The organism is Streptomyces sp. NBC_00259 (assembly GCF_036181745.1).
GTDB lineage: Bacteria > Actinomycetota > Actinomycetes > Streptomycetales > Streptomycetaceae > Streptomyces > Streptomyces pratisoli.
Genome location: NZ_CP108080.1, coordinates 6,010,963 through 6,068,633 on the forward strand (window position 1 = coordinate 6,010,963; position 57,671 = coordinate 6,068,633).

The window sequence follows — 57,671 nt, forward strand, 5'->3', positions numbered from 1 at the left end:
GAGCGTGTTCGTCACGAGCCGCACGGAACGCGGCCAGAACGTGCTCGGGTGTCCGCGGAGGGGAGGATGCCGTACGAGCGGCGGCGGTCAGGACGTCGTCGACTGTTGCCGATGTAGCCGACTGCTGTTCCTCCTCGCGGCGCACGGCGTCTCCAGATCGGTTGGCGGTCATCTTGCATCTCCCAGCGGTCGGGAGTCGGAATTCGTCACATGCTCGCTGCTGGGCACCGAGAGTTGTCGGGCGAGCCGTTTCAGGCCGCGGTGCACGGCGGAGCGGACTGCGCCGGGGCGTTTGCCCATGACGCGCGCCACGGCAGGCCCGTCGAGGCCGATCACCGTCTGGAGAAGTATGGCCTCCGCCTGCTGGCGAGGAAGCGTGTAGATCAGAGCGAGGGCCCGTTCGGTGGAGAGTCTCTCGAATGCCTCAGAGGCTGTGTCCTGGTGGCCCGGAAGGCCTACGAGGTCATCGTGTTCCAGATGGGCCGGGCGCGGACGGCTCTTGAGCCGGCGGAGGTGATCGAGGGCCCGGTGCCGGGCGATGGTCGCGGTCCAGGCCCGAAAGCCGGCTCCGTCGCCGCGAAAGCGGCTCAGGTCGCGCGCGATCTCGAGCCATGCGTCGGAAGCCACGTCCTCGGCATCCTCACCGACCATTCCACGCAGGAACCTCAGCAAGGGCGGCTGAACAAGTTGGTACGCCGTCGAGAAGGCGGCTTCGTCACCGCTCTGCGCTCGCGCTACCGCCTCTCCGAGTTCATCGTCGTACGCCTCTGGCTTGCGCCCGCCGTCCCCACCCTTGGCCACGCGTCCCTCTTCGTTCCGCTCCCACGACACACGGGTGCCGTACGTAACCCCCATCCATGCCAGCGACAGGAGCGAACAGAATGTCACTCCTCACCGGCTCGCGCGTGGTTGGCGGTGACCCGGTCGAGCATCCATGAGGCGGTCCGGATGCAGCGTCATGGGCCGAGCGCATGGGTCCCGGCAGTCACGTCCTCCGGCGGATCGAGGGCCTGATGGCCCCGGAGCACGGCGACGAGCCAACGCCCGCACACCTGGGTGACAGTGATCTGCGTCACCGCAGCCCGTTCCCGCGTGATGTTTACCCGGTGGGGCGCGCTGGGACGTGCGGGCCGTCCTGTGAAGGCGTGCCTCATGTGACATTTCGTCTGTGGCCTTTGCCGGCCTTCTGTGGGGTGGATACATCGTGAGTCGTCGCACGTCGCATGCGTACAGACCACTGAGCTTGAAACGGCGGACGTGGCTGACGCTCGCAGCGGTGGTCGTGGGAGGCGGAGGCGTGGTGACGTACGCCGTCGCCAGCCCCTCGGACCTCGGTGCGCAGGGCCGGGCCAAGCGGCCGGTGAAGGTCTACGACCTCACGCTGAAGGGGACCGCAGGCGGCAAGCGGGAGCTGCCGCGTACGGACACGGAGCAGTTCTCGCTGGTCGGTGTGTCCTGGACAGGGGCCGTCAAACAGCTCGACGGCACGGCGCAGGTCCGCACGCGTGGCCTGGAAGGCGGTGAGTGGAGTGCCTGGCGGGACCTGGAAGTGAACGTCGACCCGCCGGAGGACCCCGAGGCCGGGATGCGCGGCGCGTCCGAGCCACTGTGGGTCGGTCCCTCGAACGGCGTCGAGGCCCAGGTGGTGCACGAGGACGGCACCACGGGCGCGCTGCCCAAGGGACTGAAGGTCAACCTGGTCGACCCCGGTGTGGTGACCGCCGCCGAGACACAGGCGACCGAGCCGGCGGCGTTCGTCGCCGAGGAGAGCAGCCCGGCGGCCACTCCCGCCGATTCCACCACTCCCGCCGACGGTGCGACCGCGACGCCGACCGACGACCGGACCGACACGTCCCCGGCACCCGGCGATCCCGCGTCCCCGGCACCCGGCGATCCCGCGTCCCCGGAGCCGACCGACCCCACGGCCACGGCGACACCCACCGGTTCGGCATCCCCCTCGGCTTCGGCAAGTGCGTCCCCGAGTCCGTCGGCCACCACGCCTTCCGCGCCGCCGTCGACCGTGCCCAAGCCGCCGATCACCTCGCGTGCCGGCTGGGGCGCGGACGAGTCGCTCAGCCCCGACCCTTCCGAGTACAACGCCGACGTGAAGGCCGTCTTCGTCCATCACACCACCGGGGCCAACGACTACTCCTGCGCCGACTCGGCGTCCCTCGTGCGGGGCATCCACGCGTACCACACGCAGGTCAGCGGCTGGAACGACGTCGGCTACAACTTCATCGTCGACAAATGCGGCACCGTCTTCGAGGGCCGCAAGGGCGGCGAGGACCTGCCGGTGCTCGGCGCCCACACCTACGGCTGGAACCGGGAGTCCACCGGCATCGCGGTACTCGGTGAGCACACCTCCACCAGCGCCTCCAACGCCGCCCTGGCCTCCGTCGCCCGCGTGGCGGCCTGGAAGCTCGGCCAGTACGGAGCCGACCCGGCCGGCACCGTCCAGCTCAAGGCCGGGGCGACCCAGAAGAACTACCTCGGAGCCGCCTTCACCGCGGGCACCACGTACACGTTCAACCGGATCTCCGCACACCGAGACGGCTTCAACACCGAGTGCCCCGGCAACTCCCTCTACCCCCAGCTGCCGACCATCCGCACTTGGGCCGCCGGCCCCGTACAGGGCTTGAAGGTCACCTCGATCACCGGCGCGGGCCTGTCGGGCTCGACGTACTACACCAAGGGCGCCATCACCACGCGCTGGACGGCGACCACCCCGGCCGCACTCATCTCCACGTACGAGCTGCTGGTCGACGGCAAGGTAGCGGCCACCGCCGCCGGTACGGCCGGCTCCGCGAACGCGACCCTGGCGGTGGGCAGCCACACGGTCGCCGTGCGGGCCGTGCACCAGTCCGGAAGGACCACGACCAGTGCCGCGCTGACCGTCGTGGCCGACACCACCGCGCCCACCTTCACCACCACGCCGAAGCTGGCCCTGCGAGCCGGAACCGTCAACACCACCGCCGTCCCGGTCACCCTCACCTGGAAGGCCGCAGACGACAAGGCGCTGCGCGAGGTGAAGCTGCTGTCCCCGACCACGGCCACGTTCGGTCCGACCACCACCACCTCCAGCCGCACCGCCAAGTCCGGCACCGCCGGCACCTGGTCGATGGGGGCCTACGACCTCGCCGGCAACTACCGCACGTCGTCTGCCGCCTACACCCCCGTGATCCTGCAAGAGAGCTCCGCCACCAGGTCCGGCAGCTGGACGACCCGCTCCTCCACCAGCTATCTCGGCGGTACGTCCTACTCCAGCGGCTCCAAGGGCGCCGCCCTCACCTGGACCTTCACCGGCCGCTCCGCCTCCTGGGTGGTCTCCAGGGCCACCAGCTCGGGTCAGGCCTATGTCTATGTCGACGGCGTCAAGGTCAGCACGGTCGACCTGAAGTCCTCCACCACGCTCTACCGGCAGGCGATCTGGACCAAGACCTGGACCAGCAGCGCCAAGCACACCGTCAAGATCGTCGTCGTCGGTACCAGCGGCCGACCCACCATCACCACCGACGGCCTCGTCTACATCAAGTAGTCCCACGCCCATGCCTCGGGGAGCTGCCCCGAGGCCGCATGAGGATTCGTCAGCATCCCGAGTGTGAGGTGCCGGTCCGGTCGGACCGGCACCTCACACTCGGCGGCCGTGTAAGTGACTCAGCCCGGTCCGGCAGGACCGGGACCGCTCCCTTGAAGGAGAAGCTTGATGAGAAACAGGGTGCTGGGCCGTTGTCTGGCCCGTACGGCGGCCGTCCTCACGGCGGCAGTGGCCCTGGCGGTGACGGCGACCCCACTGACGGGCACGGCGCAGGCCCACGAGGCGGTGACGGGATCGCTCAGCTTCAGCGGTGAGCCGGGCGAGTACATCTCAGGCGGTGAGTCCCACACCTACACCCCCGAGACGACCGAGATGTTCGACATCTCGGGGCCTGTCTCGGAGTCGGCCGTGGGTGCGACGATCGTCACGCCCGAGGGCGAGCGCTGGTTCCTGCACATGGGAGCTCCGTACGGTCAGAAGCTGACCCCTGGCACGACCTACACCAATGCCTCGAGTTGGCCCGACGCCGGGCCGGAGGACCCTCAGTTGCAGTTCAGCGTGACCGACCGGTACTGCGAGAGCGGCACCGGCTCGTTCACCGTCTCGCACATCGTCTACGGTCCCTACGGCTACATCCGTGAGATCGACGCCACCTTCGAGCGGTACTGCAGCGGCTCCACGCTGCCCGTGCGCGGCGAGTTGCACGCCCGTATGCCCGAGCCGCCGGCGGAACTCGCCATCGGCATGAGCCTGAACACCACGGGCAAGGTCGACACCCGCACCGGCCAGATCACCGTCGGCGGCTCGGTGACCTGCAACAAGCCGGCCCGCATCACCCTCACCGCCAGCGCCTACCAGATACAGAAGCGCGGAACCGCGACCGGCTCGTACGAGGATCTGGTCGTCGTCTGCGAGCCCGGCGCACCGGTGCCGTGGACCGTCTCCTTCCCCAGCAACATCGACCCCACCGCCACCTTCCAGCCCGGCGCCGCCGTGCTCCGGGGCGTCGGCAGGGCCGACGACCGCGACTACCCCGTCACCGTCGACACCGGCTTCCCGAGCACCGACATCACCCTCGTCAAGTCCTGATCGCACGCGGGCAGACGGGCAGACGGGCCCGGCCGTGCAGCGGCCGGGCCCGCCTGCGATCAGCCGAAGACCGCGCTATCGCCGTCCCGAACTGCGTGGGGCCCGGTGCCGGGGGCCCGTCGGGCGGGGGCCTTCGGGGGTCTGGCCGCCCGGGCCTGAGGGTTGTACGACCTTGTGGTGCGGGACGGATTCGATCCGCAGACCGGTGAGAGCGATGAGGACGACCAGAGCGAAGGCGCCGGCGCCCAGAGCGAAGGAGAGCGTGTACTGGCTCTCGGCGGGCACCGCGGGTGTGCCGGGGGGAAGGCCGGTCAGCAGGCGGGCGCTCAGCAGCGCGGTGATCACGGCGCTGCCCAGCGAACTGCCCAGGGACCGGGCGATCGAGTTGATGCCGTTCGCGATGCCGCTCTGATGGACGGGAACGCCCGCCACGATGAACGCGGGCAGGGTCGCGAAGCCGAAGCTGATCGCGATGCCGGTGAGCAGTCCCGCCGCCACGACGCCCCCGGGGCTGCCGTGGCTGACGGCAAGCCAGCCGAAGCCCAGGACGCCCGAACCGGCCCCGGCGGCCAGGGTGACGCGGGCGCCGATCCGCCGGACCAGCACACCGCCGAACTGCGCGGCGATCAACGACGCGACGGTGCCGGGCAGCAGATAGACCACAGCGGCGTCCAGCACCGAGGCCGTGAAGCCGTACCCCGCGATGCGATGCGGCGTCTGCACCAGGTACGAGATGCCGATGAACTGGGTGAACATGCCGAACCCCAGCAGCACACCGGCGAGGTTGGTGAAGACCACCGGCCGCAGGGCGAACATCCGCATGTCCACCAGAGGTTGGCGTACCCGGCGCTCGACGAGCACCCACACGGCGGTCAGTACCACCGCGCCCCCCAGCAGCCCAAGGCAGCGCGCCGAGGTCCAACCCCACGTACCGCCCTGAGAAATGGGCAGCAGGAGCAGGACCAGCGCGCCGGCGAGTGTCGTAGCCCCCAGCCAGTCCGTACGGCCGCCGGTGGAGGACGGTGACGGCGGGACGGCGATCGCCACGGTCGCCAGCGCGACCAGGGACAGTACGGTCGCCAGCCAGAACACCCGGTGGTAGTCCGGGTGCGGGCCCTGGGTGAGCAGCCCCGCGCCGACCAGGGCGAGACCGCTGCCGAACGCCAGGGTTCCGCTGACCAGCCCCATCGCCCCCGGCAGCCGCCGCGCGGGCAGTTCGTCACGCAGCACCGACAGCGCGAGCGGGAAGATCGCCGTCGACGCTCCCTGCATCGCGCGGGCGACGAGCAGCAGCGGGAACGAGCTGGTGATGGCCGCCAGCGCGGACCCGACGACGGTCACCCCCAGCACGCCCAGGAGTACGGGCCGCTTCCCGCGCATGTCGCCGAGGCGGCCGAGCAGCGGGGTGAACACCGCGGCGGACAGCAGCGTCGAGGTGGCCAGCCAGCTCGTGCTCGAGGAGGAGAGCGACAGGTCCTTCTGGACCACGGTCAGGATCGGGACGACCAGGGTCTGCATCATCGACACGATCACGGCCGAGAGGCCCAGCGCGAGGACGAGACCGCGTCCGCGGAACTCCGCCGTGGCCGGGCGCCTGTGGGTGTGTGGCATCAGTGCGCTTTCGGGTGAGGTCTGCGACGGGAGCTGGAGGGCCGGATCCCTTCGCGGAACGCGCCGGAGCGTCGGTGCGCCGGAGCGGCGGTGCGCCGGAGCGGCGGTGCGTCGGTGCGTCGCGGGATCGCGGCGGGCCGGGACCGGTACCGGGCACCGACCCGTTCTCCGCTCAGCCCGTCGCGCGGACGGTTGCGGACAGCAGCGCCGACAGGTCGTCGGCGAGGATGCGCAGTCCGTCCTCGGACAGGAGCGACTCCGGGTGGAACTGTGTCGAACGCAGCCGCTCGCCGCGCAGCGCGTGGACCTCGCCGCTGTCCGGGTCCCGGCTGACATCGATGCCCTCGGGGACCTGGGGTGCGCTCAGGCGATCGGCGGGGGAGAGGGCCGCGTAGGTGTTGTAGAAGCCGAGCCCGGCCGGGCTGCCGAACAGGTCGATCACCCGCCGGACCCCCTGGTTGGGCGGGTTCTTGCGGATCAGCTCGAGCCCGAGTTCCGCGCAGAGCACCTGGTGTCCGAGGCATACCGCCAGCAACGGCCGCCGCTCGGCCAGGAGTTCGCGGACGGTGCGGCGCAGGGCGGCGATCTTCGGGTGGTTCCGCTCGCGCGGGTCGCCGGGGCCGGGGCCCACGATCACGAGGTCGTGGCCGGCCGGTTCGTACGACTCGTCGAAGCGCCGGACGATGACGCGCAGGCCCAGGGCGAGGAGTTGGTGGGCGAGCATCGCGGTGAAGGTGTCCTCACCGTCGATCAGCAGGACCCGCCGGCCGGCCAACACCTCCCGGTGGCCACGGTGCGCCTCCTCGTCGAACGGGTCCAGCCAGAACCGGGCGAGGGTCCGGTTGCGGTCCGCCAGGGCGCTGAGGACCGCGGGGTCCGCGGCGAGCGCGGGGCCCTCGGCCGCTCCCTGCTCGACGCCGCCGTGCAGGGCCTGGAGCACCGCCGCCGCCTTGGCGCGGGTCTCGGCGACCTCGGAGCCGGGGTCGGAGTGGCGCACCAGTGTCGCGCCCACGCCGATCCGCAGCCGGGAGCGCGCGTCGATGTCGGCGCAGCGGATGAGTACCGCGGAGTCCATCCGCCTGGTGCCGGCCCCGTCCCTGCCGATCACGGCGAGCACCCCGCTGTAGTAGGCGCGGCCCTCGGTCTCGTACCGGTTGATGACCCGGCAGGCGTTCTCCAGCGGGCTGCCCGTGACGGTGGGCACGAACATCGTCTCGCGCAGGATCTCGCCCACCTCCAGCGTGGTGCGCCCGCTGAGGTGGTACTCGGTGTGGGCCAGCCGCGTCATCTGCCGCAGGTACGGTCCCTCCGTGCGGACCCCGGGTTCGCAGATGCGCGCCATCATCTTCAGCTCTTCGTCGACGACCATGTACAGCTCGTCGGTCTCCTTGGGGTCCGCGAGGAAGCGGAGCGTCCCTGGGACGGTGGGGCCGGCGGCGGGATAGCGGTAGGTGCCGCTGATCGGGGTCATGGTGACGGTGCCGTCGTTCAGTGCGACGTGCCGCTCAGGGGTGGCGCCCACCAGGGTGCGCGTCCCCGTGTGGACGAGGAAGGTCCAGTACGCACCGGCCTCACCGGCCAGCAGGCGACGGAACACCGTCAACGCGGCCTCGGTGGGAGGCCCCTGGACCGTGGCGACGAAGGAGCGCTTGATCACGAAGTTCGCGCCCTCGCCGCGCCCGATCTCCTCGCTCATGATCTTGCGGACGATGGTCTCGTACTCGGCGTCGTCGGTGTCGAAGCCGGCGTCGGCCAGCTCGAAGGGCCGGTCGGGGACGGTGGCCAGCGTCTCCTCGACGCTCAGCCTGGTCTGCTCGTCCACCGTCATCGCGAGCAGCGGAGTGCCGTCGTCCTGGTGCGCGTAACCGCGCTCCGCTATCTGACGGTACGGAACCAGCACCACCAGATCGTGCCGGCCGTCGGTGCTGTGCGACGGCGGGCCCGACGGCAGCGGCAGATCGCCCAGACCCGGAACCTCCGTGACGTCCCCGAGCAGGAGCTCGACGTCGTCGTGGCCCGCGGAATGCGGCCGGTGGAGCAGGGCGAACGGCGGTGCGTCGGGACTCAACAGGGCGTGCAGACGTGCCGTATTCATCTCACTCACGAGAACTCCCCGGAAACTCGCACGGTACAGGTCATGACTGCCACTTCTTGTCCTACTTTTCCTTCGCCTGCTTTTCCTTCGTCGGCTTTTCCTTCGTCGGCTTCTCCTGCGCCTCGATCAGCCTCGCAGTCGGGCGGCGGTGCGGGCCACTACTCACATGCGCCGTGATCCGCGGGCAACGAGTAGGTTGTCAACCGCTTCCGGCTACTCGCATGGGTAGTCCTCTAGGGCTTCCGCGCCACTACAGTCGAAATCGGCTGGCTGCGCCGAACTCGGCCGTTCGCGCCGGACATTCAGCCGTGGCACTTGGCTCGGTTGCGCCGTCATTCGGCTGTAACCGGCCCGACATTCGCGATTCACGCTTGCACCTCATTCACTTGCGCCTACTCCAAGGCAGCCGACAGGGGATACGGGGATCGAACCTTCATGAACGTCGCCATCAACTGGGCCGGACTCACCGAATCCCATTCCGCACTCACCGAGGACGAGATGCGGTCCTGGCGGCTGCTGCCGTCCCGTCAGCAACCCGCCTGGAACGACGACTGGCTCGTCACCGGCATCAGGAGGGACCTCGCCTGCCTGCCGGAACTCGTGGACGCCGACGAGATCCACGCGCTGGGCTCGGCCCTGGCCGACGTCGCGGCCGGCCGCCGGCAGGTCGTCCAGGCGGGCGACTGCGCCGAGGACCCGGCCGAGTGCACGCCCGCCCACCTGGGCAGGAAGGCCGGACTGCTGGACGCTCTTGCCGGAGTGATGCAGATCGGTTCCGGACTGCCCGTGCTGCGGGTGGGCCGCTTCGCCGGCCAGTTCGCCAAGCCCCGGTCCGCCCCGACCGAGGTCGTCGACGGCGTGGAACTGCCCGTCTACCGAGGGCATCTGGTCAACGGCCCGAAGGAGACAGAGGAGGACCGCAGGCCTGATCCGCTGCGCATGCTCGCCTGTCACGAGGCCGCGACCGCCGCCATGACCTACCTGCGCAAGCAGCAGGAGATCACCAGGGTGCCGGTGTGGACCAGCCACGAGGCACTGGTCATGGACTACGAGCTGCCGCAGCTGCGCCGCGACTCCGAGGGCGACATGCTGCTGACGTCCACGCACTGGCCGTGGATCGGCGACCGCACCCGCCAGCTCGACGGCTCGCACGTCCGCATGCTGGCCGCGGTCGCCAATCCGGTCGCCTGCAAGGTCGGTCCCAGCATGACGGAGGAGGAACTCCTGCGGCTGTGCGCGCTCCTGGACCCGGCGCGCAGGCCGGGGAGGCTGACACTCATCTCGCGGATGGGAGCCGGGGAGGCGGCCCGCCTTCTGCCCGCACTGGCTGCCCGGGTGCGAGAGGCGGGGCACCCGGTGGTCTGGCTGTGCGACCCGATGCACGGCAACACCGTACGGTCCGCCAACGGCCGCAAGACGCGGCTGCTGAGCTCCGTCGTCCAGGAGATCGGCGAATTCCAGGCCGCCCTGCGTGACATCGGCGTGATTCCGGGCGGACTTCATCTGGAGACCACCCCCGACAAGGTTGCCGAATGCATCGCCGACGCGTCGGAACTCACCAGCTGCGACGGCCGCTCCACCACGCTGTGCGATCCCCGGCTGAACGCGGAACAAGCAATTGCCGCCGCTGCGAACTGGAATTGAGGGTCCGTCAATGTCCGATGTGCAGAGCGTCGCCGCTCTCGACCGTGTGCGCGGCATCGTCGCGGAAGTCCTGGAGATCGACATCGACAGCGTGGAGCCGGACGCGAGTTTCTACGACGACCTGGCGGCGGACTCCCTGGAGAAGGTCGAGATCGCCGTGCGGGTGGAGCGGGAATTCGCGATCCCGGTCAGCCCCCAGGAGGCGGCCGAAATGACGTCGGCGTCGGCCGTGCTGGCGCTGCTGCGCGACAAGGGAAAGGTGGTCTGATGGCGACTGCCGTCGAGCGCACCCCCGGGCGCGCCGGCATCGTGGTGACGGGGGTCGGCGCGGTGTCGCCGGCCGGACTCGGTCACCGGGCGCTGTGGGACGCCGTACGCGGAGGCCGCGTGACCACGGGAGCCGTCACCCGCTTCGACACCTCCCGCCATCCCTCGCACCGTGCCGGGGAGATCCCCCGGTCCGCGCTGTCCCGGCTCGACTCGCTCGTCCCGCCGCACCGTTCGCTCGCCGCACGCTGCCTGGCCGCCGCCGCGGCGGAAGCGGCACATGGCGCGGGGCTCACACGCACCGGGGGTGGCGCCCACACCGGCGGGCTCACCCGCACCGCGGGGTTCACCCGTACCGAAGGTGGCGCCCGTACCGGCGTCTTCGCCGGGACGGTCATGGGCACCAGGCCGGTCCTGGACCACGGCATCACCTCCGCCGGACTGACGGCCGAGGGCACCGACTGGGCCGAGCCGGCCCGGCTGCTCGACCTGGTGCCCGAAGTCGTACCCGTCGACGGGCCCGTGGTGCTGCTGGCCTCCGGCTGTTCCGTCGGCGGCGACGCCGTGGCCTGCGGAGCCGCCGCGATCTCCGAGGGAGAGGTGGACATCGCGATCTGCGGCGGGGCCGAGGAGCTCTCCCAGGAGGTGTTCGCCATGTTCACCACGCTGCGGGCGCTCGCCCCCGACGTCGCCCGCCCCTTCGACGACGACCGGCTCGGCATGCAGCCCGCCGAGGGCGCCGCCGTCCTGATCCTGGAGAGCGCCGAGCACTGCGCCGCACGCGGCGGCCTGCCGCTGGCCGTCCTCCTGGCGCACGGTGCCGCGGCCGACGCCTACCACCTCACCCGGCCGCGGCCGACCGGTGACGCCCTCGTCGAGGCGATCGGCACCTGTCTGCGCGACGCGGGCCGTGCACCCGAGGAGATCGACTGGGTGTGCGCGCACGGCACCGGCACCCGAGCGAGCGACGGCGTCGAGGCGCGGGCCATCGTCTCCGCCCTCGGCGGACCCGGGCGGCGCAGGCCCGCCGTGTCCTCGCTCAAGGGCATGCTCGGCCACACCCAGGGCGCGGCAGGAGTACTCGAAGCGGTGGTGGCGGTGCTCGCGATGGCCGCGGGACACCTCCCGGGCAACGCCACCCTCCGGCGGCCCGACCCGGCCTGCGCCGGCCTGGACCTGGTGCCGCCGCGGGGCCGCGAAGCCCCGGTCGCCACCGTGCTCAGCCTCGCCTTCGGGCTGGGCGGCGGGGTGTCCGCGCTCCTGCTCGGCGCGGCCGGGGGCGACGATGAGGCCTGAGACCGTACGCACCGTCCCGCGCGCCCCCGCGCGGCAGACCGTGGTGGCTGTGGCCGGGCTGGGCGTCCGGCTTCCGGGTGCGGCAGGACCGTCCGGTCTGCTCGCCCCGTCCGGCCTCCACCGCTTCGCGCACGAGGCACCGGAGCACGCGCACGCGCTCGCCGCCGCCACAGACGCCCTGGCGGCCGCGTCCGCCCGCACACCCGGCACACCCGGTGCATCCGGGGCGCCGGGCGCGGGCGGCAGCACCGCCACCGTGTGGGCCTCGTCCACCGCGGGCCTGGCCGCCTACGCCCAGACCTGCGCCGACATACCGGAGTTCGGGCCGGGACGGGTCTCCCCACGGCGCACCGCGCACTCCGCGTTCACCGCGCCCGTGACGGCGGTGTCCGTGCGCCTCGGCCTCGACGGGCCGTACCTGAACGTGACCGGGGAGCAGGACGCGGGCGCCCACGCCGTCACCGAAGCCGTACGGATGCTGACGTGGGGCCGGTGCGAGCGCGTCGTGGTCGGAGGCTCGGCGGAGACGTCCGCGTGGCGGTCCTGCCCCGGCGGCGACCCGGCGGAGGGCGCGTTGTGCGCGGTGCTCCAGCGGCACGCGCCGGACGGCGGGGGAGCGACCGTCCGGCCGCTCCTCAGGACCCGTACGGCCCGAAACGGCATCGACGCCTTCGTCCGCTCCTGCCTGGAACGGCTGGACGGGCCGCCGGACCACCTGGTCCTGTCCGCGCCCGCGACGGACACCCGCACCGCGGGCGCCCTGGCCCTGCTGTGTGCCGCGCCGCTGCTGCGCGTCGAGGAGCGGTTCGGCGACCTGGGGGCCGCCGGTGGCGTCGCCGCGCTGGTCACCGCGGTCGCCCTGACGGCGGCCCCCGGCAGCTCTGTGGAACAACCGGGCCCGCGCGTCCTCGCGTTGGCCCTCGGCAGCGGCAACGCCGTCGCCGTGGAAGTGACGTCCCGAAGGAAAGGTCCGCGATGAAACTGGTGGAACTACTGGTGGGCAAGCACGTGTCGGCAGGCGTGGGGGACCGCGTCAGCCATGTGGACCCCGATATCGGCGAGGTGACCTACGCGCAGCTCCACGACGCCGTGGTCGGCTACGCGGGGGCCCTGCGCGAGCGCGGGATTCCCGCGGGCGCCCGGGCGCTGGTGGTGGCCGACGACTCGGTGGCGACCACCGCCGCGATCCTGGGCCTGTGGTGGCACGGCTGTGTGCCCGTGCCGGTCAGCCCCGCGCTGTCCGACCCCGAACTGCGTTTCATGGCCGCCGACTGCGAGGCCGCCTTCGCACACTTCGACGTACCGAACGCCGCCCGGCGGGAGTTGGGCGCGGACATCGACCAGCTGCCGCGCACCACGGGCGACGAGGTCCGCACGATCTTCATGAGCGACACCGAGTCCCAGGCGTACGCCCCCGCAGCGGCGGCCGAGGAGGCCGACTGGGCCGCCGGGCAGCCCGCTCTGATCCAGTACACCTCGGGCAGCACCGGATCGCCCAAGGGCGTGCTGCACGCCGCCACCGGCATCGAGGCCGTCGCCGCTTCGGTCGGCTCACTGCTCGGGCTCGGCCCCGACGACGTGGTGCTCTCCACCGCCAAGGTGTCCTTCGGGTACGGCTTCGGGAACTCCGTCATCCTGCCGCTCGCCGCCGGCGCCCGCACCGTGGTGCTGCGCGGCGGCGTCGACGCGCACGCGGTCCACAGCGCGCTACACCGCCACCGGCCGACCGTGCTGTTCTCCGTGCCCAGGATGTACGTCGCCCTGCTCGCCCTGGCCGCGAGCCACGGCACCGAGGCGACCGCCTCGCTGCGGCTTGCCGCCACCGCGGGTGAACACTGCCCGGCCGCGCTCGCGGAACGGGTGCGCGAGACGTTCGGCGTGCCGCTCGTCAACGGCCTGGGCGCCACCGAGGCCCTGCACTTCGTCGTCGCCACCCCGCCCGCGGCCATCACCGCGGGGGCCACGGGCCTCCCGGTCCCGGGCGCCACCGCGACCGTCAGGGGCGAGGACGGCGAACCGGTCCCCGAAGGAACCGAGGGCAGGCTGCACGTGGCCGGGCCCTCCGTGGCGCTCGGCTACCTCAACCGGACCGAGGCCACCCGCCGCACCTTCGCCGACCGGGGCGTGTACACCGGCGACATCGTCCGCCGCGACGACGCGGGCGAGCTCTGGTATCTGTGCCGCGCCGACGACCTGCTGAACATGGGCGGCTACAAGGTGGCCCCCGGCGAGATCGAGGCGGTCGTGCGCGAGGCCGAAGAGGTGGCGGAGTGCGCGGTCGTGGCCGTGAGCGACGAGAACGGGCTCGACCAGGCGGTGGCCTACGCCGTCCCCGTGCCGGGCGCCGACCCCAGCGTCGTCCGCAAGGCGATCCTCGCCCTTCTCCGCACCCGTCTGGCGGCCTTCAAGCGCCCGGCCAGGGTCGAGGTGATCGACGTACTGCCCACCACGTCCACGGGAAAGCTCGCCCGCAACCGGTTGCGGGAGTCGGCGGGCCGGGAAGCAGTGGCCGACCGATGAGCTGGGACATCACCGGCCTCGGGGCCGTGGCGAGCATCGGCGACGACCCGCGAGCCGTCTACGACGCGCTGTGCGCGGGCCGCAGCGGCCTGACCGACCTGCATGCCTTCGACGAGGACAAGTACCGCGCGAAGCAGGCGTACGAGATCGACGACCGCGGCCCGGACGGCGCCGACCGCCCGCTGCGCGCCACCCGATGGCTGGAGACCGCGGTCGAACAGGCCCTCACCGACGCCGGTCTGGACACCGCGGCCGACGACGTCCCCGTCCTCGTCGGGACGACGCTGCGGGAACAGCGCTCGGCCGAGCTGTGGTGGCGCGACGGCGCACCGCTGACCGTGCGGGACCTGCACTTCGGCAGCGCGCTGCGGGACCGGTTCGGCACGGCGCGGAGCCACACGTTCGCCAACGCCTGCGCCGCCACGCTGTACACGCTGGGCATGGCCACCGACATGATCGAGCTCGGACTGGCCGACACCGTGGTGGTGGCGGGCACCGACTCGATCACGGAGAGCGCCTTCGGGACGCTCGACCGCGTACAGAACGAGACGCCGCGCGCACTGCGGCCCTTCGACCGGGCCCGCGCGGGCATGCTGATGGGCGAGGGCTCGGTCGCCGTCGTCGTCCAGCGAAAGGGCGTCGCCCGCGCGGGAGTTCACGCCGTCGTCCGCGGCGTCAGCATGAACTGCGACGCCGTACACCCCACCGCCCCCGACCCGACGACCATCTCCTGGGCCATCAGGGACGCGCACCGGAGGGCCGGGCTCAAGGCCGACGAGATCGACCTGGTGATGCTGCACGGCAGCGGCACCCAGCTCAACGACTCGGCCGAGGCGACCGCGGTGTCCGCAGTCTTCGAAGGCGCCGGCGCCGGCCCCCTGCTCACCGCGATCAAGTCCATGACCGGACACACCCTGGGCGGCTCCGGACTGCTCAGCCTGGTCACCGCGGCGTTCGCCCTGCGACACGGCGTCGTCCCGCCCGTACGGGGCCTGACCGACCCGATCGACGAGGCGGCCGGACTGCGCCTGGTCCGCGACAGGGCCGCCACCGCACGGCTGTCCACCGCACAGGTCAACGCGTTCGGCTTCGGCGGCATCAACGCCGTGGCCGTCCTGGAGAAGGGGGACCGCCCGTGACCGCGCGCCACGAAGCGGGTTCGGCGAAAGCCGTCGTGATCGCCGGGGTCGGCATCGCCATCCCCGGCCTGACGGAAGCCGCCGACCTTCTCCGCCCGGACGCCCCCGTCGGGGGGTTCGACCCGGCCACCGGCCTCAAGGGCAGGACGATGCGGCACAAGGACCGTGCCTCGCGCCTCGCTCTGCGCGCCGTCGGCCCCGCACTGCGCCAGGCCGGCCTGCTGTCCGACGACGGTGAGACGTACACCGGACCGGGCGACACCACGGCCGTGGTGATCTCCTCCAACCTGGGCAACCTCGACAGCGTCTGCGACTTCGTCGACACCATCACCGAGCACACGGTCACCGGACTGAGCCCGCTCGGCCTGCCGCACACCTCGTCCAATGTGATCGCGGGCTGGATCGCCATCCGGTACGGGATGCGCGGGCCCAACCTCACCGTGTGCAACGGGGCGACGAGCGGGGCCGACGCGCTCTACTGGGCGCGCAACCTGCTCGCCGCGCGCAGGGCCGAGACGGTCGTCGTCATCGGGGTCGAGCCGCACACCGAGCCCGCCGCCAGGCTGCTGGAGGACGGCTCGGGCCGCGGCGTGCTCGACGGGGCGGCGGCACTGGTCCTGGAGTCCGCCGAGCGGGCCGCCGAACGCGGCGCCCGCCCCTTGGCCACGCTGTCCCGCAGCGTGCGGGCCGCCGACTCCGCCACGGCGCTCGCCCAGGCGCTGCACGAGGGCGCGCCCGCCCCGGGACTGTGGCTCGGCGCGGCCGAGGACGCCGGAGCGGCCTGTGCGGTGGACCTCACCACGCGGCTCGGCCACTGCTCGGGAGCGCTCGGCGTCGTCCAGGCCGCGGCGGGCGTCGCCCACCTCGCCGCGGGCGGCCCCGGCCCCGTACTGGCCACCAGCGGCGGGGGAGAGACGGACGACGCGGCTGCCGCACTGGTGCTGACCGGAGCCGGTGAGGCGGCATGAGCCATCGGGGAGCGAACGGCCGCCGGGTGGTCGTCACCGGTCTCGGGGCGATCTCCTGCCTGGGCTCGGGCGTGCCCGCCTTCTGGCAGGGCCTGACCTCAGGAGGGGGCGCACCCCGGCCCGTGACCGACCCGGACGCCCGTATGGAAAACCGGCTGATGTACCTGGTGCCCGCGGCCGACGTTCCCGACGGGCCCGAGCGGCACGCCCACGTGGAGCTCGCCGCGGGACCCCGCATGGCGATCGCCGCCGCCCATGAAGCGGTGGCGGACGCCGGGCTGGACGAGGCGCGGCGCGAACGGCTCTGTGTCGTCCTGGGCGTGGAGATGGGCAACGCCGGCCGGCACGAGGCCCGGCGGGCCGCCGAGCACGGCGCACCGATCCGTCAGGGCGCCGGCAGGTGGTCCCCGATGACGGTGACCTCCGCCGCGGTCTCGGCCGCCATCGGCGCCACCGGCGGCAGCACCAGCGTCGGCAACGCCTGTGCGGCCAGCGGCTACGCGGCGGCGATCGCGGCGGACATGATCCGGGCCGGTGAGGCGGACGTGGTCCTCACCGGCGGTGCGGAGGGCCCGACCCGCGTGGGCATGGGCGTGTTCAACCGCATCGGCGCGGCCGACCCGGTCGCCTGCCGGCCCTTCGACACCGACCGCCAGGGCACCCTCTTCGGCGACGGCGCGGCGATGCTGGTGCTGGAGTCGGCCGAGCACGCCGAGGCCCGTGGGGCCACGCCGTACGCGGAACTGTCCGCCGCCGCGTTCAGCTGCGACGCCCACCACCCCACCGCCCCCGACCCCGGCGGCACCCAGGCCGTGCGCGGCATGCGCCGGGCCCTGGCCGACGCGGGTCTACGGCCCGAGGACGTCGGGGGCGTGGTGCCGCACGGCACGGGCACCCCGCTCAACGACGTCGTGGAGAGCGAGGCGCTGCGCGAGGTGTTCGGCGAACACTGCGACGAACTCCCCCTGTTCAGCCTCAAAGCCATGATCGGGCACACGGCGGGAGTCGCCGGCGCGTTCGGCGTGCTCACGGCCGCGCTGATGCTGCACCACGGGCGCGTCCCGGCCAACGCGCCCGTCACCGCGCAGGACCCGCGCTGCGCGGTGTGGTTGCCGCAGGACCGGCCGGTGCCGCTGAGCGCGTCCGCCGTACTGGTCAACGCCTACGCATTCGGCGGCAACAACGTCTCGCTCGTCCTGTCGGGCGTGCCGGGGGCCGGATCCGCACGCGAACGCCAGGGCACGGCGGGACAGGCGGCCACCGCGCGTCACGCTCCCGCCCCCCAGGACACGGGCACGCGGGGAGCCGCCGCATGAGCGCTCTCGACATCCTCGGGGTGGGCGTCTGCCTGCCCGGCACCGACAAGCCCACCGAGGCCCTGTCCCCGGCCGTCACCGGCACCCCCGGCCCCGGCTGGCTCGACGTGGCCGCCGCGCTGCCGGGCCGCGGCTACAAGCGGCTGCCCTCGGCCTGCCAGTACCTGCTCGCCGCCACCGGGAACGCTCTGGCGGACGCGGACGGAGCACTGTCCGCCGTCCCCGCGGAACGCCGTGGCGTCGTCGTGGGCACGGACAACGCCGGCATGGCCCTGCTGGACGAGCAGGACCGCACGATCATCACTCAGGGCGCGGACGCCATCGCCCCGCTGACCGCGCCGTACTTCGCGATGAGCCTGTTCGCGTCCCGGCTGGCCACGGAACACCGGGTCAACGGCTTCACGCTCACCGTCAACTCGCCGCGCACCGCCGCCCTGGACGCGCTCGGCGCCGGTGCCAGGGCACTGGCCGCCGACCGGGCCGACGTGCTCGTCGTCGGCGCGACCGAGGAATCGCTGCCCGCCGGCGAACCGGGCGCCGACGGCAGTGACACCGGAGCCGTCGCGCTGGTCTGCGCCCGCGCAGGCGGTCCGCCCCCGGCGTCCTCGTACGGCACCGTGCGGGTGCGCGACGCCTTCCTGGCGCCGGGCGCCCGTTCCGGCCGCGCGCTGGAGAACGCCTGGCGCGCCCTGACCGATGACGGGGACCGGCCCTTGCAGGTCGACGCGATCGTCGACGACTCGCCCGTCGGCGAGGCCGTCACGGCCTGGCTCGGCAACCGGGGCGCGGACCTCACCCTCTCCCCGGCCGGCGCCGGAGCGCTCACCCCGATGCGCCACCTCGCCGCCGCGCTCGCCGCCCGGGACGGCCACGACCGGATCGTCGTGACGGCCGCGGCGGAGGGCCACGTGACGTTCGCCCGGCTGGACGCCTCCGCGCACCTCTCCCTCAACCACCCCCAGCAGAACGGGAGCCGATAATGATCACGGAAATCCAGGGGTCCTGGTCCCTCGTCCTGGGCGTCTCCAGCGGCTTCGGCCGGGCCGTCGCCAAGGCGCTCGCGGAACGCGGCGGCAACGTCATCGGAGTGCACTTCGACACCGCCGACGGTGCGGAGGCCGCCGCCAAGTTCGCCGACGAACTCCGGGACACCGGAGTGTCCGCGCACTTCTTCAACCTCAACGCGGCCAGCGCGAGCACCCGCAGGGAGGTGGTCGGCCAGGCCGTCGAACTCGCCGGAGACAAGGGCGTCCGCATCCTGCTGCACTCGCTGGCGTTCGGCACACTGCTGCCGTTCGCGCCCTCGCAGGACGGCCCGCAGGACCAGGAGACGGTCAACTCCCGGCAGTTGGCGATGACCCTCGACGTCATGGCCAACAGCCTCGTCTACTGGACCCAGGACCTGCTCGCCGCAGGCCTGCTCCGGCGCGGCGCGAAGATCTACGGAATGACCAGTGCGGGCAGCACCCAGGTCCTGGACAGCTATGGTCCCGTCTCCGCCGCCAAGGCGGCCCTGGAGGCCCATCTGCGCCAGCTGGCCGCCGAACTGGCGCCACGCGGCATCGCGGCCAACGCCCTGCGTGCGGGCACCACGCTCACGCCCGCCCTGGAGAAGATCCCGCACAGCGCCGCGTACGCCGAGGTGTGCCGGGCCCGCAACCCGCACAAGCGGCTCACCGAGCCCGAGGACGTCGCCGAGGCGATCGTCCTGCTGTCGATGTCCGACTCGTCGTGGCTCACCGGCAACGTCATCGGCATCGACGGCGGCGAGATCCTCACCGCCTGAATCCCCGTCACCATCGCACGCCACCCGCAACGCCCAGCAGACCAGCAGATCCGTACGGAAGGAAGTCACCACATGTCCGAGAACACCGCCGTCGCCGTCGACACCGAGGAACTGCGCTCGCTCGTCGCCGACGCCCTGGAACTACCTGTCGAAGAGGTCACCGACGAGGCGCACTTCGTCGACGACCTCCAGGTCGACTCGCTCATGGCCCTGGAGATCGTCGTCAACCTGGAGAAGAAGTACGGCATCAAGGTCGCCGAGTCCGACTTCAAGCAGGTCTCCACCCTGCTCCACGTGCGCGCGCTGGTCGACTCGAAGCTCAAGTAACCGTCGTACGGCTCCTCGGGCAGGCGCCGTACGGGCCGGTGTTCGCGGGGCCCGCGCCCGTCGCAGGCCCCGCGCGGGCCGGTCCGTACCACCTGCCGGCCCGAGGGGCCGTGCTCGACGCCGCCCCGAAGCAACGCCCCTAGAAGCCCGACCCGCCAGCCCACCGAAAGGCAGCAACATGTCAGACGGCGTACGACCGGTCGCCCTCGTCACCGGCGGCTCCCGCGGCATAGGACGGGCCGTGGTCACCCGCCTCGCCCGCGACGGCTTCGACGTGGCGCTCTGCTACCGCTCCGACACCGGCGCGGCCGAGCAGGTCGCCAAGGAGGCCACCGCGCTCGGCGCACGGGTCCTCACCCAGTCGCTGGACGTCGCGGACCCGGCCGCGGCCCGCGCGTTCGTCAGCCGGACCGAGGAGGACCTCGGCCCGCTGGACGCCGTGGTCACCAGCGCCGGCATCGTGCGCGACAACCCGCTGGTCCTGATGGACGACGACCAGTGGCGCGACGTCATCTCCACCAACCTCGACGGCACCTACACCATCTGCCGTGCCTCGGTCTTCTCCTTCATGAAGCGGCGCACCGGCACCATCGTGACCATGTCGTCCGTCGCGGGCGTGCACGGCAACGCCACCCAGAGCAACTACGCGGCGTCCAAGGCCGGCATCATCGGCTTCTCCCGCTCGCTCGCCAGAGAGGTCGGCAAGTACGGCATCCGCGTCAACTCCGTCGCGCCCGGCCTCATCGAGACCGACATGACGGCCGACATGTCCGACGCCGTCAAGAAGCAGATCCTGGGCAAGGTCCCACTGGGCCGCTTCGGGGCCGCCGACGAGGTCGCCGACCTGGTCTCCTTCCTGGTGTCGCCGCGGGCCGCGTACATCAGCGGCCAGGTGCTCGGCATCGACGGAGGTCTGGTGGTGTGAGCGGCCTCAGCGGTACGAGCCGCCGCACGCGCCGCGGCGCCGCGCTGCTCGCCGCGCCCCTCGACGCCCTGCGCACCGCGTACACCGCGTTCCATCCGCCCGGGCCCGAACGCCGCCGCCGGCCCGAGCAGTTCGGGCTCAGGGTGCAGGAGGTGGCCATCCCCGCGGGCAGGAGCGGCCGGACGCTCGCCGGCTGGCTCTGCCGGGGCGAGCGTACGGACCGCGTGGTGCTGCTCGGCCACGGGCTCGGTCTGGACAAGTCCCGCAGCCTGCCCTACGCCCGTTGTCTGCACCGGGCCGGACACACGGTGCTGCTGTTCGACTACCGCAACCACGGCGACAGCTTCCAGGACCGCGGGTTCGCCGGCTTCGGCAGGAAGTTCGGGCAGGACACCGTCACCGCTGCCCGGTACGTGAGCACCCTGCCGGAGTACGCCGGCGCACGGCTCGTGCTGTACGGCTTCTCGCTCTCCTCGTTCGCGATGCTGCGCGCGCTGCAGACGCTGCACCCGCTCGTCGACGCGGTGGTCTGCGACAGCGGGCCCGCCTGCGACCCCCCGGCGATCTCTCCCAACCTGCTGCGCGAGGGCCTGCTTCCGCTGCCCGAGCGGACCCGCGGCGCAACGGCCGCGGCGGTCGCCGAGCGGTCCTTCGAGCTGTTCAACCACCTCACCATCGGCGGCGCCGACTGGCCACCCGCCCCGGCCGCGCCCGGATACGCCACCACCCCGATGCTGTTCATCGGCGGCGGCGCGGACACCGTCGTACCCGCCGACGAGATCCTGAAGCTGGCCCGCCGCTACCCGCACGCCCAGACCCTCGTGCTCCCCGACGCCCGCCACCTGCGCGGCCTGTGGGCCGACAAGGAGCGCTACCTCTCGACCGTCCTGGACTTCCTGGACCGTGCCTGCGCCCGGACCGGGAACGACCCGGGGGCGGTCGCCGATCCGACCAGGACGGTGCACCGATGAGACTCGGACTGAACCTGCGCTACCTCGGCAACCTCGGCGCGGGTGCCGACCCGAGGACCTCCGCCAGGTACGTACAGGAGGCGGAGCGGCTCGACTACGCGGTGGCCTGGACCGCCGAGGCCTTCAGTTCCGACGCGGTGTCCCTGCTCGGCTACCTCGCCGCGCAGACCAGCCGCATCGAACTCGGCACGGCCGCCATGCAGATCCCGGCCCGCAGCCCCGCCATGACCGCGATGACCGCCACCACACTCGACATCCTCTCCGAGGGCCGCTTCCGGCTCGGCCTGGGCGTCTCGGGGCCGCAGGTCGCCGAGGGCTGGCACGGCGCGCGTTTCGACAGGCCGCTGGCACGCACCCGCGAGTACGTGGACATCGTCCGCATGGCACTGCGCAGAGAGGACGTCGTCTACGACGGCACGCACTACCGGCTCCCGCTGCCCGACGGACCGGGCAAGCCGCTGCGCCTCGGCACCCGGCCGCGCCGCAAGGACGTGCCGGTCTACCTGGCGGCGGTCGGCCCGCGCAACGTGGAACTGGCCGGGGAGATCGCCGACGGCTGGCTGTCCGTGTTCTTCCAGCCCGCGACCGTCGCCGAGCACCTGCCACTGCTGCGCGCCGGGCGGGCCAGGACGGGCCGGGACCTGACGGGATTCGACGTCGTCTCCTCGATGCCCGCGGTCGTCGGCGACGACGTCGCCGACTGTGCCGACCGCGTCCGCATGTACACCGCGCACTATCTCGGCGGCATGGGCTCCCGCAAGGAGAACTTCTACAACCGTCTCGCCGCCCGCATGGGCTACGCCGACGCCGCACGGCGCGTCCAGGAGCTCTACCTGGAGGGCCGCCCGCGCGAGGCGGCCGCGGCGATCCCCCGGCAGTTCCTGGAACGGACCTGTCTGCTGGGCCCCGTCGAGCGCATCGCCGACACCCTGCGGGAGCACGCCGAGGCGGGCGTCACCACGCTCTCCGTGATGATCTTCCCCGTCGACGCGGAGGACGGCCTGCGGACCCTGCGCGCACTCGCCGACGCGCTGGGAAAGGCGGGCGTGGGTTGACGGCCCCTGCCCGCGGACGCCGCCCGGCTCCCGTACCCGCCCGGGCACCGCGCGCCGCGTCCCCCGACGCGGACCTCCGACCCCGGACTTCCGACGCAGACCTCCGAACCCGGACTTCCGACGCAGACCTCCGTCCCCGGACCTCCGATCCCAGGAAAGGCACGGTCGCCCCGTGTACGACGTCATAGTGGTGGGAGCGCGGGCCGCCGGTTCCCCGACAGCGATGCTCTTCGCCCGCGCCGGATACCGCGTGCTGCTGCTGGACCGCATCCGCCACCCCCGCGACACCCTCTCGACCCTCTACATCCATCAGCCCGGCGTCGCCCACCTGAAGCGCTGGGGCGTGCTCGACGCGGTCGCCGCCACCGGTTGCCCGCCGCTCGACCACGCCCGTCACCAGGTCAAGGACGTGGTGCTCGAAGGCTGTTCGTGGCCCGCCGACGGCGTCACCGCCGCGTACGCCCCGCGCCGCTATCTGCTGGACCGCATCCTCACCGACGAGGCGGTCGCGTCCGGCGCGGAGTTCCGCGAGCAGTCCACCGTCGACGAGCTGGTCTTCGAGGAAGGCCGGGTGGCCGGCGTCCGCTACCGCTCGGGCCGGCAGCAGTTCGAGGAGCGGGCCCGTCTGGTGGTGGGCGCGGACGGCATGCGTTCCAAGGTGGCCGAACTCGCTGGTGCCCGGACCGAGTTGGAGGATCCGATGCTGACCTGCGCGTACTACTCGTTCTGGTCGGGGATCGACACCGGATTCGAGGTGTACGAGAGCACCCGCAGGTGGGCCGGGTTCGTCCCCACCAACGACGGCCTGACCCTGGTCGGCACCTACTTCCCGATGGCGGACTACGACCGGGTGCGCGCGGACGCCCGTACCGCCTACCTGGAGAACATCTCCGCGATCTCACCCGTCCTGGCCGACCGGATGGCAGGCGCGACACAGGAGGACCGGCTCTTCGGCACCGGGGACCAGCGCAACTTCTTCCGCCGGGCCGCGGGCCCCGGCTGGGCGCTGGTGGGGGACGCGGGCCACCACAAGGACTCGCTCACCGGCAAGGGCATCACCGACGCCTTCCGGCAGGCGACCGCGCTCGTCGAGTCCGTCGGCGACGGACTGCGGGACGGGCCCGGGCTGGACAAGTCGCTGCGCCGGTACGGCGAGCGGCGGGACGAGCTGGTCATGGACGGATACCGGGACACCCTGGCCGCGGCCGAGCTGCGGCCGGGCCGTCGGCTGCCGCTGATGCGCGCCATCGTGGACGACGCGCAGATGACCGCGCGGTTCTTCTCCACCATCTCCGGAGTGCTGCCCTCCAACGAGCTGATGACACCGGAGCTGCGGGAACGCGTCGGGGCGTGACACGCCGCGCCGGTCCCCCCGCGAGAACAAGCGGGGAGACCGGCGCCGCCCGGCGCGGCGGCGGTCAGATCCCGGCCACTGCCGGATCGGCCGCCACCGAGCGGAAGCACTCCCGGGGATCGGAGACGAGCTTGCGCGCGTCCAGGTCGAGGATGCCGCCCACGTTGAAGACCTCCGCCACGAGCGTGCCGTCGGCCTTGGTCATGGTCTGCTCCACCCGGAAGCTCTTGCCCTCGCCGAAGACGAAGACGCAGTTGATGTCCACCTCGTCGCCGGCGACCACCTCACGGTGGTACCTGATGGTCGTCTCCAGGTTGACCGGACTGACGCCCTTCTTCAGCAGGTCCCCCTGGTTGATCCCGGCCGCGCGCAGCAGTTCCCAGCGCGCGTGCTCCGCGTGCTGGAGGTACACGTTCCCATTGAGGTGTCCCTGGGCGTCGGTCTCGTAGACGCGAACGGTGACCCGGACCGTGAACGGCTTGGCCATGTTCTTCCTTTCTGCGGTGCGCATCTCATGCGCTGTGGGTGATGTGACGGGCGACTTCCACCCGTGAGCCGATGCCGAGCTTCCGGAAGATCGCCCTGAGGTGGTAGTTGACGGTGTGCGGAGACAGGCTGACCCGCCGTGCGACCTGGCGGTTGGTCAGCCCGTCACTGACCAGGTGGGCGATGGACCGCTCGGTCTCCGTGAGCGCATCCCAGCCCGCGGTGGCGGCCCTGCCCTGGCGGGGAGAGCTCGTGACGGCAGTCCCGCGCTCCTCCATGAAGGCCCGGATGCGCTCGATGTCGCCCTGTGAACCGATCTGTACGAAGCGCTGCAGCGCGGACCGCAGCGCGGCGGCGCCGAGAGCGCCGTTCTTCTCCTCCTGCGCGCTCAGCAGTATCCCCAGGTCCTCCTCGGCGAGCGCCCCCGCGCACGGGCTGACGTGCTCGCGCGCGGCCTGGCGCAGTGCCTCGGAGTCCCGCTCCAGCAACCCCCTGGCGTGCAGGGCGGCGACGGCCAGGGTGGGGAGCCCCGGGTTGGCGGCCGCGAACCTTTCGGCGGCCGTCACCACGGTCGCCGCGAGCGGCATGTCGTCCGCCGCCAGAGCGAGCCTGACGAACCAGGCCGCGGCCGCCGCCTCCTCCACGAACAGCTGGGGTGAGGTGAGGAGATGGGCGTACGTGGTGGTCAGCAGTTCCGCCGTGCGCCGCGCGCCGAGCTGCGCGGTCGCCACCAGACACTCCCCCCAGTCGAAGTGGATCGAGGGGAAGACGGTGCTGTCGGCGCCGACGGCCGCCCGGCAGCGCCACGCGTAGTCGGCGGCCGACGCCAGGTCGCCGCGGCGCAGCGCGACCAGGATCAGCACCGCCTGCCCGACCGGTACGACCCAGCCGCCGCCGGTCTTCGCCGCGACCTCCAGCCCGGTCTGGGCGCAGTCCTGGGCCTCCTGGAGCCGGCTGGACTGGAGCAGCAGCCTGGCCCTGGCGATCAACGGCGTCGCCGTGTGCGGGTGGCCGAGCGCCTCGGCCTCCGTCCGGGCCGTGCGGATCAGCTCCTCGGCCTCGTCGAAGCGGCCGATGTCGGACAGCTTGGTGGCCAGCGCCAGTCTGACGTACGGGGACCACACCGGCGGGGTGGCCGGGCCCAGGCGCTGGACCGCGCGCTGCCCCCATCTGAGCCCTTCGGCGAGGTTCCCCACGGCCCATTCCAGGTTGGACATGACGACGGTGGCCGTCACCGCGTCGGCGTCGTCGTCGCGGCCCTGGTGGGCGGCGAGCAGCGCCCGCGCACGGGTGGTGGCGCGCTCCACACCGTCGGCGAAGAGGGAGACCGTGTTGCGGGTGATCCGGTCGGTCCGGTCGGCGAGCGGTGCGTCGGCGGTCCCGGTGAGCTCCGCGTCGGCGTAGTGGGCCTGCAGCACGGAGGTCAGGCCGGCTCGCAACTCCTCGGCGAGCCCCAGCGGCAGGGGCTCGGTGCGGGTGCCGCGGGCCATCATCAGGGCGGGCAGCAGCCGGTGGACGATCCCGGGTCCCGTAGTCGCCCCCGGCAGGGGGGCCGGCGCAGGCAGCGGGCCGGGCGTGTGCAGCGAACCGGGCGCGTCCGTGGACCCCGCCACCGGCGTGCCGGGCGAACGGCCGCCGGTGACCAGGAACTCCGGCGGTATCGGCACCTGGAGGCAGTGCTGCCTGCGCAGGGCGCTCACGTCCTGGCGCAGCGCCTGCCGGACCGCGGCGGGGAGTGCGTCGGCGATGGAGCGTCGCACCAGCTCGTGCTGGAACACCGTCTGCTCGCCCGGACAGATCAGCAGGCCCGAGGCGATGGTCTCGTTCAGGGCGGGAAGCATCGACGCCGTGGTCTCCCGCAGCATCGAGGCGATCTCGACGACCATGAAGGACCCGCCGACCGCCGCGGCCACCTGGACGAGCTGGCGGGCCTTGTCCGAGAGCGAGTCCAGCCAGTGCTGCGCGAGGTCGCGCACCCGTCGTGGAATGCGTTCGTCCAGCAGCCGGGCCCGCTCGTGGGAGATCTCCAAGGAACCCTCTTCGCGCAACCCCTGGACGAGTTCCACGATCAGGAGGGGATTTCCTCCCGCGCCGGAGATCATGGCGGCGAGCTTCGGGTCGGGAGCGGCGCCCAAGATGTCGGCGGCGAGTTCCCTCGAAGTGGCTTCGGAAAGCCTGCCGAGTTCTATTCTCTGGCACCCGGCAAATTCACTGGAAAGGCGACGCATCGATGGGTTCTGCAATTCGGTGCGCAGCCCGATCATCCGGATGAGGGGAGCCGTCCGGGAATTCATCGGCGGCTCGTAGTGAGCCAGTGACGCCACTGCCTCGGTCAATTCCTCGGGGACGTTGTGCAGGTTGTCCACCACGACCAGCCGGGGCTCGGAGCTCACTGCGGCGGAGTCGAGCACCGCCATGAGGGATGCGGCCTCATGGCGTCCTGCCGGTCCGCCCGCGGCGGGGTTCAAGAACGAGGAAACGGTGAAGCCGAGTCGTTCCGCGGCCCGTTGGGAGTCCAGCAGCAGCCTGGTCTTGCCCGTTCCCGGCGGCCCCTGGACGGTGAGAGTGCCGCTGCGCCCCGCGGAACCGGCGGCGAGTAGTTGCGCTATTCGATCTGTTTCTGCTTTCCGGCCGAAAGTCTGAACTAATTCAGGACGTTCCGTCATGGTGTCTCAGACTTTCGGTTTAAGTGAAGGCCTGGACGTCAGGTCGGGTAACGGCGGGTGGCAGGTCATGGAATTCTCCCTCCGTGACGGCGGTCGAATGGCAGGTCAACGCCCTCCCAGACTGGCATGCGGACCGTCGGAGAACGGAGACGGCTTGTCCTGTTTGACGTGTGATCTTCGTCTCAGTTCAGGATTTCGTAAAATTTACATGGTTCCGTTTCTGAATATTCTGTGGCGGCCGGGCGGCCCGGCGACCCCGATGCATCGAGGTCCGTCAGGACGCGGCGTCCCGCTGCTGCGGCTGAGAGGCGGTGTTCTTGCCGGGGCCGCTCCGCTACTCCCAGCGGTCGATGCTCTCGCTGATCTTCTCGGCGGCGGAGCGCAGGCTGTCCAGCTCGGCGGGGTCGAGAACGTCGTAGACGAGGGCGCGCACCCGGGCCACGTGTCCTGGGGCGGCTTCGACGAGATGGGCGAGTCCGGCGTCGGTGAGGATCGCGTGGGTGTAGCGGCCGTTGGTGGGGTCGGGTTCGCGGCGGACGAAGCCCCGGCGTTCCAGCCTGCTCATCATGTGGGAGAGGCGGGACTGCTCGGAGTTGGCGAGGATGGCCAGCTCGCTCATCCGCATGCGGTGTTCCGGCTGGTCGGACAGTCCGGCGAGGACGTAGTACTCGGCGTAACGGAGGCCGGAGTCCTGCTGCAGCTGCGCTTCCAGAGCGGTGGGCAGTTTGTGCAGCATCAGGCTGAATCGCTGCCACGTCTCCAGCTCCGCCGGGGTCAGCCAGCGGGGCTCCTCGTTCGGGTGCGGAGGCTGTTCAGGCATGCCGGGAGTCTATCCGGCGTGAACGCCGCGACCGGTTCACACTTGAACCTTCATGAGTCATCGGTCTAGGGTGTGACATGAAGGTTCAAGTGAAGAGGTCGGCCTCGCATCGGCGGCCCATCAAGGAGAAGACGACATGAGTGACCTGAAGATCGCCGTCATCCTCGGCAGCACCCGCCCCGGCCGCAACGGCAAGGCCGTCGCCGACTGGGTGGTGGACCGGTCCGGCGCCCGCGCCGGCGTGGAGTACGAGCTGGTCGACCTCGCCGACTACCCGCTGCCCCACCTGGACGAGGCCATCCCGCCGTCCATGGGCCAGTACCAGGGTGAGCACACCAAGGCCTGGGCGGCCAAGATCGCCGAGTTCGACGGGTACATCTTCGTGACCCCCGAGTACAACCACTCCACCTCCGGCGTACTCAAGAACGCGATCGACTACCTGTACGGCGAGTGGAACAACAAGGCCGCCGCCTTCGTCTCCTACGGTTCACTCGGCGGCGCCCGGGCCATCGAGCACCTGCGGAGCGTGGCCAGTGAACTGCAGCTGGCCCACGTGCGTCAGCAGCTGTCCTTCTCGCTGTTCACCGACTTCGAGAACTTCTCCCTCTTCAAGCCGGCCGAGCAGCACGACGCTGCCGCGACCACCCTGTTCGACCAGCTGGAGTCCTGGGCCCGCGCCCTCAAGACGGTCCGGGGCTGACGCCCTTGCCCGCCGGAAGGCGGACTTCCCCCGAGATCGCCCCTCTGGAGCACAAGCCAGGGGCGAAGCGGGCGGTTTCGCGGGAGCGCTTCCCCGGAGGTTCCGGGACTGCGTCCGAGAGGGACGACGGGAAGACCGTCCCTCCTGAGGCGAGTCCCGGAACGCTGCGGGTGAGTGCGGGGAAACCTGTCCTGTTGTGGTGGACAGGTCCTCAGTGACGAGAAACAGCCTCCTGCGGCGCGTGCGGCGGAAGGCCGGTGCGGGGGTCGGTGGGGCGGGGGACGAAGACCGGGACCTCCGACTGGTAGAAGATGTCGATGTCGGCCTCCTCACCGCTGACGATCAGGGTGTCCCACGCCCCGCTCTCCTGAAGCGTGCGCAGCGTCTGAGGCGCGAGCGTGGCCAGGTGGGCGCGCAGCACCTCGTCGGTCGGCATGCCCGGTAGGCGGGACGACAGCCGCTCACGGATGGCGGTCATACGGTCGAGCAGCAGGTCGAGGTCGGAGCGCGGCGCCGCGGAGCCGTCGTCCGGCTCCATGCTGCGGGCGACGATGTCCTTGATGGCGCGGGTGACCCCGTCGTCGTCGGTCGCCACCATCGCGTTCCAGGCCCGGGACTTGTGCCGGTACTGAAGCATCGACATCGCCGCCTCGTGCCGGATGAAGTCGGCGTCGCGAAGCGGTCGGCCCTGCCAGACCCGGCTCAGCGAGCGGGCGAGCGAAGTGGCCGACGCCAGACCGCTGTTGAGGCCGCGGCCGGGCCAGAAGTGGATGGCGTTCGCCGCATCGCCCAGCAGGAAGCCGAAGGTTCCCGGGGTCTTCGCGGTGGGCCGGCTGAGCTGAGCCGTGAAGCGCGGACGCTGCACCATGTCCAGACGGAACGAGGTGACCGCCGACAGGTCCTCCTCGGGCACCCCGAACATCTTCAGCCCCTCCAGAATCCGCTTCCACAGCGGCGAACCCTGAAGCAGGGCCGGCAGGAACAGGGTGCCGTGCGTGGGACACACGAACTCGTGGTGCTCGCCCCGGGTCATGACGCAGGGCCGGGCGGCGATGCACTCCTCGAAGACCTTGCGGACCGGATCGATGCCGATCACGTCCTCGGCCTCCTCGCGGGTCAGCCGCATGTTCAAGAAGCCCTCGCCGCGCAGCGAGTTGAGCAGGAAACGATTCTGCGACACGGTGAGCAGGACGCTCATCGGGTCCGGCAGCGTCGACTTGACCCGCAACCCCAGCACGATGTCCCGCAGATGCTCGCCGTCGAGCGAGTAGATCGAGGCGTCGGCCGCCCCGAAGCGGTCGGCGAAGTGTTCGCGGGTGCGGGAGCGCCCGCCCTCGGCGATGACGAGGACGTGGTCCTGGGCGAGCCGGTTCTGCTGCTCCTCCACGTCGAAACGCTGGGGTACCAGCCTGATGGCCTCGCGTCTGTTGGCCAGTTCCAGCAACTGGTCCTCGACGCGGGCGATGCGGATGTTGCGCGGCGGACGGCCGTCCACGGAGTCCGGTCCGACGGGCCACATCTCCGAGTAGCCGTCCGTGTCGTCGAACAGCGCCGAGCGGACCTCCTCGGACAGCGCCAGGTACTGCCGGCTCTGCACGGTCACGACCTGCTGGCGCCGGACGTTGCCGTGCCGCTCGTCCTTCCAGACGACGGTGGAGCCTTCCTTGCGCCACCGGGCGTCGTACACGGTGATCTGTGCACGTCCCGGGAGTTGCTCCTCCAGCGCCAGGGCGAAGGCGAGGCCGACCGGCCCACCGCCGGTGACCGTGACGCGCAGGGTGCCGGAGACGGTGCTCGGGTCGACGCGCGGGGAGTTGAGCAGGGAGAGGTCCATGACCGTCTCCATCGCCTCCTGCGCCTCGTAGAGGAAGGTCTCGTCGCCGATCCGTATGCAGTCGTTGGGACGCAGCACGTGCCGCGTGACGCGTTCGTCGTTGACGTACGTGCCGTTGCGGCTGTCGCGGTCGTACAGGACGAACCCGGCGTCCTCCGTGACGATCTCGGCGTGCAGGCGCGAGGCGTTGGCGCTCACGAGCACGATGCCGTTGTCGCCCTTTCGGCCGAGTGTCAGCGGTGCACCGTCCAGAACCACACTCTGACCAGTGAAGGGACCCGTACGTCCCACGATGATCGACGGCACCTGCGTACTCCTTGTGAACGGCATTCGAGAACAACGACGGACAGGAGGACGGACCGCATGGCGCGGTCGGTCCCGTGTGAGAGTGGAGCATCCCCGGACATACACGCAGTTGTGCCCGGCGGCGGTTCAACCGATCCCGGACAACCGAGCCGGAACGGTCGGAATCCGGCCGCCCCGTCCGTGGTCTACTCGCACGTCACCGAGAAGGGGACCGTGTTCGAGGTCGTCCCCAGGGGGCCCTTGACCTCCACGCCGATCTCGCTGGTGAAGGTTCCGGCCTTGGAGTACGCCGTGAGCCGTACGACGTCCTGGCCCGTACGGTCCCCGTCACCGGGGAAGGTGAGGGAGCGCCACTTGCGGTCGACCACCGAACCGTCCTTGGACACCCACCGGTAGGTGATCCTGGCCGGTACCTGGTCCACGGCGAAGGTCGCCGTGAAGGTGGGTGCCCGGTCGGCCGGCGGTGAACACGCGCCCACGTAGGTCGTGTTCACGCCCGTCACCGTCACACGAACCTGCTGCGAGGCGGAGGCGTCCTGCTCGGCCTGGCTCGGCGACGAACCGGCGCCGGGCGTCGCGCCCGTGTCCTGCGACGAACCATTCGTGCCCGCGGCCTTGTCGTTGCCTCCCTCGTCGTGACCGTGATTGACCAGCGCGTAGCTCAGCCCGGCGATGAGCAGGGCACACGCCACCGCGCCGGCGATCACGGCCGCGGTGCGTCGGCGACGGGGCGGGACATCGGCAGGCGGCGGCTCGAAGGGGACGGGTGGGCCGAAGACACCGGGCGGTGTGGTGGCGGCAGACGCCCCGGCGGCCGCCGGGGCGTGCGGCAGGGTCGCGGAGGGTGCCGGTGCGGATGGCGAGGGCTGAGAGGGCTGAGACGGCTGAGCAGGCTCGGCAGACTGAACGGTCTGAGCAGGCTCAGGAGCCCGAACGGGCTGATCAGGCGATGTCCCGGGCACGGTGTGCGCCGTCGGTGTGTCACCTGGAGTCGGCGCGTCACCCATCGTCGCCGCGTCACCAACTGTGCTGGTGTCCGCGGCCGTTGGGCTCTCCAGGGCGTCGGCCGTCGGGGCTTCCAGGTCGGCGCTCGTGGGCGCTTCCGCGGCGGCCGTCGCCACCGCCGGGGATGCCGGAGCCGTCCGGTCCGTATCACCTGACGCGATCGACCGCAGATCCCGCTCGGCCTGCTCGGCGGTCATGCGCTCGGTGGGCTCCTTGCGCAGAAGCCGTTCGATGACCGGGGTGAGCGGGCCGGCCAGGCGCGGTGCCCGGGCTTCCTCGTCGACTATCGCGCGCAGTGTGCTGAGCGGAGTGTCCTGACGGAAGGGGGAGAGGCCCTCCACGGCCGCGTAGAGCAGGACGCCGAGCGACCACAGGTCGGACTCGGGCCCCGGCGTGCGGCCGAGGGCGCGCTCGGGCGGAAGGTACTCGGGGGAGCCCACGACCTCGCCGGTCATGGTCAGCGAGGAGTCGCCCTCGACCATGGCGATGCCGAAGTCGGTGAGTACGACGCTGCCGTCGTCGCCGAGCAGCACGTTGGCGGGCTTCACATCGCGGTGCAGCACCCCCTCGCCGTGCGCGGCACGCAGCGCCGACAGGACCTCGGCGCCGATCCGCGCCGCCCGCTTCGGGGTCAACGGTCCCTCGGCGCGCAGCAGGTCTCCCAGTGAGCGTCCACGCACGAGTTCCATGACGATCCAGGGGCGGCCGTCGTCGGTGGCCACGTCGTACACGGTCACCACGTTGCGGTTGGGGATGCGGGCGGCGGCCCAGGCCTCGCGTTCCAGCCGGGTGTACATCCTCTCGATGTGGGCGGCGGACATCCCGGCGGGGGCACGCACCTCCTTGACGGCGACGTCGCGGTGCAGCGTCTCGTCGCGCGCACGCCACACCGTTCCCATACCGCCCTCGCCGAGGCGCGACAGCAGCAGGTAGCGGCCCGCGACCCTCCGCTCCTGGTCCGGCGGCACCTGTGCGGCCTCCTTGTTGTGCATCCGGACGGCTCTCCCTCTCCTCGTGCGGCGGCCGGCGTCGCGGGCGGCGATCACCGACCGGGCGCGGACACATGATGTCGCACGTGCCCGACCGGCCGTCATGGCCCCGCCGCATTGTGCTACACGCGGAAGCCAGTTCGAACGGTTCGCCTCATCGCCGGAAACCTGCGGCACCTGCGGACCTGTCACGTCCGCAGTTGCGCGCGAATGAGCGTGTCGAGGCGCTGCCATGCCGGGGACGAGGCATTGACCGTGCCCTGGATGAGCGCGGGGATCTCCGACGTGGCGTCCAACTCGGGCGGGGAGCCGGGTCCGTAGCGTTCCCGGGTCGCCTCGACGATCCGGCGGGCGAGGTCGTCGAGGCGTGGATCGTCGGGCACGAGGTCGTGCGCGTGGTCGTAGTCGAGGAAGAGCTGCCGCAGAGCGGGATCGGACAGGCTCTGGGCCTGGTCGTGGAACAGGGCGATCGCATGGTCCGGGTGGGTGGCGAACACGAGGATCCACAGGTCGCGTTGGAGCTCCACCCAGCGAGGGGAGAATCCCCAGTCGGCCAGGTGCTCCAGGTGGGCTCCGACCTCGGTGGGCAGCGCCGGCTGCCCGGCGGCGAGCAGGCGCAGCCGTTTCTGCACGGCCCGCAGGCTTCGGATGCGGGCGGTGAGTTCGTCGTCGATCTCACCCAGCGCCCGCTGGTAGTCCTCGTCGGTCGCCGATCTCAGCTCCCGGATGCGGGCCAGCGGGACGCCGGCTTCGGCGAGGGTGCGGATCTTGATCAGGTCGATGGCGTCGTCGGCGCCGTATCGCCGGTAACCGGACGCGTCGCGCTCGGGCTCGGGGAGCAGCCCTTTGTCGTGATAGACGCGGATGGTCTTGATCGAAACGCCGACGTACCTGGCCAGCTGCCCGATGGTGATCACCCTGCCATCGTCGCACTTGACCTTGCCCCTGGGGCAGGCTTGCAGGATGGAGTCATGGCGAAGATGAATGCTGATCGGGAGACCCTGCGTGAGCTGGCCGATGAGGGCAACGAGGCGGCTCTGGACCGGCTGGCCGACCTCGTCGACGAAGCCGACGACGTCGAGGAGCTGAGCGAGCTGCTGGACGAGGGGAGCATGCGCGCCGGATTCCTCCTGACGCGTCGCGCGATCGCGACCGGCGACCTGCGCGCGTTGCAGCGGATCGCCGACGCCGGGTACGACGAGGCCGGGAACGAGCTGAACCGGTTGCTGAAGACACCGGCCGACGCAGCCCACCGCGCGCCCCGCACATGAGTCGGCGCCCAACGGCGCGCTCAGCAGCGCCCGGTGGCCACCGCAGGGTGGTCGATGTCGTGGTGCCTGGTCCGGGAGATGTGAACCCACCGCTCCGGGCGTTCTTTCGCCCTCCGGCCCGTGCGGGCCGGATTGGCGGAAACGTTCAGGCGGCGTGGCAGAGCGCCTCAGGGCCGGCCGGAGTCGAGGCGTGGGCCATGGTCGCGTGCACGGGGCGGACGGTGGCCGCGGCCCGCGAGCGGTTCCGGGCGAAGACGACGAGGCGCAGCACCGCGAACCGCGCGACACCGGCGAGTGCGGAGGCGGACAGGTAGACGACCTGCTCGAGCAGCACACCGGGTGCCGCCACCAGCTGCTGCAGCACCAGCATCGCCACGCAGGTCACCGCGTACGCGGCCGCCGCGGACCCGGCCGACTGCACATGCTGGCGCCAGGTCGCGCGCCCGCCCGCGCCGAAGGTGAAGCGGGCGTGCAGCTCGGTGGCGAGGGGCGTGGAGACCACGGCGACCAGGGCGTTGGCGAAGACCCAGGGAATCCAGGAGGCGAGGGCCGCCACGGCGAAGCCGGCGGCGAGCCCCACCCCGCCGCCGCAGAGCACGAAGCGGGTGAAGGCGGTGAAGGCGCCGGGCGCCGCCACGAGCTGCTGACTCCGTGCTGTCTCCATGGTCCGACCCCTTTGACGGCTGACTCCGCGAATCGCGCACCCCTCGGCTGCGAGGTCGAGGACTGCCCCCTCATGGCGCCATGATGGCACACAAGTGGCACCACTGGGGGTCACTGGTGGCGGCGCGCGTGCTGCCCATGGCGTCACGGTGTGGATGGGGTCGTGCCTGTGCGGGTCGGCGATTCCTTGCCGCTTTGGCGCCTGCCGTGGTCTGGCGCATGGTCGCCCCGACCCACCGGTGGTGAGGCGACTGGTGCCATGGGGCGCCACTTGTGGGGCGTCCGGTGGGGTCCGGGCCCTCGTGGTGCCGTACTGACGCAACTCGATGTCGGTACGTTTCCGCAGGTCAGGGGCGCCCTGCTTGCCTCGTCCCGTAATGACCCTCCTTGCAGGCTTGCGTATGGCGCCACGGTGGTGTCACTATGGCGTCATGGACCTCACGCCGTATGTCGACAACCTCCGCCGCGAACTCGCGGTGGCCGCCGAAGCCGGCGGCGAAGAAGCCCGCGAGCTGGCCGAGCGGCTCACCGCGCCCCTGGAGTCGGCGACCCGTCTGACGATGCTCAACGTGCTCTCCGCCGCGATGGACGAGATCACCCGTGACCTCGCCCCCGGGTCGGTCGACGTACGACTGCGCGGGCTCGACCCCGACTTCGTGGTGACGCGTCCGGCGCGCGACGAGGCGTACGAGGACGGCAGCGCGCCCGCCGAACCGCTCAGGGCACCGGCCCCGGCACCCGCCGACGGCGACGAAGGCGGCACCGCTCGCGTCAACCTGCGCCTGCCCGCCCACCTCAAGGCCCGCGCCGAGGAGGCCGCGAGCCGCGAGGGCCTGTCGGTCAACGCCTGGCTGGTACGGGCCGTGTCGGCCGCGGTCGACGGCGGCACCCAGCCGCGCACGCCGGAGAAGAGCCGCACCACCCGCACCGTCGGACAGAGCTTCACGGGCTGGGTGCGCTAGCCGCGCCCCGCCCACCCCACGTCACCCACACCACGTCCCACCAGCAGGGACGCCGCGAAGACCCAAGAGGACGGGACAGCCATGCCTTCTTTCGACACTCCCCAGCCGATCTCGGTCACCGCCAACGTGGCCGCCGGTTCCATCCAGTTCTCCGCCAGCGACCGTCTCGACACCGTCGTCGAGGTGCGGCCCCGTGACCCGAAGAAGGACAAGGACGTGCGGGTCGCCGAGCAGACCGAGGTCACGTATACGAGCGGCGTGCTGACCATCAGGACACCCAAGGGGCGCTACCTCGTCGGGCCCACCGGCAGCGTCGACGTGACGGTCGAACTGCCCACCGGCTCGCGCGTCGACACGACCGGTTCCTGGACGCAGGTGCTCGGCGAGGGCCGGCTCGGCGAGGTCCGCGTGAAGACCTCGTCGGGCGACGTCCGCCTCGACAGCACCGGGCCGCTGCAACTGACCGCGTCGCACGGCTCGATCACCGTGGACCAGGTCGAAGGGCTGGCCGAGATCACCACCAGCTCCGGCAGCCTGCGCGTCGGTGTCGTGGACGGCCCGGCCGTCCTGAAGAACTCGCACGGCACCACGACCGTCGGCGCCGCGATCGGCGAGCTGCGGGTGAGCGGAGCCAACGGCGACATCGACATCCAGCGCGCCGAGAGCTCGGTCACCGCGACCACCGCCCACGGCACCCTGCGCGTGGGCGATGTGGCCCGGGGCACCGTCCAGTTGGAGACCTCCTACGGCGCCATCGATGTCGGCGTCCGCGAGGGCACGGCCGCCTGGCTCGACGTGAGCGCGAGCAACGGGCAGGTGCGCAACGCCCTCACCTCCTCCGAGAGCCCGGACACGTCCGAGGACACCGTCGAGGTCAGGGCCCGTACCCGCTACGGCAACATCGACATCCGCCGCGCCCGGGCCTGATCCGCCCGATCTCTCCTCAGCCCGGCCCACTTCACGACTCACCACGCCTTCACAGACTCACCACGCCTTCACAAAGGAGGGCTCCATGCCTTCGTCTGTCATGTCCACATCCAGGCAGGGTGGCGGTCACCCGTCCCCGGCCGCCGTCTCCGCCATCGGTCTGCGCAAGTCCTACGGCGACAAGACCGTCCTCGACGGCATCGACATCGTCGTCCCGGCCGGGACCGTGTTCGCGCTGCTCGGGCCGAACGGTGCCGGCAAGACCACCGCCGTCAAGATCCTCTCCACGCTCATCGCCGCCGACGGCGGGCAGGCCCAGGTCGCGGGCCACGACCTCGCCACCTCACCGGACGGGGTACGGGCGGCGATCGGTGTCACCGGGCAGTTCTCCGCCGTCGACGGCCTGATCACCGGCGAGGAGAACATGCTCCTCATGGCGGACCTGCACCACCTCTCCAAGCGCGAGGGACGCCGGGTCGCCGCCGAACTGCTGGAACGCTTCGACCTGGTCGAGGCGGCGAAGAAGCCCGCGTCCACCTACTCCGGCGGCATGAAGCGCCGCCTCGACATCGCCATGACCCTGGTCGGCAACCCGCGGATCATCTTCCTCGACGAGCCGACCACCGGCCTCGACCCCCGCGCCCGCCACAACATGTGGCAGATCATCCGCGAGCTGGTCACGGGCGGCGTCACCGTCTTCCTCACCACCCAGTACCTGGAGGAGGCCGACGAACTCGCCGACCGCATCGCCGTACTCCACGGCGGCAGGATCGCCGCCGAGGGGAGCGCCGAGGAACTCAAGCGGCTGATCCCCGGCGGACACGTCCGGCTCCGCTTCACCGACCCGGCCACCTACCGCTCCGCCGCCTCCGCACTGCGCGAGGCCTCCCGGGACGACGAAGCACTGGCCCTGCAGATCCCCAGCGACGGCAGCCAACGCGAACTGCGCTCCATCCTCGACCGCCTCGACACGGCCCGCATCGAGGCCGACGAACTGACCGTCCACACCCCCGACCTCGACGACGTCTTCTTCGCCCTCACCGACACCACCCACATTCCCCACCAGACCGAGGAGACCGTCCGATGAGCTCCCTCTCCCTCGCCGTACGCGACTCCTCCACCATGCTGCGCCGCAACCTCCTGCACGCCCGCCGCTACCCCTCCCTCACCCTCAACCTGCTGCTCACCCCGATCGTCCTGCTGCTGCTCTTCGTCTACATCTTCGGTGACGTGATGAGTGCGGGCATGGGGGGCGGCGACCGTTCCGAGTACATCGCCTACGTCGTGCCGGGCATCCTGATGATGACCATCGGAGGCACCGTCGTCGGGACGGCGGTGTCCGTCTCCAACGACATGACCGAGGGCATCATCGCCCGCTTCCGCACGATGGCGATCCACAGAGGCTCCGTGCTCATCGGGCACGTCATCGGCAGCGTCCTGCAGTCGGTGATGAGTGTCGTCCTCGTCGGTGCCGTCGCCGTGGCCATCGGCTTCCGGTCCACGGACGCCACCGTCCTGGAGTGGGTGGCGGCGCTCGGGCTGATGGCGCTCGTCGCCCTGGCGCTGACCTGGATCGCGGTCGGGATGGGCATGGTCAGCCCGAACGCCGAGGCGGCGAGCAACAACGCGCTGCCGCTGGTCGTCCTGCCGCTCATCTCGAGCGCCTTCGTGCCGGTCGACGCGATGCCGGGCTGGTTCCAGCCGATCGCCGAGTACCAGCCCTTCACGCCAGCCATCGAGACCCTGCGCGGCCTGCTGCTCGGCACCGAGATCGGCCACAACGGATGGCTCGCCGTGGCCTGGTGCCTGGGCCTCACGGTGCTCGGCTACGTCTGGTCCAAGTCGGTCTTCAACCGCGATCCGAAGTAGGAGGGCGGCAGCCTACGGGCCGCCTCCCGCAACTCGTCCCACCCAAGGGCGGCGTACACCGACACCCCGTCGGCGTACGCCGCCCGTCGGCCTTTCCGCCGCCTGCCCCGGGACATCGAAGAGGATCAGGAACGGGCTTTTTGAAAATCCACTTCACGTCGGCGCAGTTCGGCCCGAGGTGGAGCGGAGATACCGCTTTCCTGATGGTTCCGGTTCTCCTTGTGCAGTACCGTCCGGATCCGATGACAGGAAGGGCTCGTCGACGACGACGACGTAGCCGCCACCGTGTTCCCACTCCTCCCGGACGAGGCCGGAAAGTGTGTCCTCGACATGGGCTGCCGCCTCCGCCGCGCGTTCCGTGTCCGTCTCGCCTTTACCGTCGGCTCTTTCGGTGTGCCTGCCGGCGTGGATGGCGCAGTGCACGAGATTCGCGGCCCCATGGCCCTTCTTGTCTTTCGCGATGACTCGCGCGAGGCACCGGTCGAGGATGCGGAGTGAGCGGCACAGGTCGAGAAGCGCCACGTAAGCGGCGTGATCTTTCTCCGCTTTCAAAGGATTGATCTCTGGGCCGGGAATTCCCTGCGCGACGCCCGGCGGTCCACTGCGAAGTCGACCAGGTGGCCTTCTCGGCCGGCATCTTGGTGAAGTGCTCGGCGAGAAGCCGCAGGTCAACGGGGTCCGGCCCTGGGTCGACGGCGAAGTGGCCGTGCTTCGGCATGAGCCGGCGGACGACTCCGGCATCAGGGGTGATGAGCGAGGGGAACTCCCCGTCGGAGGCGGCCTTCTCCAGCCCGGCCGGTCATGCCCGACCCGCGTCTTCGGCTTCTCCAGAAATAACTTTGCTTTGCCAGAAGGGCTGAATCCGTCACGTGGCTGGCCGGATTCGGACTCGTGGTGGATTGTGACGCACAGCACACTCCTGACCGGATCGAGGGGGGCAAAGTGGGGCATGTCGTACGACAGTTGGGCGGAATGGATCATTCGAGTGGCGAGATATAGATGCCGGTGCATTGCCCCGCCATTACCGATGCTTGACCTTCATCTGTCGATTTTCATAGCCTCCGAATCGTGCTCGTGCCGCAGACCACGGTGCGCCAGTACCTCAAACCTAATTGGCGGGGGATCGTATGTACGACGTCATTGTTGTGGGTGCACGCTGCGCCGGATCGCCGGTTGCGATGCTGCTGGCGCGACATGGGTACCGGGTCCTCGTGGTGGATCGTTCCTCGTTCCCCAGTGACACGGTGTCGACCCACTACATCCACCAGGCCGGACTTCTGCGGCTCCAGGAGTGGGGTCTGCTCGACGAGATCATCGCGGCCAAGACCCCGGCGCTCCGGAAGATGAACTACTCCTACCGGGGCATCGAACTCAACGGGTTCGCCGACCCGGTGGACGGCATCGACGCCGTCTACTGCCCGCGCCGCACCGTGCTGGACGAGATCCTCGTCAACGCCTCCCGCCGCGCCGGCGCCGAGGTGATCGAAGGATTCACCGTCTCCGACCTGGTCTTCACCGACGGCCGCGTGACGGGCATCCGAGGGCGCGAAGGGGACGGGCCGGAGCGGGAGTTCCGTGCGACCGTCGTCATCGGCGCCGACGGCTTCCACTCCACGGTCGCCAAGAAGGTCGGCGCGGAGCTGTACAACGTGCGCCCCGCCGCGGGCTTCATCTACTACTCGTACTACAGCGGTCTCGACTGGGGCCTGCACCACAAGACCGGCTTCAACGAGAAGTGGTTCGGCACCTGGCCGACGAACGACGGCGTGAGCATGCTCGCCGTCATCTGCACCAAGCGCCAGCTCAAGGAGTTCCGCCAGGACGTCGAGGCCGGCTTCCAGGGCGTGTTCGACGACGTCTCGCCGGAGATGGGCGCGCAGCTGCGCGAGCAGGGCAGGCGTGAAGAGGCCTTCAAGCCCATGCGCTACCCGGACAACTACTACCGCCGCGCCTACGGCCCCGGCTGGGCGCTGGTCGGCGACGCCGGCTACCACAAGGACCCCTACACCGGGTGGGGCATCACCGACGCCTTCACGCACGGTGAACTCCTCGCCGAGCGTGTCCACCAGGGCCTCGCCGGCGAGCGGCCGATGGAAGAGGCGCTGGCGGAGTACAACAAGCTGCGCGACGAGGAGAGCGCGGGCGTGTACGACTTCACGACGACGCTCGGCGAGCTCACCGAACTCCCGCCGTTCTTCGAGGCGACGATGTCCGCGATGAGCGCGACCCAGGAGTGGACCAACAAGATGCTCGGCCTGATCGGCGGAGTCGTACCGGACTACGAGGTCTACGCACCGGACGCCCTCGAGCGGCTCTACGACGACGCGGGCGTGCCGGAGGAGAAGCGGATCTACGACCCGGCCGGCTGACGGCCGGCGGTTCGCCGCACCTGCCCCGACCAGGGCACACCATGCCAAGCGCCGTGCGTTGAGCGTGCCGTCACCGGCCCTCACGCCGGTGCTTCGCGCACCCCGCACACAGAGAGCCGTGCGTGCTCCGGTGAGTCCTCTCCGAGTTCGCTTCGAAGGCGATCGGCCCGCCCGTCCGTTCGCCCGTCCGTGTCCCTTCGGCAGCCGCCCGCCCGTCGGCCGGGCCCCCGTGCCTCACCCCGGTCGGCCCGGCATCACTTCTCAGCCACCACTCATCATGCAGTCCGGCCATTCGCCGGGCTCGGTGCGGCCTTCTCGCAGGCCCCGACGCCCCGGCATTCCCGCACTGCATTCCGTTGCGCTTGACCCTCTGAGGGAGACCAGCAGATGACGCGTGCGTCCAGCATGTTCGATCTCATCAGTGACCAGGACGATGAAAGGCCCTACTTCGAGACGGGCGGCATCGGCAGGTCGCACGAGTTCTACACCGGCGAGGAGCAGCACCGCCGGGAGATGGCCCGTATCTACGGCCGACGCTGGCTCCCGGTGGACCACGTCTCCCGGCTGAAGGACAAGGGCGCCTACACCACGCTGAACATCGGCACCGGATCCGTTCTGATCATCCACGGGGACAACGGGATCCAGGCGTACCACAACTACTGCCGGCACCGGGGCTACAAGCTCGTGGAGGAGGCCGCCGGCAAGCGGCAGAGCCTGGTCTGCCTCTACCACTGCTGGGTGTACGACCGGAACGGCAAGCTCAAGAGCCTCAACGGCACCTACTTCGACCACTTCTTCGAGAAGGAGAAGAACGGTCTGCTGCCGGTGAGGACCGAGGTCCGGTTCGGGGTCGTGTTCATCGCGCTGTCCGACGACGCCCCGGATCTCGACGCCTCACTGGGCGAGTTCGGCGAGTTCGCGCGCGTCTACGAGCTCGCCGACCTGGAGTGCGTCGAGGCGAAGGACTACCCGGTCGCCTCGAACTGGAAGCTCGTCGCGCACAACGTCAACGAGAGTCTGCACTTCCCCACGGCCCACAAGGACCTGCACCGCATCACCGACTTCGACGACGCGGGCACCTATGTCCTCAAGGGCGACATCGTCGGGGCGTGGCAGTCGATCCGCAACGGCTACAACTCCGTCTCCATGACGGGGCGCAGCGCCCGGACGCCGATGGAGCTGGTCCCCGAAGCGGACCGGATGAAGATCAACTGGATCACGATCCTGCCCAATCTGCTGTTCGGGTTCACGGCCGACTACGTGATGATGCAGTGGGTCTGGCCGGAGAGCCCCGGCACGTGCTTCGTCCGGCACTTCTGGCTCTTCCACCCCTCCGAGACCGCCAAGAGCGACTTCTCCCACGAGGCCGTGTTCGCGCTGTGGGACAAGGCGAACTACGAGGACTGGGAGATGTGCGAGCGGACGCACCGCGGCCTGTCGAACCCGCTCTGGGCGCCCGGGCAGCTCTCGCTCGACGAGGAGGTCGTCTCGCAGATCGACTCCTGGGTCGCCGCCGAGACGGCGGAGCGCTCGGACACCGCCGCGAACGCCGAGGACCGCGCGGTCACTTCCGCGAAGGCCGAGGACGCCGAGCAAGCCGCGGACATCTCCGCGAAGGCCGAGGACACCGCCGCGAAAGCCGAGGACTTCGCGGGCACCTCCGAGACCGGGAAGGCCACGGGGTGAGCATGGCAGCCAATTGCTACATCATCGGCGGCACCCGGGTCCTCACCCAGTGCGCCGCGCAGCTGCTCGACGCGGGCGTGCGGATCGAGGGAATCTTCAGCGACGACCCAGCCGTGGAGGCCTGGGCGGACGCGCACGCGATCCCCGTGCTCGACCCGTACGGCGATCTGTCGGCGACGCTCTCGGCGCAGCCGTTCGACTACCTGTTCAGCATGGTCAACTTCCGCATCCTGCCCGCCGCGATCCTGGACCTGCCGACCACGGCCGCGATCAACTTCCACGACGGGCCGCTGCCCCGCTACTCCGGCAGCCACGTCCCCGCCTGGGCGCTGTACGAGGGCGCGTCCCGGCATGCGGCGACCTGGCATCGGATGACGGAGGCCGTGGACGCCGGCGGCGTGCTGCTGGAGCGCTGGTTCCCGGTCCGCGACCACTCCACCGCCCTGTCGCTGACGTACGAGACGGCCGAGGTGGGCATAGAGCTCTTCGCCGATCTCGTACCGCACGTGGTGGCCCGGACCCTGCCCGAGCCGGTCGACACGAGCGACCGCGAGCGGCGGTTCTACCGACGGTCCGCCCGGATGGCGTCCGGCGGCCTCATCCACGCCGGCACCTCCGCCGTCGAGGCCGTTCGGCTCTCCAAGGCCCTGGACTACGGCTCCTTCCCGAACCCGCTCGGGGTACCGACCCTCGTCACCGAGCAGGGCGCGGTCTTCACCCGGCAGGTCAGGCTGATCCCGCGCGAGGACCCCCGTACCGAGACCACCGTGCTGTCGGTGACGACGTCGGCCATCACCCTGGCCGCCCCGGACGCCGACCTCGTGCTGAGCGACTGCACCGCCGTCGACGGGAGCGCGCTGAGCGGCCAGGCCGCCGCGCAGCGGCTCGGCATCGCCCCGGGCTCGCCGCTGCCCGCCGTCTCGGCCGAGCGGCTGGCGGACATCGCCGCCGCCCAGAAGGTGCTGCGGGTGCACGAACCGTGGTGGCGCGCACGGCTGGAAGGGCTGCGCCCCGCCCCGCTGCCCGCCGACGACTTCTCCGCCGCCGCGGCCCACTACGGCCGCTACGAACTGGCCCTCACCCCCGGCTCGCGGGAGGAGGCCGTCGCGGTCGTCCGCGCCTTCCTCACCGTCGTGGCCGAGCGCACCGGCGAGCAGACCTTCGACTTCGCCTGGTCGCCGTCGGCCGCGCGGGTCCTCGCCGAGCAGACCCACGGCATCGCCGCCGCGCGATTCCCCGTACGGTTCGACGGCGACACCTCCCGGTCCCTGCAGGTCAAGCTGGACGAGGCGGTCGCCCGCCAGGGCTACGCCAGCGACCTCGAACTCCGGCTCGGCCTGGCCGGTCGCCCGCTCGGCTCCGACGAGCCGAGCTTCACCCGTGTCATGGTGCTGGACCGCGGTGCGGGGGAAGAGGCGTCCGCCGAACCGCACACCGAGATCGCCCTGCTGTGCCTGCAGGACGGCCCGCCCACCGTCTTCGTACGCGAGACCGCGATGGGGGAGGACGAGGCGCTGGAGTTCACCGAGCAGGTCGAGGACCTGGTCCTGTCGGCCCTGCTCCACGGCGAGGAACCCCACGCCCACGCCCAGCCCGGACCTCACTCCCAGCCCGAGCCCGACTCCGAGCCCCACCTCGCGACACAGTCCGAGGCGCAGTCCCCGGAGCCGCTCACGGCGCGGCCGGACGACTCGGCCACCCCGTCGGCCGCCGGGACGGTACTGGACCTGTTCGCGGCCACGGTGGCCGACCGGCCGGGAGCCACCGCTGTCCGCAGCGGCGCCCGGGCGCTGGACTACGCCGGCCTGGACGCCTGGGCGGACGCCGTCGCCGCGCGTCTCCACGACCAGGGCATCGAGTCCGGTGCGGTGGTCGGCGTACTGATGGAGCGGGACCTCCCGCTGCTCCCGGCCATGCTCGGAATCCTGCGGGCCGGGGCGGCCTTCCTGCCCATGGACCCGGGATACCCCGTGGAGCGGCTGCAGCGGTACGTGGAGGTCTCGCAATGCGACCTGATCGTCACCGACACCCGTACGCACGCGCTCGGCGCGTCGCTGGGCCCCGCGTGGAGCGTGCCCGAGCCGGACGGCTCGGCGCAGGCGGTGCCGCCCCAGGTCACCGACTCCGACCTGGCCTACCTCCTCTTCACCAGCGGATCGACCGGCAACCCGAAGGGCGTGGAGGTCGAGCACGGGGCGCTGGCCAACTTCCTCACCGGGATCGGTGAACGCCTCGGCGTCTCGCCCGACGACACCGTGCTCGCCCACACCACCGTGGCCTTCGACATCTCCCTGCTGGAGCTGTTCCTCGGGCTGACGGTCGGCGCGACGGTCGTCCTGGCCTCCCGCGAGACCGCGGGCGACCCGACCCGACTGGCCGAACTCACCCGCGATGTGACCGTGGCCCAGGCGACGCCGAGCCTGTGGCGCCTGCTGCTGGGCACCGGCTGGACTCCGCACCCGGAGCTCACCGTGCTCTCCGGCGGCGAGGCCCTGCCGCCGGCCACCGCCGAGCGTCTGCACGGACCGGCCCGTGCCCTGTGGAACCTGTACGGCCCGACCGAGGCGACGATCTGGGCCTCGTGCCACGAGGTCACCTCCGTGGGCTCCTTCCTGCCGCTGGGCGAACCCCTGCCCAACATGGAACTCCACGTGTTGGACGGGGAGTTGCAGCAGTGTGCGGCCGGAACGACGGGCGAGCTGTACCTCTCCGGCACCGGACTCGCCCGCGGCTACGCCGGCCGGCCCGATCTGACGAAGGACGTCTTCATCGTCCACCCGGTGACCGGTGTGCGGCTCTACCGGACCGGCGACGAGGTACGTCTGCACGCCGACGGCGCGATCGAGTGGCTCGGGCGCGGCGACGCCCAGGTGAAGGTGCGCGGCAATCGCATCGAGCCCGCGGAGATCGAGCGGGTGCTGGAGAAGTTCGACGGCGTCACCGCCGCCGTGGTCGTCGCGGCGCGCTTCGAGGGACGCGGCGAACCGAGGCTGACCGCCTATCTGGTGGGCGACGGTACGCCGACCAAGTCCCGGCTCGACGCGTTCGTCGCCGGCTCCCTGCCCGGCTACATGGTGCCCGACGCCTACGTCGACCTCGACGCCCTGCCGTTGACCGACAACGGCAAGGTGGCGCGCGCCAAGCTGCCGCTGCCGACGAGGGACACCATCATCCCCTCGGCCCCCGAGCCCGCCGCGACGCCGGCGGAATCCGTGGAGCTCTCGGAGCCGGCGCCGACCGGTGTGACGGTGGAGGCGCTGGCCGAGTCGATCGCGGGCGTGTTCGCGGCCACGCTGGACCACCCCGGCTTCGACGTGCACGCCAACTTCTTCGACCTGGGCGGCGATTCGGTCAACGTCACGTTCGCCGCGGTACAGCTCGGCCGTGAGCTGGGTGCGACCGTCACCGCCCCGTCGATCTTCGCCTCGGGCACCCCGGTGAAGCTGGCCCGGCTGCTGGGCGCGGAGGGCGTGGTACGGCTGCTCGACCCGGAGACCGAGGACGCCATCACCGTACGGGCGCCGGCCGATCCCGAGCCCGTGGTGACCGTCTCCGCCGAATCGAACCCGGCCGTATCGAACACCGCGGTATCGACCTCCGCCGTATCGACCTCTGCGCGGTCCGCGCCGACGGAGTCCGCGTCCGCGGAGTCCGCCTGCCCGGCGGACGACGGCGCCCTGGCCGTCATCGGCATGGCGTGCCGGTTCCCCGGCGCCGCCACACCGGACGAGTTCTGGCAGAACCTCGTGGGCGGGGTGTCCAGTGTCGGGCACGCCCCGGACGGCAAGCGCGGCTGGGCCCACCTGTGGTCCGACGCCGCCGCCGACGATGTGCCGATGGCCTGGGTGGACGGTGTCGAGTACTTCGACGCCGCCCGATTCGGACTGACCGACCGCGAGGCCCGCCGCATGGATCCCCTGCAGCGGACCCTGCTCAGCGTGACGGCCGAGGCTCTGGAGAGCTGCGGCCACGACCACACGTCCCTGGGCGCCGCCACCGGCGTCTTCGTCGGCGTCATCGCGAGCGACTTCCCGGAGATCGTGGCGCGGAGCATCGGCTCCAGCGACCCGCACGTGGCGACCGGCACGGCCGCCTCCATGGTCGCCAACCGGCTGTCGCACGTCTTCGACTGGTCGGGGCCGAGCTTCGCCGTCGACACGGCCTGCTCGTCCTCCCTCGTCGCCCTGCACCAAGCGGCCATGCATCTGCGGGCGGGCGACGTGGACGCCGCCGTGGTCGGGGCCGCGAACCTGGTTCTCACCCCGACCAAGACACGCTCCTTCGCCCGTAACGGGATGCTGTCCCCGCAGGGCATGTGCCGCACCTTCGACGATGCCGCCGACGGCTACGTACGAGGAGAGGGCACCGGCGCCGTCATCCTCAAGCGGCTCGCCGACGCCGAACGCGACGGCGACCCCGTCCTCGCCGTGATCCGAGGCACCGCCGTCAACCACACAGGCGGCAGCGCCGGCTTCCTCACGGCACCCAGCAGGCCGGCCCAGGAAGCGGTGCTGCGCAAGGCGCTGGCCGCCTCCGGGCGTTCAGCGGCCGACATCGGCTACGTGGAGGCGCACGGCACCGGAACGCAGCTGGGCGATCTCATCGAACTCGAAGCCCTGCACGCGGTCCTGGGCGAGCCGGCCGGCCGGCGGCCGGTCGCGGTGGGCTCGGTGAAGACCAACATCGGCCATCTGGAGCCCGCCGCGGGCATCGCCGGACTGATCAAGACGATCCTGGCGCTCCAGGCGGGACACATCCCGCCGTCGTTGAACTTCAGCACCCCGAACAAGTCCTTCGACTTCGACGGTTCGCCCCTGTTCGTGGCCGACCGGCCGCTGCCGTGGGGCAGCGGCCCGCGTGTCGCGGGAATCAGCAGCTTCGGCTTCGGTGGCGCGAACGCCCACGCGGTGGTCGAGGCGGGACCCGGCGCCGCACCGGACGCTACGGAGCCCGGCCCGCGGCTGCTGATCCTCTCCGCGGGATCGGACGAGGCGTTGCGCACCCTGGCCCACCGGCTCGTGCTGATGCTGCGCTCCGCCTACTGCCCGTCCCTGGACGAGCTGACTGAGGCGAGCCGACGACGGCCCGCCGCGGCACACCGGCTGGCCTGCGTGGCGGACAGCGTCGAGCAGCTGGAGGACAAGCTGCAGCTGTTCCTGGCCGGGGTCGCGGACATCCGCTCCCTCCATGTGGGGGTGGCATCCGCGACCGGTGCGACGGAGCCGGTCGGCGCCGGAGCGAGCCGGGAGGCTCTCGCCGAGGCCGCCCGCGCGTTCGTCGCCGGCGCGGCCCTGCCCGCCGGGCGGCGGCGCCGGTCGGGCGTACGGTTCCCGACCGCTCCGCACGCGGAGAAGTACCTCTGGCTGGAACCCGCCGAGCAGCCGAACGCCGAGCAGCCGAACGCGGAGCAGCCGAACGCGCCCGTACGCGACGGTGCGTCGGGCCGTACGAAGAGCACGTGGACGGAACACCCGGAGGCCGCGGAACACCTGGTCCTCGGCAAGCCGACACTGCCCGGCGCCGGGTACCCCGGCAAGGTCGCCGAGCTCATCGGCCAGGACCGGTTCGGTCTGCGGGACCTCACCTTCCGCGCGGCCGTCGAGGCTCCCACGACCCTCACGGCCGAGCGCGACAACGCTACGGTCGCCTTCCGCGACGGCACCGGCGCCCTCGTCTGCAACGCCGAGGTGACCGGGCCCGAGCAGGTGACACTCGTCCCTCCGGCCACCGCCGACGGCCTCACCCCCGTCGCCCTCGACGCGATGTACGACGCGTTCGCACGCGTCGGACTCAGCTACGGCGCCGGCTTCCGGACCGTGTCCACGCTGTCCGTGGCGCCCGGGCAGGCGATGGGTGTGCTGCGCGGCGACGCGCGGACCGCCGGCGCGGTGGACCCCCGGCTCCTCGACGGCGCCTTCCAGATCGCGCTCGCCGCGTGCGGCGCGCAGGGACTGTATGTGCCGTTCACCGTCGAGCGGCTCACCGTCCTCGGCCGGCTTCCCGACACCGCCCGGGTGTACGCCCGGCGGGACCGGGACACCGGGCCGGACTCCGGTCTCCTGACCGCGAGCCTGGTGGTCCTCGACGGCGACGAACCCGTACTGGAAGCCCGCGGGATCACCTGGAAGCGGCTCTCCCAGGCGCCGTCGTCGCAGGCCCCGGGAGACGACACGCGAAACGGCCACCGTGCCGTGCCGGCGTCGTCACCGACCCCGGCGCACGTGTCCAACGGTCACCGTCCCGTGCCGGCCCCCGGCCGCCCGGCGGCCGGAGGTCTCGACACGGCCCTGGCCCAGTGGGTGGCAGCCGCCCTGGAGTTGGACGTCGACGAACTGGAGACGGACCGACCGCTGCAGGAGCAGGGGCTCGATTCGATGCTCGCGGTCTCGCTGGCCCAGGACATCCGGGCCAAGCTGGACGTGGAGATACCTGTGACGCTGGTCCTGGAGGTCGGCACGGTCGATCGCCTGGCCGCCGAGCTGAGGGACGAGTACGGGGTCACCGCGGCGCCCGCCGACGAGGGCTCCCCGGACGCGGGCGGTGCTCCGGGGACCGCCGTGCCCGAGGAGTATCCCGAGCCGGCCGCGGCCCCGGAGCCGGTTCGGGCCGTGGGCGCGGCCCGGGTCCCGGCCCAGGTGCAGGCGGTCGAGCCGCCTGTCACCCCGGCGCGCGGTGACGCGGAGCTGCACGACATCGCCGTCATCGGCTTCGACGGGGTGTTCCCGAACGCCCGGAACACCGACGAGCTGTGGCGCGTACTGCTGGAGGGCGTGGACTGCCTGAGCGAGGTGCCCGCCTCCCGCTGGGACATCGACTCGTACTACGGCACGGAGGGCAAGCCCGGCACCGTCTACCTCAGGCGCGCGGGCTTCGTCGAAGGGCTGACCGACTTCGACGCCGGATTCTTCCGGCTGTCGCCCGCCGAGGCGGAGTGGATCGACCCCCAGCAGCGTCATCTCGTCCAGTCCGCCTGGCGGGCCCTGGAGGACGCCGGCCTGGCGGGTGACACCCAGCGGTCCACCGGTGTGTTCGTGGGCGCCAGCTACCAGCACTACCGCGACATGGTCGTCGGGGACGTCGTACAGACGGCGGCGGGCCTGGGCAATCACAACGCGATCCTGGCGAATCGGGTGAGTTTCTTCCTGGATCTGCACGGGCCGAGCATGACGATCGACACGTTGTGTTCGTCGTCGTTGGTGGCGTTGCACACGGCGGTGCGGAGCATCCGCGACGGCGAGTGCGAGCAGGCCATCGTCGCCGGTGTGCACCTGGCCATGTCACCGCAGTACTTCCAACTCGGCGCACGACTCCGGTCGTTCTCTCCCACCCATGCCCTGCGGCCGTTTGATGCGGGTGCGGATGGGTTTGTGCCGGGGGAGGGTGTGGTGACGGTGGTGGTGAAGCCGTTGGGTGCTGCGTTGCGTGATGGTGATCGGGTGCGGGGTGTGATTCGGGGGAGTGCGGTCAACCATGGTGGTCGTACGAGTGGGTTGACGGTGCCGAGCAGTGCGGCGCAGCAGGAGGTTGTGTCTGCGGCGTTGGGTGATGCGGGGGTGTCGGTGGAGTCGATCGGGTTGGTGGAGGCTCATGGGACGGGGACGTCTTTGGGTGATCCGATCGAGGTGGAGGGTTTGACGCGTGCGTGGCGTGGGGTGACGGGTCGGTCGCAGTTTTGTGCGATTGGTTCGTTGAAGGGGAATGTGGGGCATTTGGAGCCGGCTGCGGGGTTGGCGGGGCTGGTGAAGGTGTTGTTGGCGTTGGAGCATGGGGTGGTTCCGCCGTCGTTGCATGTGGTGCGGCCGAATGATCACATCAGGTTCGAGGAGACGCCGTTCTATCTGGCGGATCGTGTGGTGGCGTGGCCGCGGGGTGAGGAGCCTCGGCGTGCTGCGGTGAGTGCGTTCGGCATGGGTGGGGTGAATGCTCATGTGATCGTGGAGGAGCCGCCTGTACTGCCGGTGCGGGAGACGTTGGCGCAGGACTCGCATGTGGTGCGGGTGAGCGCGGCGGACGAGACCGCGCTACGGGCCCTTGCCGGAGCGTATGCGGATGCTCTGGGCGGTGGGTCCGAGGACGAGCTGGGCGACTTCGCGTTCACGGCGAACACCGGTCGTGCCAGCCATCGTTACGGGGTGGCGGTGCAGGGTGCTGACGCTCGCGAACTCGCCGCCGGCCTGAACGATGTCGTGACGGGTCGCCGCGCGGTGTCCCGGAAGGGTGGCAAGGCCCAGCCTTCGGCCTTCATGTTCACGGGTCAGGGTTCGCAGTATCTGGGTATGGGCCGTGGTTTGTATGCGGTGGAGCCGGTGTTCCGGGCGGCGTTGGACGAGTGTGCCGGGTTGTTGGCGGGGCATGTGGATGTGCCGTTGCTGGAGTTGTTGTTCGGTGATGTGCCGGGTCGGCTGGACCGGACGCGGTATGCGCAGCCCGCGATCGTGAGTGTTCAGGTGGGTCTGGTGCGCTGGCTGGAGTCGGTGGGGGTTCGTCCGGATGCTGTGGTGGGTCACAGTCTGGGTGAGCTGACGGCGGCGTGGGTGGCCGGTGTGGTGGACCTGGCGGATCTGTTGCGTTTGACGGCGGTGCGTGGGCGGTTGATGGAGTCGCAGCCGGGTGAGGGTGCGATGGCGGTGGTTCACGCGGATGCCGAGGCTGTCCTTGCTGCCCTCACGGGTCATCCCGGTGTGGAGATCGCCGCGTTCAACGCACCCCGCGTGGTGACGATCACGGGTCTGGCGGACGCTGTATCCCGGTTCTGTCGGGAGTCGGGGTTGCGGTCGCAGCCTCTTGTGGTCAGTCATGCGTTTCATTCGGCGGCGATGGAGGGTGCGATCGCGCCGTTCGTCGATGTGGTGGCCGGTACGAAGTTGTCGGCTCCGGTGATTCCGTTCGCGTCGACCGTGACCGGTGGCTGGCATACCGCACTGACGGCCACGGACCCGGGTTACTGGGGCCGGGCCATCCGTGAGCCGGTGCGCTTCAGCCAGGCCGTGGCCGCGCTGGGTGAGGTCGGCCCGGCGGTGGTGTGGGAGATCGGTTCGCAGCCTCAACTGACGTCGCTCGCACGGGCGTCGTGGGGCGAGACGGAGCCGGTGTGGATCAGCACGCTGCGGCGGGACCGCACGGACCAGGTTCAGCTGCACAACGCGGTGGCCGACCACTACAACCACACCCGCACCGATCTGGACTGGGCCGGTCTGCACCAGGGCAAGGGCCGGCGCACCACCACCATTCCCACCTACCCCTTCAACCGACAGGACCTGGCCGCGCCGCCCGCTCGCCGCAGCAGGAACGAGCCGAGCGCCCTCAGCCACCCGCTGTTCGACCGTCACTACGAGCACCGGAGCGAGGGACAGTGACGCACCCGGCCGAGACCTACGAGAAGACGTTCACGGGCCAGGAGCCCTTCATCGCCCAGCACCGCTCCGCGGGCATCGGGCTGCTGCCCGCCGCGGTGCAGCTGGAGATGGCGATGGTGGGGGTCGCCCGGCGTCGCCCCTTCACCCCGCTGGAGCTCACCGATGTGACGTTCCTGCGTCCCCTCACCATCGCCGACGACGCGGCGGCTCCCGTCCGGCTCGACGTGTCCTTCGGCCCGCAGACCCGCTTCGAGCTGAGCACGACGGTGGACGGCGACCGCAAGCCGCTGTCCACCGGAACCGGCCGGCTGCTCCCCGACGTCGTCCCGGCACCGCCCGGCGGCACAGGCCCGCGGATGGCGGCCACGCGGACGATCACCTCGGAGCGGCTGTACGAAAGCTGGTCGCGTGAAGGCCTGCAGTACGGGCCCGACTTCCGTACCGTGCGGGAACTCGCCGTCGGGGACGGCGGCGTGGCCCGGGCCACGCTGCGGTCCGACGCCGAGCCCATGCCCTGGTACGCCCATCCACTGCTGGTGGACGGCGTGTTCCAGGTCGTCAGCTGCGCGCTCCAGGACCTCACGGGAGAGACCGGCCCGTATCCCATGCTCCCGATCGGCGTCGCTCGGGTCGCGGTCCTCGCCGATCTCTCGGGTCTGTCGGCCGGTGCGACCGTCCTGGTGCGCCGGACCGGCGTCGACGGCGCCTACGCGACCGCGGACGCCCTGCTGCTGGGGCCCTCGGACGAGGTCGTCGCGGAGTTCGAGGGGCTCCGGATGCGTCGCACGACCGCCGTGTCGCGACCGGCCGTCGCCCCGGCCCCGCCGCGAGCGGCCATGCTGCCCATCACCCGGATCGACTGGCGGCCCGCGTCGGCGACCGACGAGCGGCACGCCCCGGCGACCGGAACCTGGGTGGTGCTGCACAACGGCGGTACGGGCAGCCCGGGTGAGCGCGTCGCCCGACAACTGCGGGCCGAGGGAGCCCGTGTGATGGAGGTCGGCGTCGGACCGTCCGGGGCACAGGCCGACGACCGCGATCGGCGGATGCTTGCGCAGCCGGACGAGGAGGCCTTCCGGCGGCTCTGGGAGGAGGTCGGGGACCAGGTCGCGGGTGTGGTGCACCTGTGGAACGCGGTCGACGCGCCCGACGGCGCTCCGGGGGAGGAGGCGGAGCTCCGCCTCGGCCTGTACGGCTGCCTGGCCGCCCTGCGGACCCTCGGCGAGCGGCAGCGCAAGTCCCGCTTCTTCGTCGTGACCAGGGACGGGCAGCCGGTCGCGAACGGCGACCGGCCGGTGCCCGCGCGCGCCGCCCTGTGGGGTTTCGTCCGCACCGCCGCCATCGAGTACCCGGGCCTGCACCCGCGCCTCCTCGACATCGACCAGCTCTCCGACGACGCGCTCCGCGCAGTCCTGGTGGAGCTCGGTGCCGCCGACGGCCCCACCGAGGTCGGCTACCGGCAGGGCGTCCGCCACGTACCCGTCCGGGTGCGCGACCGGACGGCGTACGCCGCGCCCGACGGCGGGAAGGGGCCCATCAGGAAGGGCGGCCGCTACCTCGTTCTCGGCGGGCACGGCGGGCTGGGCCTGGAGGTCGCCGACCGGTTCGCACGGGACGGCGCCGGCGTCGTCGCGCTGGTCAGCCGTTCCGGCGCGGCCGCTGGTGACGACGAGCGGACGGCCGCGATCGGCGCGCGAGGGTGCGAGGTCGTGTCCTACAGCGCGGACGTGACCACCCCCGGCGCCCTGGCGGCCGTGGTGGAACGCTTCCGCGCCGAGTTCGGCGAGTTGCACGGCGTGGTCCATGCGGCCGGCACGCTCAAGGACGGGCTGATCCGCAGCGCCACCGCCGAGGACATCGCGGCGGTGATGCGCCCGAAGGCCGACGGCGTTCGAGAGCTGGCCGCCGCGGTGGCCGGGCAGGACCTGGACTTCGCCGTGCTGTTCGCGTCGGTCTCGGGCACGTTCGGCAACCTGGGGCAGGGCGGATACGCCGCGGCCAACGCCTACCTCGACGCCTTCGCGCAGGCGCACGGCTCGCCGTGGCTGAGCGTCGCCTGGGGCCTGTGGGGCGAGGTGGGCATGGGCACGGCCGTCGCGGAACAGCTGCGGCGGCGCGGTGTCCGGCCGTTGGACACCGCGGAGGGCCTGGACGCCCTGGTCGCGGTACTGGGGGCGGAAGAGGACCCCCGCCAGGTCGTCGTCGCCCACCCGGACGCCGGCGACGTGGTCGTCGAGCTCGAGGACGCGGGCGCGGAGCCCGGCGCACCGTCCGACGTACGCGCCGAGGCAGGTCACGGCGCACAGGTTGCTGCCGGCTCCAGCGGTGAGGGCGACGGGGAGCGCGTCGGGGACGCGCTGGAGCGGTTCCTGGCGGAGCGGCTCGGCGTCACGTCCTTCGACCGCGACACCCCGCTGTCGGACTACGGCATGAGCTCGATCATGAGCGTCGAGCTGTCGGAGGAGCTGTCCCGCAGGTGGGGTGTCCATCTTCCGGCGACGCTCTTCCTGGAGTACGGCGAGTTCGCCGAGCTCGTCGAGGCCCTGACCGGCCGTTACGGCGCGGCCGTCGCGGTTGCGGCGCCGGAGACCGCCGAGCCCGTGACCAGCGCGACCGGCGAGACGGCCGTGACCGCCCAGACGGCCGTGACCGTCGAGCCGGCTGTGACCGTCGAGACCGTCGAGACCGTCGAGCCGCTCCCGGCCGACTCCCCGAACCACCCGCGCCCGCGGCGGCACACTGCCGCCGGCCGCGACGCCGACGTCGCGATCGTCGCCGTGTCCGGTGATCTCCCGGGCGCGGTCGGTGGGGTGGCCGAGCTGTGGCCCCTGCTCCGCTCCGGCGGACACGCCTTCACCGAGGTGCCGGCCGAACGCTGGGACATCGACGCCCACTTCGAGCAGCGCGGTCCCCGTATGACGGGCACCTACTGCCGTACCGGTGCCTTCGTCACCGGTATCGACCGCTTCGACCCGGCCTTCTTCGGCATCTCCGTACGCGAGGCCGAGGAGATGGACGTACAGCAGAAGCTGCTGCTGGAGCACGCCTGGACGGTGCGGGACGACAGCGGGCTCGCCGGCCGCCGCGACATCGGCGTCTTCGTCGGCGCCACCTACACCCATCACCGCGACGCGCAGGGACTGGAGAGCGTCGGACCGCACACCGCGCTCGGCTCCATGAACGCCGTGCTGGCCAACCGGATCTCGTACGCGCTGGACCTGACCGGCCCTTCGCAGACCGTCGACACCCTGTGCTCGTCGTCCCTCGTCGCCATCCAGCAGGCGGTCGCCGCGCTGCGCGCGGGACACTGCGGCGCCGCGATCGTGGCGGCCTGCCAGGTCGGTCTGACGCCGTGGTACTACCGCAGCCTGAGCCAGCTCGGCGCCCTGTCCGACACCCGGCCGCGGCCCTTCGACGAGCGGGCCGACGGATTCCTCCCCGGCGAGGGCGCGTTGGCAGTGATGCTGAAGCCGCTCGCGGACGCCGAACGGGACGGCGACCGGATCTGGGGCGTCATCCGCGGTACCGCCGTCAACCACGGGGGCCGCGGCAGCGCCCTGCCGGTGCCCCGCAGCGAGGCCCAGGCCGCTGTCGTCAGGGCGGCACTCGACGACGCCGGAGTGGCACCTGCGGACGTCTCCCTGATCGAGACGCACGGAACGGCGACCCGGCTCGGCGACCCCATCGAGATCGCCGCGCTGACCGAGGTGTTCGGCGGCGACCCGGACCGCGGCGAGCCGTGTCACATCGGCACCGTGAAGGGCAACATCGGGCACCTGGAACCTGCTGCCGGACTCGCCGGCCTGCTGAAGGTCCTGCTGTGCCTGCGGCATCGCGAGATCCCGCCCGTCGCCGGTTTCGAGACCCTCAGCAGCCATCTGGACCTGTCCGCCGGACCGTTCGTGATCCCCGTCGAGCCACAGCCGTGGACCTCGGACGGGCCGCGCCGGGCGGGAGTCAGTTCCTTCGGCATGGGAGGGACCAACGCGCACATCGTCGTCGAGGAGTACGTCGAGGCGTACGTGGAGGAGTACGTGGAGGAGTCCCGGCACGCGGCGTCGGGCGAGGAGACCCGTACGGCCGTCGCCGTAGCGGACGAGCACCTGCTGGTCCTGTCCGCACACACCTCGGACGCCCTGGCCCGGCGCATGGCGGACGTACAGCCACTGCTGCGGCAGGGGAACGCGGCAGGCACGAGCGCCCTGTGCCGCTCCAGTGCCGTCGGTCGCGACCACCAGGCGTACCGGGTCGCGGTCCTGGGAGCCACGGCCGCCGAGCTGAGCGCCGGGCTGGCCGAGGCGCTGCGCCTGGGTGACCGGGCGCCTGGCACTGTCCTACGCGGCGGAACGGTGCTGGACAGCGTGTCGACGGGGCTGAGCGGCCCGGCCTTCCGCTACGTCGGCGGCGGCACCGTCGACTGGGTCGCGGTGTACCCCGGCCCGCAGGGGCGCCGCCCCGCCCTCCCGCCCTATCCGTTCGGCTCCCGACCCGAGGCAGCCGTGACGGCCGCCCAGACCGTACCGGCAGCCCAGGCCGCCCCGGCGGCGCCGGACGCGCAGGAGACGGCCGACGTCGTACGGCGACTCTCGCGCGCCCACCGTGTTCTGGGCGAGGAGACCGTGCCCGGAGCGCTGCCGGTGGCCCTCGGTCTGCTGACGAGCGGTGCCCTGCGGCAGATCACCTTCACCGGACGGGGAACCGGAGACCATCCCCTCACGAGCGATCTGGACGACCCCGCACGCACCGGGCCGGCCACCTTCCGGCACGCCGGCCGGGTCATCGCCCGGCTCACCACCGCCGAGGCCCCGGCCGCGCCGCCCGCCGCCGTGGACCTCGACACCCTGCGGGCCGTCCTCGACCGGACGCTGGAACCGGCGGGCCTCTACGCCTGGTTCGTGGCGAAGGGCATGGAGCTCACCGCGCCGCTGCGGTCCATCACCGAGGTTCACTACGGGCCCGACCGGGTGCTCGCGCGGATCGACGTCCCGCTCGGCAGCACCCTGGAGGCCGAGACGGTGGCACTCGACGCCGCCCTCCAGGCCATGGCCGTACTCACGTTGGCGGATCCCGCCGCGCCGTCGGCCACCTATCTGCCGGTCTCCATCGGCCGGGCGGTGCGCTGGGCGGGCGCGGGGCAGGCGGCGTTCGTCCTGCTCGAAGGCGCCGAGCCCGACAGCGACGGCACGCGACGCGGCGACGCGTCCGTGCTCGCCGCCGACGGCCGGGTGCTGGCCCGGCTCGACGACGTGGAGTACCGGACCGTGGCCGGCAACGGCGCCTCACCGTCTGCTCCCGCCCGCCGCGCGCCGCAGGCCGCGGCGGCGGAGGCGGCGATCGTCGCGGTGGTCCGGGACGTCCTCCACGACCCCGGTGTGACGGCGACCACCTCACTGTCCACCGTGGGTCTCGACTCCATGCTGGCGACCGCCATAGCGGCAGATGTCGAGGCGGCGTACGGGGTGACGCTGAGCCCGACGGACGTCCTGGACGCCGCGGACTGCCGCACTCTCGCCGCGCATGTCGCCGAACTGGCGGGCGACGGCGTGTTCGCCCCGTCCGCGGCCGACGAGCGGCCGGCAGCCCACGAGCGGCCGGCAGCCGACGAGTGGCCCGCGGGCGAACCGGCCGCGAGCCATGAGGACCGGACGGCCGCCCCGGCCATAGTCCGCGATACGGCCGCCGACGACACCGCGGACGAACAGGACGTCGCCGTCATCGGGTTCGCCCTGGCGCTCCCCGGCGCCCCGGACCCGGAACGGCTCTGGTCGCTGCTCACCGACGCGGGCGAGGAGATCCGTCCGGCCCCGGCCCACCGCTGGGGCCGGTACGCCGACGGGAACGGGCCCGACGTGGGCGGGTTCCTT

General features: G+C 71.6%; 38 protein-coding genes (1 of these 38 running past the window's edge). 27 read left to right on the plus strand and 11 right to left on the minus strand.

The window, feature by feature from the left end:
* Positions 1–168 precede the first annotated feature (168 nt).
* Positions 169–801 (minus strand): RNA polymerase sigma factor, encoded by a 633-nt coding sequence (locus OG766_RS27195; RefSeq protein WP_328726385.1) that lies wholly within the window; start codon positions 799–801, stop codon positions 169–171.
* Positions 802–1,243: 442 nt separating this feature from the next.
* On the opposite strand from OG766_RS27195, the gene OG766_RS27200 reads away from it, so the two are divergent.
* Positions 1,244–3,535 (plus strand): N-acetylmuramoyl-L-alanine amidase, encoded by a 2,292-nt coding sequence (locus tag OG766_RS27200; RefSeq protein ID WP_328726386.1) that lies wholly within the window; start codon positions 1,244–1,246, stop codon positions 3,533–3,535.
* Between the two features lie 168 nt (positions 3,536–3,703).
* Entirely contained in the window at positions 3,704–4,624 is a 921-nt protein-coding gene (locus tag OG766_RS27205) for a hypothetical protein (RefSeq protein WP_266387991.1), read from the plus strand.
* A gap of 75 nt (positions 4,625–4,699) precedes the next feature.
* On the opposite strand, the gene OG766_RS27210 is transcribed toward OG766_RS27205, so the two are convergent.
* Together OG766_RS27210 and OG766_RS27215 are read right to left on the minus strand one after the other, a co-directional pair.
* A complete protein-coding gene (locus OG766_RS27210) occupies positions 4,700–6,235 on the minus strand; it encodes an MFS transporter (protein ID WP_328726387.1) in 1,536 nt (511 codons plus the stop codon).
* A gap of 172 nt (positions 6,236–6,407) precedes the next feature.
* A complete protein-coding gene (locus OG766_RS27215; RefSeq protein WP_328727533.1) occupies positions 6,408–8,330 on the minus strand; it encodes an anthranilate synthase family protein in 1,923 nt (640 codons plus the stop codon).
* Positions 8,331–8,765: 435 nt separating this feature from the next.
* On the opposite strand from OG766_RS27215, the gene OG766_RS27220 reads away from it, so the two are divergent.
* From OG766_RS27220 to OG766_RS27290, 15 genes are all read left to right on the plus strand, one after another.
* On the plus strand, positions 8,766–9,974 hold the full coding sequence (locus tag OG766_RS27220; protein WP_443045543.1) for a 3-deoxy-7-phosphoheptulonate synthase: 1,209 nt from the start codon (positions 8,766–8,768) through the stop codon (positions 9,972–9,974).
* A 10-nt stretch (positions 9,975–9,984) separates the two neighbouring features.
* Complete coding sequence (locus OG766_RS27225) at positions 9,985–10,242, plus strand: acyl carrier protein (RefSeq protein ID WP_266387982.1); 258 nt, start codon at positions 9,985–9,987, stop codon at positions 10,240–10,242.
* Positions 10,242–11,537, plus strand: a complete 1,296-nt coding sequence (locus OG766_RS27230) for a beta-ketoacyl-[acyl-carrier-protein] synthase family protein (protein ID WP_328726388.1) — start codon at positions 10,242–10,244, stop codon at positions 11,535–11,537. Before OG766_RS27225 ends, OG766_RS27230 begins: the two co-directional genes overlap by 1 nt.
* A complete protein-coding gene (locus OG766_RS27235) occupies positions 11,527–12,516 on the plus strand; it encodes a beta-ketoacyl synthase N-terminal-like domain-containing protein (protein ID WP_328726389.1) in 990 nt (329 codons plus the stop codon). The genes OG766_RS27230 and OG766_RS27235 overlap by 11 nt, the downstream gene beginning before the upstream one ends.
* Positions 12,513–14,057 (plus strand): class I adenylate-forming enzyme family protein, encoded by a 1,545-nt coding sequence (locus OG766_RS27240; protein WP_328726390.1) that lies wholly within the window; start codon positions 12,513–12,515, stop codon positions 14,055–14,057. Before OG766_RS27235 ends, OG766_RS27240 begins: the two co-directional genes overlap by 4 nt.
* The gene (locus OG766_RS27245; RefSeq protein ID WP_328726391.1) at positions 14,054–15,196 is read left to right on the plus strand and encodes a beta-ketoacyl-[acyl-carrier-protein] synthase family protein; all 1,143 of its coding nucleotides are present in this window, start codon (positions 14,054–14,056) and stop codon (positions 15,194–15,196) included. The genes OG766_RS27240 and OG766_RS27245 overlap by 4 nt, the downstream gene beginning before the upstream one ends.
* Positions 15,193–16,164, plus strand: a complete 972-nt coding sequence (locus tag OG766_RS27250; RefSeq protein WP_328726392.1) for a beta-ketoacyl synthase N-terminal-like domain-containing protein — start codon at positions 15,193–15,195, stop codon at positions 16,162–16,164. Before OG766_RS27245 ends, OG766_RS27250 begins: the two co-directional genes overlap by 4 nt.
* Positions 16,161–17,480, plus strand: coding sequence for a beta-ketoacyl-[acyl-carrier-protein] synthase family protein (locus OG766_RS27255; RefSeq protein ID WP_328726393.1), 1,320 nt, complete (start codon positions 16,161–16,163; stop codon positions 17,478–17,480). Before OG766_RS27250 ends, OG766_RS27255 begins: the two co-directional genes overlap by 4 nt.
* Complete coding sequence (locus OG766_RS27260) at positions 17,477–18,460, plus strand: beta-ketoacyl synthase N-terminal-like domain-containing protein (protein WP_328726394.1); 984 nt, start codon at positions 17,477–17,479, stop codon at positions 18,458–18,460. Before OG766_RS27255 ends, OG766_RS27260 begins: the two co-directional genes overlap by 4 nt.
* Positions 18,460–19,266 carry an SDR family oxidoreductase gene (locus OG766_RS27265; RefSeq protein ID WP_328726395.1) on the plus strand — a complete coding sequence of 269 codons (807 nt, stop codon included), beginning with the start codon at positions 18,460–18,462 and terminating at the stop codon, positions 19,264–19,266. Before OG766_RS27260 ends, OG766_RS27265 begins: the two co-directional genes overlap by 1 nt.
* 72 nt (positions 19,267–19,338) lie before the next feature.
* The gene (locus OG766_RS27270) at positions 19,339–19,593 is read left to right on the plus strand and encodes an acyl carrier protein (protein ID WP_266387960.1); all 255 of its coding nucleotides are present in this window, start codon (positions 19,339–19,341) and stop codon (positions 19,591–19,593) included.
* Between the two features lie 178 nt (positions 19,594–19,771).
* Positions 19,772–20,518, plus strand: coding sequence for a 3-oxoacyl-ACP reductase FabG (gene fabG / locus OG766_RS27275; RefSeq protein WP_266387958.1), 747 nt, complete (start codon positions 19,772–19,774; stop codon positions 20,516–20,518).
* The gene (locus OG766_RS27280; RefSeq protein ID WP_328726396.1) at positions 20,515–21,489 is read left to right on the plus strand and encodes an alpha/beta hydrolase; all 975 of its coding nucleotides are present in this window, start codon (positions 20,515–20,517) and stop codon (positions 21,487–21,489) included. Before fabG ends, OG766_RS27280 begins: the two co-directional genes overlap by 4 nt.
* Positions 21,486–22,544 carry an LLM class F420-dependent oxidoreductase gene (locus tag OG766_RS27285; RefSeq protein ID WP_328726397.1) on the plus strand — a complete coding sequence of 353 codons (1,059 nt, stop codon included), beginning with the start codon at positions 21,486–21,488 and terminating at the stop codon, positions 22,542–22,544. Before OG766_RS27280 ends, OG766_RS27285 begins: the two co-directional genes overlap by 4 nt.
* A 172-nt stretch (positions 22,545–22,716) precedes the next feature.
* A complete protein-coding gene (locus OG766_RS27290) occupies positions 22,717–23,898 on the plus strand; it encodes an NAD(P)/FAD-dependent oxidoreductase (protein ID WP_266387951.1) in 1,182 nt (393 codons plus the stop codon).
* 64 nt (positions 23,899–23,962) lie between these two features.
* On the opposite strand, the gene OG766_RS27295 is transcribed toward OG766_RS27290, so the two are convergent.
* From OG766_RS27295 to OG766_RS27305, 3 genes are all read right to left on the minus strand, one after another.
* On the minus strand, positions 23,963–24,385 hold the full coding sequence (locus tag OG766_RS27295) for an acyl-CoA thioesterase (protein WP_266388852.1): 423 nt from the start codon (positions 24,383–24,385) through the stop codon (positions 23,963–23,965).
* A 25-nt stretch (positions 24,386–24,410) separates the two neighbouring features.
* Positions 24,411–27,050 carry a helix-turn-helix transcriptional regulator gene (locus OG766_RS27300; RefSeq protein ID WP_328726398.1) on the minus strand — a complete coding sequence of 880 codons (2,640 nt, stop codon included), beginning with the start codon at positions 27,048–27,050 and terminating at the stop codon, positions 24,411–24,413.
* A gap of 334 nt (positions 27,051–27,384) precedes the next feature.
* The gene (locus OG766_RS27305; protein ID WP_328726399.1) at positions 27,385–27,870 is read right to left on the minus strand and encodes a MarR family winged helix-turn-helix transcriptional regulator; all 486 of its coding nucleotides are present in this window, start codon (positions 27,868–27,870) and stop codon (positions 27,385–27,387) included.
* A 136-nt stretch (positions 27,871–28,006) separates the two neighbouring features.
* On the opposite strand from OG766_RS27305, the gene OG766_RS27310 reads away from it, so the two are divergent.
* On the plus strand, positions 28,007–28,570 hold the full coding sequence (locus OG766_RS27310; RefSeq protein ID WP_266387945.1) for an NADPH-dependent FMN reductase: 564 nt from the start codon (positions 28,007–28,009) through the stop codon (positions 28,568–28,570).
* A 211-nt stretch (positions 28,571–28,781) separates the two neighbouring features.
* Here OG766_RS27310 and OG766_RS27315 read toward each other — a convergent pair whose 3' ends face one another.
* The 3 genes from OG766_RS27315 to OG766_RS27325 all read right to left on the minus strand — a co-directional run bounded on the left by OG766_RS27315 (position 28,782) and on the right by OG766_RS27325 (position 33,621).
* A complete protein-coding gene (locus tag OG766_RS27315) occupies positions 28,782–30,710 on the minus strand; it encodes an FHA domain-containing protein (protein ID WP_266387943.1) in 1,929 nt (642 codons plus the stop codon).
* 185 nt (positions 30,711–30,895) lie between these two features.
* The gene (locus OG766_RS27320) at positions 30,896–32,707 is read right to left on the minus strand and encodes a serine/threonine-protein kinase (protein WP_328726400.1); all 1,812 of its coding nucleotides are present in this window, start codon (positions 32,705–32,707) and stop codon (positions 30,896–30,898) included.
* Positions 32,708–32,892: 185 nt separating this feature from the next.
* Positions 32,893–33,621: a MerR family transcriptional regulator gene (locus OG766_RS27325; protein WP_328726401.1), complete on the minus strand. Its 729-nt coding sequence runs from the start codon at positions 33,619–33,621 to the stop codon at positions 32,893–32,895.
* Positions 33,622–33,675: 54 nt separating this feature from the next.
* On the opposite strand from OG766_RS27325, the gene OG766_RS27330 reads away from it, so the two are divergent.
* The gene (locus OG766_RS27330; RefSeq protein ID WP_266387937.1) at positions 33,676–33,975 is read left to right on the plus strand and encodes a hypothetical protein; all 300 of its coding nucleotides are present in this window, start codon (positions 33,676–33,678) and stop codon (positions 33,973–33,975) included.
* Positions 33,976–34,120: 145 nt separating this feature from the next.
* Here the strand turns inward: OG766_RS27330 and OG766_RS27335 are convergent, their stop codons facing one another.
* Positions 34,121–34,639, minus strand: a complete 519-nt coding sequence (locus OG766_RS27335; RefSeq protein WP_266387935.1) for a hypothetical protein — start codon at positions 34,637–34,639, stop codon at positions 34,121–34,123.
* A gap of 430 nt (positions 34,640–35,069) precedes the next feature.
* On the opposite strand from OG766_RS27335, the gene OG766_RS27340 reads away from it, so the two are divergent.
* The 4 genes from OG766_RS27340 (at position 35,070) to OG766_RS27355 (ending at position 38,396) form a co-directional block, all read left to right on the plus strand.
* Positions 35,070–35,600: a toxin-antitoxin system HicB family antitoxin gene (locus OG766_RS27340; RefSeq protein ID WP_266387933.1), complete on the plus strand. Its 531-nt coding sequence runs from the start codon at positions 35,070–35,072 to the stop codon at positions 35,598–35,600.
* Between the two features lie 81 nt (positions 35,601–35,681).
* Positions 35,682–36,527, plus strand: a complete 846-nt coding sequence (locus OG766_RS27345; RefSeq protein WP_266387931.1) for a DUF4097 family beta strand repeat-containing protein — start codon at positions 35,682–35,684, stop codon at positions 36,525–36,527.
* 85 nt (positions 36,528–36,612) lie between these two features.
* A complete protein-coding gene (locus OG766_RS27350; RefSeq protein WP_328726402.1) occupies positions 36,613–37,614 on the plus strand; it encodes an ATP-binding cassette domain-containing protein in 1,002 nt (333 codons plus the stop codon).
* On the plus strand, positions 37,611–38,396 hold the full coding sequence (locus tag OG766_RS27355; protein ID WP_266387926.1) for an ABC transporter permease: 786 nt from the start codon (positions 37,611–37,613) through the stop codon (positions 38,394–38,396). The genes OG766_RS27350 and OG766_RS27355 overlap by 4 nt, the downstream gene beginning before the upstream one ends.
* A 153-nt stretch (positions 38,397–38,549) precedes the next feature.
* Here OG766_RS27355 and OG766_RS27360 read toward each other — a convergent pair whose 3' ends face one another.
* Positions 38,550–38,918, minus strand: coding sequence for a hypothetical protein (locus OG766_RS27360; RefSeq protein WP_266387924.1), 369 nt, complete (start codon positions 38,916–38,918; stop codon positions 38,550–38,552).
* A gap of 605 nt (positions 38,919–39,523) precedes the next feature.
* Here OG766_RS27360 and OG766_RS27365 point away from each other — a divergent pair.
* From OG766_RS27365 to OG766_RS27380, 4 genes are all read left to right on the plus strand, one after another.
* The gene (locus OG766_RS27365; protein WP_266387922.1) at positions 39,524–40,765 is read left to right on the plus strand and encodes an NAD(P)/FAD-dependent oxidoreductase; all 1,242 of its coding nucleotides are present in this window, start codon (positions 39,524–39,526) and stop codon (positions 40,763–40,765) included.
* Positions 40,766–41,152: 387 nt separating this feature from the next.
* Entirely contained in the window at positions 41,153–42,451 is a 1,299-nt protein-coding gene (locus OG766_RS27370) for an aromatic ring-hydroxylating oxygenase subunit alpha (protein ID WP_328726403.1), read from the plus strand.
* Positions 42,452–42,453: 2 nt separating this feature from the next.
* On the plus strand, positions 42,454–51,807 hold the full coding sequence (locus OG766_RS27375; protein WP_328726404.1) for a polyketide synthase: 9,354 nt from the start codon (positions 42,454–42,456) through the stop codon (positions 51,805–51,807).
* Positions 51,804–57,671, plus strand: partial view of an SDR family NAD(P)-dependent oxidoreductase gene (locus OG766_RS27380; RefSeq protein WP_328726405.1) — the 5' portion only. 3,330 nt of this gene lie beyond the right edge of the window; only the first 5,868 of its 9,198 coding nucleotides appear in the window; it begins with the start codon at positions 51,804–51,806; the stop codon falls past the right edge of the window. The genes OG766_RS27375 and OG766_RS27380 overlap by 4 nt, the downstream gene beginning before the upstream one ends.

What these genes read in the sequence shown, in the direction of transcription:
- OG766_RS27260 (WP_328726394.1), top strand. Translation starts at nt 17,477, where the DNA reads ATGAGCGCTCTCGACATCCTCGGGGTGGGCGTCTGCCTGCCCGGCACC.
- OG766_RS27310 (WP_266387945.1), top strand. Translation starts at nt 28,007, where the DNA reads ATGAGTGACCTGAAGATCGCCGTCATCCTCGGCAGCACCCGCCCCGGC.
- OG766_RS27340 (WP_266387933.1), top strand. Translation starts at nt 35,070, where the DNA reads ATGGACCTCACGCCGTATGTCGACAACCTCCGCCGCGAACTCGCGGTG.
- OG766_RS27215 (WP_328727533.1), bottom strand. Translation starts at nt 8,330, where the DNA reads ATGAATACGGCACGTCTGCACGCCCTGTTGAGTCCCGACGCACCGCCG.
- OG766_RS27225 (WP_266387982.1), top strand. Translation starts at nt 9,985, where the DNA reads ATGTCCGATGTGCAGAGCGTCGCCGCTCTCGACCGTGTGCGCGGCATC.
- OG766_RS27330 (WP_266387937.1), top strand. Translation starts at nt 33,676, where the DNA reads ATGGCGAAGATGAATGCTGATCGGGAGACCCTGCGTGAGCTGGCCGAT.
- OG766_RS27205 (WP_266387991.1), top strand. Translation starts at nt 3,704, where the DNA reads ATGAGAAACAGGGTGCTGGGCCGTTGTCTGGCCCGTACGGCGGCCGTC.
- OG766_RS27220 (WP_443045543.1), top strand. Translation starts at nt 8,766, where the DNA reads ATGAACGTCGCCATCAACTGGGCCGGACTCACCGAATCCCATTCCGCA.
- OG766_RS27350 (WP_328726402.1), top strand. Translation starts at nt 36,613, where the DNA reads ATGCCTTCGTCTGTCATGTCCACATCCAGGCAGGGTGGCGGTCACCCG.
- OG766_RS27305 (WP_328726399.1), bottom strand. Translation starts at nt 27,870, where the DNA reads ATGCCTGAACAGCCTCCGCACCCGAACGAGGAGCCCCGCTGGCTGACC.
- OG766_RS27320 (WP_328726400.1), bottom strand. Translation starts at nt 32,707, where the DNA reads ATGCACAACAAGGAGGCCGCACAGGTGCCGCCGGACCAGGAGCGGAGG.
- OG766_RS27270 (WP_266387960.1), top strand. Translation starts at nt 19,339, where the DNA reads ATGTCCGAGAACACCGCCGTCGCCGTCGACACCGAGGAACTGCGCTCG.
- OG766_RS27370 (WP_328726403.1), top strand. Translation starts at nt 41,153, where the DNA reads ATGACGCGTGCGTCCAGCATGTTCGATCTCATCAGTGACCAGGACGAT.
- OG766_RS27345 (WP_266387931.1), top strand. Translation starts at nt 35,682, where the DNA reads ATGCCTTCTTTCGACACTCCCCAGCCGATCTCGGTCACCGCCAACGTG.
- OG766_RS27255 (WP_328726393.1), top strand. Translation starts at nt 16,161, where the DNA reads ATGAGCCATCGGGGAGCGAACGGCCGCCGGGTGGTCGTCACCGGTCTC.
- OG766_RS27335 (WP_266387935.1), bottom strand. Translation starts at nt 34,639, where the DNA reads ATGGAGACAGCACGGAGTCAGCAGCTCGTGGCGGCGCCCGGCGCCTTC.
- OG766_RS27300 (WP_328726398.1), bottom strand. Translation starts at nt 27,050, where the DNA reads ATGACGGAACGTCCTGAATTAGTTCAGACTTTCGGCCGGAAAGCAGAA.
- OG766_RS27240 (WP_328726390.1), top strand. Translation starts at nt 12,513, where the DNA reads ATGAAACTGGTGGAACTACTGGTGGGCAAGCACGTGTCGGCAGGCGTG.
- OG766_RS27265 (WP_328726395.1), top strand. Translation starts at nt 18,460, where the DNA reads ATGATCACGGAAATCCAGGGGTCCTGGTCCCTCGTCCTGGGCGTCTCC.
- OG766_RS27230 (WP_328726388.1), top strand. Translation starts at nt 10,242, where the DNA reads ATGGCGACTGCCGTCGAGCGCACCCCCGGGCGCGCCGGCATCGTGGTG.
- OG766_RS27235 (WP_328726389.1), top strand. Translation starts at nt 11,527, where the DNA reads ATGAGGCCTGAGACCGTACGCACCGTCCCGCGCGCCCCCGCGCGGCAG.
- OG766_RS27245 (WP_328726391.1), top strand. Translation starts at nt 14,054, where the DNA reads ATGAGCTGGGACATCACCGGCCTCGGGGCCGTGGCGAGCATCGGCGAC.
- OG766_RS27365 (WP_266387922.1), top strand. Translation starts at nt 39,524, where the DNA reads ATGTACGACGTCATTGTTGTGGGTGCACGCTGCGCCGGATCGCCGGTT.
- OG766_RS27295 (WP_266388852.1), bottom strand. Translation starts at nt 24,385, where the DNA reads ATGGCCAAGCCGTTCACGGTCCGGGTCACCGTTCGCGTCTACGAGACC.
- OG766_RS27375 (WP_328726404.1), top strand. Translation starts at nt 42,454, where the DNA reads ATGGCAGCCAATTGCTACATCATCGGCGGCACCCGGGTCCTCACCCAG.
- fabG (WP_266387958.1), top strand. Translation starts at nt 19,772, where the DNA reads ATGTCAGACGGCGTACGACCGGTCGCCCTCGTCACCGGCGGCTCCCGC.
- OG766_RS27210 (WP_328726387.1), bottom strand. Translation starts at nt 6,235, where the DNA reads ATGCCACACACCCACAGGCGCCCGGCCACGGCGGAGTTCCGCGGACGC.
- OG766_RS27285 (WP_328726397.1), top strand. Translation starts at nt 21,486, where the DNA reads ATGAGACTCGGACTGAACCTGCGCTACCTCGGCAACCTCGGCGCGGGT.
- OG766_RS27355 (WP_266387926.1), top strand. Translation starts at nt 37,611, where the DNA reads ATGAGCTCCCTCTCCCTCGCCGTACGCGACTCCTCCACCATGCTGCGC.